Raw genomic sequence first — 54,828 nt, 5'->3', positions numbered from 1 at the left:
GCGCAGCGTCTTGCCAGCCGAATCCTGCACCACGAGGTGGCTATAGGATTTGTGGTAGTCGACGCCGATATGGTAANCATAGGAGGCAGTCATGCTTCCAACTCCCCTGTTGAGATTTTCCGAACCCCAACAGGATAAGCCGAAAGGCTGGAAGCGTGACTGTCCCTCGATCATCACCTGCATCTCAGTGATCCGTTCTCTCCAGAGGCGACCTCTTTCATGTCACCTCCCTAGTTATCTCAGGACTTGCATGCTCAAGCGAACACCACCTGGATGTCCGTGTATTCCTCTAGCCCCTCTATGGCGAACTCGACGCCGAAGCCGGAGGCCTTGACGCCGCCGAAGGGCGCGTTCGGCTGGATTGCGCCATGCTTGTTGATCCAGACCGAACCGCATTCCATGCGAGCCGCGACCTTCTTGGCGGCGGTGAGGTCGGAGGACCAGACCGAGCCGCCGAGACCGTTCGGGCTGTCATTGGCCATACGGATCGCGTCCTCGATGTCCGAATACTTGATCACCGGCAGCGCCGGGCCGAACTGCTCCTCGTCGACCAGCGCATCGCCGTTCGAAAGGCCCGAGACGATGGTCGGCGGGAAGAACAGGCCCTCGCCCGCTTCACCGCCGAGCAGCACCTTGCCGCGGCCCTTGGCGTCGGCGACGAGGCGGCTCACCTTGTCGAACTGCATGCGATTCTGGATCGGCCCGAGAACGCTCGTTTCTTCAAGGCCGTTGCCGACCGGGATATTCTTCGCATAGGCGACCAGCGCCTCGCAGACAGCGTCGTGGATGGATTCATGCACGTAGAGGCGCTTCATAGCAGCGCAGGTCTGGCCGTTGTTGATGAAGGCGCCCCAGAACAGACCTTCGGCGATTGCCGCCGGATCGGCGTCGGGGAGCACGATGCCGGCGTCGTTGCCGCCAAGTTCCAGCGTCAGGCGCTTCATCGTCTCGGCAGCCGAGCGCATGACCTTCTGGCCGGTGGCGCAGGAGCCGGTGAAGACGATTTTGCGGATGTCCGAATGGGCTGCCATGGCGCCGCCGAGGTTGAATTCGCCCGTATCGTCGCCGGTAACGACGTTGAGCACGCCGGCCGGCAGCACTTCGTTCATGATCTCGACGAGGCGCAGCGTCGAAAGTGGGGTCAGCGGCGACGGCTTGACAACCACCGTGTTGCCGGTGCGCAGCGCCGGCATGATATGCCAGATCGCGATCATGACAGGGAAGTTCCATGGCGCGATGGAACCCACGACACCGAGGGGCTTGCGGTGCAGCTCCACGCGGCCCTGCTCGTTGTCCTGAAGCACCTTGACGGGCAGCGAAAGCCCGGTCGTGTAGCCGGCCCAGGCGACCGTGCCGCCGAGTTCCCAGCGCGAGCCCAGGCCGTTCAGCGGCTTGCCCTGTTCGCGGGTCAGAAGTTCCGCGAGTTCTCCGGCATGCGCTTCGATGCGGGCGGTGACGGCGGCACAGGCGGCCTGCAATTCTTCGTCGCTCTTGGCCGACCAAGCCGGAAACGCGGCCTTGGCGGCGGCGACGGCGGCGTCAAGCTCGGCCGCACCCATGTCTGGCGCGCGACCCACTTCCTCGCCCGTCGCCGGGTTCGATACGCTGAAAGTCTTTTGGCCGTTGACCGGCTTACCGTTGATCGTCGCGCTGTGCAGCGTCATGATCGCCTCCTCCCTTCAAGCCCCACCTCATGCAGGACTATTGGCGGGATAGCCTATATGAAGTGCTCGAGCCCCACTTGGACGGGGCCGTCCAGCGCATTGGACAAATCCGTCAATGGCAGCGCTCGACAGGGCTGCGGACAACTGCGCCCGGCGTGATGCCGTATTTTTTGCGGAACTCGCGGTAGAAGTAGGAAAGGTCGTTAAAGCCAGCATCGAAGGCGATGCCCGCGATTCCCTGTCCGCCCTGGCCTTGCTGCGGCGCGCCAAGGCGCGCACGCGCAAGCTCCAGCCGGCGACCGAGCAGCCGGTGGCCGGGCGTCTCGCCGAGCGTCTGGAAATGCCGCTGCAGCATGCGTTCGGAGACATTGAGGCGGCGGGCAAGTTCGCTCGGGCCGAAACCAGGATCGGCGCAGTGGCGATCGATCAGGGCGAGCGCCCGCGACAGCAGCGTTTCGGCCGGCCGCGCTTTCTCCTGGGTCCTGATACCCTGGAGATACGCGCCCATCAGGCAGAAGAAGGCTTCGCCGAGCTGCGTCGTCGCGCCCGGCTCGGCGAGCATTTTCGTCAGCACCGCGCGCATGGCGACCCACAGCGGGTCGTCGCGGCTGATCGCGACGCCACCGGTGCATTCCTTGCCAAAGCGGTGCAGCATTTCGTGGCGCGGCATGTGCAGCGACACCTGGCTGGAGCGTACGCCGTCATAGACAAAGGAGGACGGCAGTACGGAATCGACAAGGAACATATCGCCGGGCAAAAGTGTGGCCGTCTTTTCGCTCTGCTCGACGCGGCAGTGGCCCTCGTCCTGGATCAGAAGGAAGAGATGCTCGCCCGGGTCCTGCCGGATCGAGCGGGTGCTGCGGCTGACATGGCGCGCGTCGAGCCCGACCACGGCCGTCTCGAAGTAGCCGATGCGGCGGCTCGCAACATCACCGGCCATGGTACCGTCGCGGCCCATCGGCTCGAGATCGAAGGCACCGCAAACCTTGCGCAGCTCCGCCTGCAGAATTTCCACCGGAACCGGTTTATGGACTGGTGTTATCAGTGACTGCATCATGCCCTCCCTGGCCTTTGCAGATGGCTTGCATGGGATCGTATCACGTTACCCGTCGCGGGCGCTGGATATGCCTCCACCCCCCTGCCGGCCATCTCCGCCAGAGGCCACGCCCAAGCGGCCGGCAATGCCGCTTCCAGCGGCGCCCGGTGACGGTAGAACATAGTCTCGATGCGGATTTCCTCCCGCGTACGGTCCATAATTGACTGACCGGTCGGTTGATGCAAGTATTTTCTACTGGAGCCGGCTTTCGAATGTGATTGATGCTCACCCTTGGGTACGGCCGCGACTCTCCCACTTTCACCCCCTTCGATCGTGTCGGGACTGGATGGCCTCTTTTGGGTGGACACGGTGGCCAGGCGAGACGGCAGTGCAACCGGCTGGCAGCACTCCTGGACACGCCTAAGCAGCCGCCGTGTTTAAGCTATTGCAACTTCAGCGATCTACAGGAATATTAGTGTTTACTTCGCCGGGGGAGATACGGGTCGTTCATAGGCGAGGCGCACGTGCATTACAGCTGAAGCGTTGAAGCGGTTGAGGCGGCAAAATGCGTGGTAAATTGTATCGAAGCCTACAATTATCGATCACGCTTGCTGCAACGGCAGCGCTATCCGCGTGTGACGGCAGCAAGAACGAATACGTTCCGCCACCGCCGCCGGTGGTCCATGTGGCCCAGCCGCTGGTGCAGCCGGTAACCACCTATTTCGAGCTGACCGGCAATACCGCTGCCTTTAACAGCGTCGACATCGAGGCACGCGTCCAAGGGTTCCTCGACACGATCGACTACCGTGATGGCGCATCGGTCAAACAGGGTGATCAGCTCTTCTCGATCCAGAGCAATACCTATACGGCGCAGCGCGATCAGGCGCAGGCATCGCTGACTTCCGCGAAAGCCTCCCAGGTCGGGCGTCAGCAGGAGTACCAACGACAGCTCGCGCTCATAAAGCAGCAGGCCACCACCCAGACCAATGTGGACACCGCGACGGCCGCCTATGATGAAGCGAACGCGAACATCCTCAACGCCCAGGCGAGCCTGCAACTGGCGGAGATCAATCTCGGCTATACCCGTGTTCTGGCGCCTTTCGACGGCGTGGTGAGCGCTCATCTCGTGGATGTCGGCGCGCTTGTCGGCGTTGCCGGACCGACCAAGCTTGCCACGATCGTCCAGCTAGATCCGATTTATGTCTATTTCAACGTCAGCGAACCGCAGGTCCTGGCGATCAAGCAGGATTTGGCACGGCAGGGCAAGACATTCCGCGAAGTCGACCTTCCGAATGTTCCTGTCGAGATCGGCCTGCAGGGCGAAGACGGCTATCCGCATAAGGGTCGCCTTGATTATGCGGCGCCACAGGTCGATGCCTCGACGGGTACGCTGCAGGTCCGCGGCTTGCTCGACAACAAGGACCGCGCCCTGCTGCCTGGCTTTTTCGCCCGCGTGCGGGTCCCGGTCGGCCATCGCGACGGCGGCATATTCGTCCGCGACGAATCGATCGGTTCCAACCAGCAGGGCAGCTACGTGCTGGTTCTCGGCAAGGATGACGTCATCGAGCAACGCCAAGTCAAGACTGGCCAGCGGCAGGGAAGATTACGGGTGATCGAGGAGGGTCTCGATCCCGGTGACTGGGTGGTCGCCGAAGGTATTCAGCGGGCAATTCCAGGCGCGAAAGTCGCGCCGGAGAAGGTCAAACTGGATCCCGGCGAGGACGCAACCTCTGCTCCCCATGCAACAGTCGTGCCCCGGACCGATACGCCTGCACCCTCTGCTGCGGAAGCAGCCAAGCCATGATCTCGCGCTTTTTCATCGAGCGGCCGGTACTGGCCAACGTTCTCGCTCTGGTCATGGTGCTGATCGGCGCCGTGGCGTTGATCCAGCTGCCCGTCGCGCAATATCCGAACGTCGTTCCGCCGACCGTATCGGTGACGACGCGCTATCCCGGCGCCAGCGCCAAGACCCTTGTCGATACCGTCGCGTTGCCGATCGAGCAGCAGGTGAACGGCGTTCAAGACATGATCTACATGCAATCGACGAGCGCCAGCGACGGCACCTACTCGTTGAACGTCACCTTTGCCATCGGCACCGATCCAGACCAGGCGCAGGTGCTCGTCCAAAACCGCGTGGCAATCGCCATGTCGTCGCTGCCGCAGGCCGTGCAGCTGCAGGGTGTAACCACGCAGAAGAAATCGACGTCCATCCTCGGCTTCGTCACTCTGACCTCGCCGGACAACCGCTTCGACAGTCTCTTCCTCTCCAACTATGCGGTCATCAACCTGCAAAGCGAGCTCTCGCGTCTACCAGGCGTCGGCAGCGTCACGGTTTTCGGCGCGGGCCAGTACGCGATGCGCATCTGGATGGATCCCAACCTTCTGCAGGCACGGGGCCTTGTGCCGAACGACGTGATCTCCGTCGTGCAGCAACAGAGCCAGGAGGTGGCGGCCGGCCAGATCGGCATACCGCCGGTGCCGACCGGCCAGGATTTCCAATACACGCTGAACGTCAATGGCCGCCTCAGCGAGGCGCCCGACTTCGAAAACATCATCGTGAAGGTCGATGCCGAGAACGGTGGCCGCATTACGCGCATCCGGGATATTGGTCGGGTCGAGCTGGGTGCCCAGACCTACAGCCAGACCTTCATGCAGAACGGTCATCCCGCGACCGGCATCGGCATATTCCAGCTGCCGGAAGCCAATGCTCTTACCGTCGCCCAGGAGGTGGGCGTCAAGATGGCCGAGCTCTCCAAGAGCTTTCCGCCGGGATTGCAATACCAGATGCCCTTCGACACCACAAAGTTCGTCACTGCCTCGATCGACGAAGTCTACAAGACGCTTATCGAGGCGGGTGTTCTGGTGCTGATCGTCATTCTCGTTTTCCTGCAGGACTGGCGGGCGACGCTTGTGCCGGCAACCACGGTGCCGGTGACGATCATCGGCGCCTTCGCGGCCATGGCCGCCCTCGGCTTCACCGTCAATCTGTCGACCCTCTTTGCCATCGTCCTTGCCATCGGCATCGTCGTCGACGACGCCATCGTTATCGTCGAAGGCGTCGCTCGCCACGTCGAGGGGGGCCTGCCGGGTCGCGAAGCCGCCGAGAAAGCGATGGATGAGTTGTTAGGGCCGGTGATCGGCATCACGCTGGTGCTGATGTCGGTCTTCATTCCCGCAGCGTTCCTGCCGGGTCTAACCGGGCAGCTCTATCGGCAATTCGCCCTTGTAATTGCCGCCACCGCCCTCATCAGCGCCATCAACGCCATGACGCTGAAGCCGACGCAGTGTGCCCTTTGGCTGCGGCCACCCGTCCCGCCGGAACAGCGCAACTTCTTCTACCGGGCCTTCAACCGCGCCTACGATCCGATCGAGCGCCGTTACGCCGGCCTGATCGGCCGGATGGTGCACCGCAGCGGCCTTATGGTCGTGATAGCGCTTGTGCTAATCGCGGTGGCTGGCTGGGGTCTGGCCCGTCTGCCGACCGCCTTCCTGCCGGTCGAGGATCAGGGCTATGTGCTCATCGGTGCTCAGTTGCCCGACGGAGCCTCCAAGGAGCGAACCGATCAAGTCATGCAACAGGTCGGCACGATCGCCGCGGCGACACCGGGGGTCGAAAACGTACTGACCATCAGCGGCATTTCGGTGCTCGATAACAATGCCAGCCTGCCGAACGCAGGCGTTGTCTATGTCGTACTGAAGGATTGGGGCGCGCGCGAGAAGGAGAAGGGGCAGGACCTACTGTCGATCTACGAGCATCTGAACGGCGCGCTGAAGGAGGTGCTCAACGCCAATACACTTGTGCTCGTGCCGCCCCCAATCCAGGGCATCGGCAATGCCAGCGGCTTCACCATGCAGGTGGAGATCCGCAATGGCGATTTCGACTACCCCCTCCTCGAATCTCTGGCCAACAGCATCGTCAGCAACGGCAACAGCCAGTCCGCTCTACAACGGCTGAGCACCAGCTTCCGCGCAGGCGTGCCGCAATTGGCGGTCACCGTTGATCGGATCAAGGCCGAGACCCTTGGCATTGAAGTCGGCCAGGTCTTCTCCGCGCTTTCCGGCTATGTAGGCTCCAGCTATGTGACGCAGTTCAGCAAATTCGGTCGTACCTTCCAGGTCTATGTGCAGGCCTCACCCGACGCGCGCGTCAGCCCTGAGGACATCCGCAGGCTGATGGTCAAGGCGGGCAACGGCACCATGGTGCCGCTAGGTACCGTGGTCGACGTCACTCCCATGCAGGGCCCGTCCCTGATCAGTCTCTACAACCTCTATCCCAGCGCCACGATCGTTGGCGGGGCGGCGACGGGCTTTAGCTCCGGCCAGGCGCTCGACGTGATGGAGCAGATCGCCAGCAATACACTGCCACCGACCGCTGGCTTCGACTGGACGGCAATGTCCTACCAGGAAAAGGCCGTCGGTTCGCAGATCTACTTCGTCTTCGCACTCGCCATACTGCTCGTCTATTTCGTGCTCGCCGGCCAATATGAAAGCTGGATCCTGCCCCTCGCTGTGCTGCTGGCGGTGCCTCTGGCGCTACTTGGTACGGTCGGCGCACTCATGGCGATCGGCGTTGCCAATAACCTCTATACCCAGATCGGCGTTATCCTGCTGATTGCGCTCGCCTCCAAGAACGCGATCCTGATCGTTGAGTATGCCCGCGAGCAACGCATGCAGGGGATGGAAATCCTGGAAGCAGCCGTGGAGGCGGCGCGCCTGCGCTTCCGCCCGATCTTGATGACATCCTTCGCCTTCATCCTCGGGGTGCTTCCGCTGGTCCTTGCTACAGGCGCGGGCGCCAACGCGCGCCGGTCGATCGGCATCTCCGTGTTCAGCGGCATGCTTGCCTCGACCTGCCTTGCAGTCCTCTTCGTGCCTTCCTTCTATGTCGTTCTTCAGCGCTTCGAGGAATACCTCAAGCGTCGCAAAGCTCCAGCGCCGGCGTCAGCCTCAACCGCCTCCTCGGAAACCGAGGCAAGGGTTGCCTCGGCGGGCTCCGACGGCGCTAGAAAATAGCTGATTCCGATGGCAGCCCATGAACGCTGGTCGCTGGGTGGCCCTCTGCCCTGCTGGAATTCTACGTTAACGGGGGGCGACGCGTTTGCTCCAACGGAGCGAGGCGCTCTGTCCGCATTAGCGAAGCGGCAGCTCTGTCGACGCAGGTAGCGACAAACTCAGCCGTGACCGGCCGCGGGCTGAACGGCGGACCTGACGGACGCCAAAGAGACTATTCTAGTAAAACAAGTATCTTCAGAAGATATTTGGCGGACAGAGAGGGATTCGAACCCTCGGTACGCTTTCACGTACACACGCGTTCCAGGCGTGCGCCTTCAACCACTCGGCCACCTGTCCTTTGGCGGTCTGCATCGGCGAAGATGCAAATCGTCGGAACGGCCGCGATATATACCGATGAATTTCTGTCGATCAACCCAAATCTAACAGTTTTTTGACTTCTTCCGGTAAAAGTGCGCTCACGCCCTCCATTGCAGCTCCACCCCTCCATCACTATCTTTTGTAGAGGTTGACGAATGGCGCGGCTGGCCGGGAAAATGCCTGCCATGTTTGATCGCCGGAGAGTTCGATGCGTTTCCTTTTGCGTTTGACGAGTCTTGTCGCGCTGGCCGTTGCCGTCATCGCCGGAACGGTCGATGCCATCCAGTCCGTTGCCGCCTCTTCCGTGGTCATTACCCCCGTGGGCGACGCATGGCAGGACCTCAGCCCCTCCTCGCTGGAAAGCCTGCAATCGAGCATCGCCTATTATATCCACCCGCGCTTTTACACGCTTGCCTTCCAATGGCTGATGCTTCAGCCAGCATTCGCCGTGTTCCTGGTGTTGTCGCTGCTGTTGTGGATGGCAGGCTACAAAAGATCGCCTGCGGCTGGCCGATTTGCAGCATAACAAATAGCGTCGACCAGTTCCGGGGTTGGCTAGAAAAATCGCAACCCAACGATGATTTTGTGCAAAAAACAGCCCGCCTGAGCTGATTTTTGGCAATTGCGGCAAATTTTTACCAGTCGAAAAATTTCTCGTGAATTTTTTTTTGAGCCATGCAAGGATGCGCCCAGCCAGGCCTCCGGGGGGAGGTCGGTGGTTCCGCAGACATGCCTGAAACAGGCTTGCGGGAGGACCCAAACAAATAGAAACAATAGGGCTGCAACTCATGAAAAAATCCCTTCTGACTCTCCTGGCCGTGGCTGCCATGTCCACAACGGCGCTGGCCGCGGACGTCAAGCCGGCGCTCGTTTACGGCACCGGCGGGAAGTTCGATAAGTCTTTTAACGAAGCAGCCTTTAATGGCGCTGAGAAGTTCAAGAAAGAAACCGGTATCGCCTATCGCGACTTCGAGCCGACCGGTGACACGCAGGGCGAGCAGGCAATCCGCAACTTCGCAAGCCGTGGCTTCAACCCGGTTATTGCCGTCTCCTTCGCCTGGACCTCGGCCATCGAGAAGGTCGCAGCTGAATTCCCCGACACGAAGTTCGTCATCGTTGACGCCGTCGTCGACAAGCCAAACGTTCGTTCGGTCGTTTACAAGGAAGAAGAAGGCTCCTTCCTCGTTGGCACTCTCGCAGGCCTCGCATCGAAGTCCGGCAAGGTCGGCTTCGTCGGCGGCATGGACATCCCGCTGATCCGCAAGTTCGAATGCGGCTACGAGCAGGGCGCACGTTCCGTCAAATCCGATATCGAGGTGTTCCAGAACATGACCGGCACGACGGGCGCTGCCTGGAACGACCCGGTCCGTGGTGGCGAACTCACCAAGAACCAGATCGATCAGGGCGCTGATGTCATCTACGCGGCAGCAGGTGCGACGGGCCTCGGCGTGTTGCAGACGGCCGCTGACAACAAGAAGCTCTCGATCGGCGTCGACAGCAACCAGAACCACCTGCATCCGGGCTCCGTCCTGACCTCGATGGTCAAGCGCGTCGACCTTGCCGTCTACAACGGCTTTAGCGACGTCAAGGGCGACAAGTTCACGGCCGGCGTCCTGGCGCTCGGCGTCAAGGAAGACGGCGTTGCCGCCGCCATGGACGACAACAACAAGGCGCTGATCACGCCTGACATGCAGGCCGCGCTCGACAAGGCCAAGGAAGGCATCATTGCGGGAACCATCAAGGTTCACGACTACACGACGGACAATGCTTGCCCGAAGTGATCCGTGACTGAGACGGGCGTATGGCGGAGTCGCTCCGTCATACGCCCTTTTCGTATTTGGAGCCTGCTGTGACAGACACGCCCGCTATCGAACTTGTGGGCATCGACAAGAAATTCGGTGCCGTTCACGCCAACAAGGACATCAATCTTACCGTCGCCAAGGGTACGATTCACGGCATCATCGGGGAAAACGGTGCCGGCAAATCGACCTTGATGTCGATCATCTATGGTTTCTACCATGCCGATAGCGGCGAGATCCGCGTCAACGGCAATCCCGTCACCATCAAGGACAGCCAGGCTGCAATCGCAGCCGGGATCGGGATGGTGCACCAGCACTTCATGCTGGTCGATAATTTTACCGTGCTTGAGAACGTCATGCTTGGCGCCGAAGGCGGCGCGCTGCTCGCCAGGGGCGTTTCTTCCGCGCGCGCCGAGCTGCGCCGCCTGGAGAAGGACTACGGCCTCGAAGTGAACCCGGATGCGCTGATCGAAGAGCTTCCGGTCGGGCTACAGCAACGCGTCGAGATCCTCAAGGCCATGTACCGCGGCGCCGAAATCCTGATCCTCGACGAGCCGACGGGCGTGCTGACACCTGCTGAAGCGGACCATCTTTTCAAGATCCTTCGCGTCCTTCGCGACCAGGGCAAGACCGTCATTCTGATCACCCACAAGCTGCGCGAGATTATGGCGATCACCGACACGGTGTCGGTCATGCGCCGCGGCGAGATGGTGGCGACCCGCAAGACCTCCGAAACCACGGTCGAGGAGCTTGCCGAACTGATGGTCGGTCGCCGAGTCCTGCTGCGCGTGCAGAAGGGTGAAGCCAATCCGGGTAAGGTGATCCTGTCGGTTCGCAATCTCACGGTCAAGGACAACCGCGGCGTCATCATGGTCGACAACGTATCCTTCGACGTCCGTGCCGGCGAGATCGTCGGCATTGCCGGCGTCGCCGGCAATGGGCAGTCCGAATTGCTGGAGGCGATAGCAGGCATCCGCAAGCCGCATTCCGGCGAGATCTTCCTCGACGGTCAGCCGATCGACAAAGCCGATCCGGCGCGGTTGCGCGAGCTCGGCCTAGCCCACATCCCCGAGGACCGGCATCACATGGGGCTGGTGCTGAAGTTCGAGGAGTACGAGAATTCCGTTCTCGGCTACCACCGCAATCCCGGCTACAGCAAGGGCCCGCTGCTCGATCTCGACGCGATCCGCAGGGACGCCATGGAGAAGATCGAAAAATACGACATCCGCCCGCCGAACCCGCGGCTGAAGACCGCGAACTTCTCCGGTGGCAACCAGCAGAAGATCGTCGTCGCCCGCGAAATCGAGCGCGATCCGACGGCGCTGATCATCGGCCAGCCGACGCGCGGCGTCGATATCGGCGCCATCGAATTCATCCACCGCCGGATCATCGAGATGCGCGATGCGGGCAAGGCGATCCTGCTCGTCTCCGTCGAGCTCGACGAAATCCGCGCCCTTTCAGACCGTATCCTTGTCATGTTTGCCGGCCATGTCGTCGGCGAGAAGACGCCCGATGCCGGTGAACAGACCCTCGGCCTGATGATGGCCGGCATTGCCGCGTGAGGCCTTGATGAGCACTGCTTCAGTTCCACTTCCAAATTGGATCAACTACGGCCTCATTCCGCTGTTGAATCTGCTTGTCGCCTTCCTGATCTCCGGCTTCGTCGTCTGGCTGATCGGCGAAAGCCCGCTTGCGGCCCTGTCGCTGCTGATCGAGGGCGCACTCGGCAGCGGCGAAGGCATTGGTTTTACGCTCTATTATGCGACGAGCTTCATCTTCACCGGCCTCTCCGTTGCGGTCGCCATTCATGCTGGTCTGTTCAACATCGGTTCGGAAGGGCAGGCGTATCTTGGCGGTCTCGGCTGCGCGCTGGTTGCGCTGGCGCTCGACCACTATGTCCCCTGGTATGTCACCATGCCGGTGGCCGTGGTGGGTGCCGGCCTGTTTGGCGCCGCCTGGGCCTTCATCCCCGCCTTCCTGCAGGCAAAGCGCGGCAGCCACATCGTCATCACCACCATCATGTTCAACTATATCGGCGCGGCGCTGATGGTGTATCTGCTGGTGCACGTTCTGATCGTCCCCGGCAAGATGGCGCCGGAAACCCGCACCTTTCTGGAAGGCGGCCAGTTGCCGAAACTCGGCTGGCTGATGAACCTGTTCGGTGCCAAGCTCGGCGCAGCACCGTTCAACGTCTCGTTCCTCATTGCCCTCGTTGCCTCCTATTTCGTCTGGCTGCTGATCTGGCGCACCAAGCTCGGCTTCGAGATGCGCACCCTTGGCGTCAGCCACAGCGCGGCGGCCTATGCCGGCATCCCGTACGCCCGCATCGTCCTGACCGCGATGCTGTTGTCAGGGGCGCTCGCCGGCATGATGGCGTTGAACCCGGTCATGGGATCCTCGGCCCGCCTGCAGGTCGAGTTCGTGGGCGGCGCCGGTTTCGTAGGCATCGCCGTGTCGCTGATGGGGAGAAATCATCCGGTCGGGATCATCTTCTCGGCGATCCTCTTTGGCATCCTCTATCAGGGTGGCGATTGGATCTCCTTCGAGATGCCCAACATCACGCGCGAAATGATCCTGGTCATTCAGGGTCTTGTTATCCTCTTCGCCGGTGCGCTCGAATACATGTTCCGCCCCGCGATGGTTCGCGTCTATCAACAGTTCAAGGCCGCGTGAGGGGAACGGACGATGGATTATTATGACATCTTCATCAGCGTTCTGAGCTCCACGATCCGTCTGTCGATCCCGCTGATCTTCACGGCGCTGGCTGGTCTGTTCTCCGAACGCGCCGGCATCTTCGATATCGGCCTCGAGGGTAAAATGCTCGGCTCTGCCTTTGCGGCAGCCTGCGTCGCCTACCTGACGGACTCGGCATGGCTCGGCCTCGGTGCTGGCATCATTTGCTCCGTGGCGCTCAGCCTCGTCCACGGCTTCGCCTCGATCACCAATCGCGGCAACCAGATCATCTCGGGCGTTGCGATCAACTTCTTCGTCGCCGGTATCACAATCGTCCTTGGGGGCGCCTGGTTCGGCCAGGGCGGCCGTACGCCACAGCTAACTCAGGAAGCCCGCTTTGCGCCGATCGTGCTGCCGGGCGCCGATGCCGTCCGTGAAGTTCCGATCATTGGCCCGCTCTACGCGAACGTGATCTCAGGCAACAATATCCTGACCTACCTCGCTTTTCTTGCGGTTCCGCTTTCTTGGTGGATCCTCTATCGCACCCGCTTCGGCCTGCGGCTGCGCGCCGTCGGCGAAAATCCGGGCGCGGTCGATACGGCCGGCATTTCGGTGGGCTGGCTGCGCTATCGCGCGGTCATGTGCGCCGGCATCCTCTGCGGCTTCTCGGGGACCTATCTGTCGATCGCGCAGTCGGCTGCCTTCATCAAGGATATGTCGGCCGGTAAGGGCTACATTGCACTTGCGGCACTGGTCTTTGCGAAGTGGAGACCGGTGCCCGTCATGTTCGCCTGCCTGCTCTTCGGCTTCCTCGATGCGCTGGCAAACTTCATGCAGGGCAAGCAGGTTCCGCTGATCGGCGAAGTGCCGGTACAGATCTTCCAGGCATTGCCCTATATCCTGACCTGCATCCTGCTCGCCGGCTTCATCGGCGTGGCAATCCCGCCGAAAGCGGGTGGTGTGCCCTATACGAAGGAACGCTGAGAACATGTCCCACGATCTTTTCGAGGCCGCTCGCGGTGCCATGGCTTTCGCTCATGCCCCCTACTCGAAGTTCCCCGTCGGCGCCGCGATCCGCGCCGAGGACGGCAAGATCTACACCGGCGCCAATATCGAGAACCTGTCTTTCCCGCAAGGATGGTGTGCGGAGCCAACCGCCATCAGCGCCATGATCATGGCCGGCGCCAAGAAGATCGTTGAAATGGCCGTGATCGCCGAAAAGCTGCCGCTCTGCCCGCCCTGCGGCGGCTGCCGGCAGAAGATCTCGGAGTTCGCCTCCAAGGACACGAAGATCTACCTCTGCGATGAGGTCGGCGTGAAGAAGACGATGACCATGGAAGAGTTGCTGCCGTTCAGCTTCGAGACCGAACTCGGATGAGTGCCGCTCTCGACGTGCTTGCCGGAAGGCTCGGCGGCCTTTCGCCGCGCTACGGCATCGTGCTTGGTTCCGGTCTCGGCTCGCTGGTCGGCGAGATGACTGATGCGCATCGCATCCCTTATCACGACTTGCCGGGCTTTCCTGTTAGCGCGGTTTCGGGCCACGCCGGAGAAGTCGTCGCGGGTTTGCTTGGCGGTGTGCCCGTCATCATGCTGTCCGGTCGCGTCCATTTCTACGAGAAGGGCGATGCCAGCGCGATGCGGCTGCCGATCGAGGTGCTCAAAGGTCTAGGCGTCGAGACGCTAGTCCTGACCAATTCCGCAGGGTCGCTCCGAGACGACATGCCTCCTGGCTCGGTGATGCAGATTAGCGATCACATTAACTATTCCGGCATGAATCCGCTGATCGGCGAGGAAAGCGATCGTCGTTTTGTCGGCATGACGAGTGCTTATGATGCAGCTCTCGCCGACAGGATGCGCAATGCTGCGGAGAAGCTCGGTATCGCCTTGTCGCAAGGCGTCTACATGTGGTTCTCGGGCCCAAGCTTCGAAACACCCGCCGAAATCCGCATGGCCCGTATCCTCGGCGCCGATGCCGTCGGCATGTCGACCGTGCCGGAAGTGATTATCGCGCGAATGCTTGGCTTAAGGGTTGCGGCGGCGTCTGTAATCACCAACTATGGAGCCGGCATGACCGGCGGCGAACTGAGCCATGAGGAGACCAAGGATATGGCTCCGATCGGCGGTGCGCGCCTCGCCGCCATACTGAAGGAAATGATTGCAGGAGAACGCGAATAATGACCAACCATTCCAGCAAGGAAACGGCCGCCGTCGCCCTCTCCCTCCTCGATCTTACCAACCTCAAGGATGACTGCACCGAGGCGCAGATCGACGCGCTGTGTGCGTGCGCCCAAACCCCCTATGGCAACACGGCGGCGATCTGCATCTGGCCGCGCTTCGTTGCCCGCGCTCGCGCAGTTCTCGGCACGGGTCATCCGGTGCGGATTGCAACTGTGGTCAATTTCCCGTCGGGCGATATGGAAGTGGCCGACGTTGCCGCCGAAACACGCGAGGCGATCGCCGACGGCGCCGACGAAATCGACCTCGTCATCCCCTATCGCAAATTCATGACCGGGAGCGGCAAGGCTGTCACCGACATGGTTGCGGCGGTCCGAGCCGAGTGCAAGGACCCGATCCTGCTGAAGGTCATTCTCGAGACCGGCGAGATAAAGGATGCGGCGCTGATCCGTCGTGCCTCCGAACTCGCCATCGAGGCGGGTGCCGACTTCATCAAGACCTCCACCGGCAAGGTCGCCGTCAATGCGACCCTGGAAGCTGCCGACATCATGCTGCGGGTCATTCGCCAGAGCGGCCGCAAGGTCGGCTTCAAGCCGGCGGGTGGCATCGGTTCGGTGGCAGACGCAGCGCTTTACCTGAGCCTTGCAGAAACGATCATGGCGCCGGACTGGCCAATGCCATCCACGTTCCGCTTCGGCGCATCCGGATTGCTCGACGACATTCTTGCCGTGCTCAGCGGCACGCAATCAGCGCCCGCCGCTGCATCGAGCTATTGAGATGATCCCCCAGGAGATCATCCGCCAGAAGCGAAATGGCGGAACGCTTTCCGAAGAGGATATCCAATCGTTCATTGCCGCACTTGTGGCCGGTCAGCTCTCCGAGGGGCAGATCGGCGCCTTCGCCATGGCGGTCTGGTTCAAGGGTATGTCGCGCGACGAGGTCGTGGCGCTGACGCTGGCAATGGCCCGCTCGGGCGACACACTGAGCTGGGCAGACATAGACAGACCTATTGCCGACAAGCACTCGACAGGCGGCGTCGGGGACAATGTTTCCCTGATGCTCGCACCGATCGCGGCAGCGTGCGGCCTCGCCGTTCCGATGATATCAGGGCGTGGTCTCGGCCATACCGGCGGGACGCTGGATAAGCTCGAAGCCATTCCTGGCTATACCATCACCCCTGACGCAACAGTTTTCCGCAAGGTCGTGAAGGATGTCGGCTGCGCCATCATCGGCCAAACCGGCTCCCTCGCTCCAGCCGACGGCAAGCTTTACGCTGTCCGGGATGTGACGGCGACCGTTGACTCGATTCCCCTCATCACCGCCTCGATCCTTTCGAAGAAGCTTGCGGCCGGACTGCAGACGCTGGTGCTCGACGTCAAGGTCGGCACGGGCGCGTTCATGGCCGAGCCTGACGATGCCGAGATGCTGGCCCGAGCCCTTGTCGATGTCGCCAACAGTGCAGGCGTCAGGACATCGGCCCTGATTACCGACATGAACCAGCCGCTGGCGGATGCTGCCGGAAACGCCGTCGAGATCCGAAACTGTCTGGATTTTCTAGCGGGCAAAAAGAAGAACACCCGCTTGGAGGCTGCCGTGCTGGCCTTCGCAGCCGAGATGCTGGCGAAGTCAGGTGTGGTGTCGTCACTTCAGGACGGTGAGGCAAAAGCCGTGGACGCGCTTTCTACGGGCAAGGCCGCCGAAAGCTTTGCCCGCATGGTCAGCCGCCTCGGCGGCCCCTCGGATCTGTTGGAGGCGCCGGACAAGTACCTCGTCGAGGCGCCGCTGACGAAACCTGTCCCCGCACCTCGGTCCGGTTGGCTTTCCGGCTGCGACGTACGGGAGATCGGCATGACCGTCGTCGACCTCGGCGGCGGACGGCGTCATCCCGCCGACAGGATCGATCATCGCGTCGGGATATCCGACATTCTGCCGCTTGGCACGCGTGTAGTGAAAGGCGACCCCATCGCGCTTGTGCATGCCTCAAGCGCGGATTCAGCAGATGCGGCGGTTGCCGCCCTCGCCAAACATTACCGGATCGACGAACACCAGCCTGCCACCCCCGCCGTCATTTACGAGCGCATCGTGGCTCTTTCAGCAAGCTAAGGATCGCGTTCCGAAAAGGAGGCAGGCTTCGCCAGGGAAGCGCATCCATCCCCTGAGAGCCAGTAACCACGACCTCAACGGCTATTTGTCATCAAAAACAACCAGGGGATGTTTGGAAGGCAAACAATTTCGCCCTTACGATGAGTTCGCCGTTTACTTGCATCGGAATTGCGCAGAATATTAGCGTATGGGAGGAAGCCTTCGGCCCTCACTCTCTGTAAATTGCGCTCGAACGGCTTTCCTTCCTTGACTCAAGGGAGGACTAATCATGAGGCGGACTTTGCTGTACGCGGTGTCAGCCGCGCTACTATCGCTCGGCGTCTCGCATGCATTTGCGCAGTCGGGCAGCGTCGAGAAAGCAGTTGGCGGCTATAATTTTGCCGAAGCTGCCAAGGAAGATCCCAACACGAAGAACTTCCATTCGGCGGACGGTCATTTGACCTTCGCGATCGTGACTCATACGGCAGGCAATGGCTTTTTTGATCCCGTCTATGTCGGCGCAACCGTCGCCGGCAACATGATCGGCGCCAAGATCCTGCTGCTCGGCTCGGAATCGCCAGTTGACGATCCGGCGCGCGCTATCGAGATCCTCAACCAGATCGTCCAGGATCCGACGATCGACGGCATCATTATGACGACGCCGCAGGTCGGCGCCTACAACGACATCGTCAAAGCTGCCGAGGCGGCCGGCATACCGATCGCCACAACCAACTCATTCGATGCAACCATCCTGCATCGCAGTGCCATCAGCCATACTGGTCAGGACGCATCGGCCGCGGCAATCGGCGGTGAGGCTCTTGCCAATTGTGTGATTGCGAGCGGCGCAACCAGCGGCTCGATTCTGTTGCCGTCGTCAACTGCGATGGGCAACATCGAGGTCAACAACCGGGTCACCTCCGCTTTCAACGCCATCGTCAAAACATTGAAGGAGGCCGGCAAGCTTGACGCTTTCAAGGTTGACGCTGGACCGGAGAACGTCGGCATCGACACGAACCCCAACGATCCGGTCAACGCGCTTGTTTCGCTCTTCGAATCCCGTGGTGACGTGGTCGGTGCCTTCACCGCCAACAACGTCTTCACGCCACCGCTCGTCAAGGCCGTCGCACAGATGGGCAAGACCGGCAAGCTCTGCGCATTCGGGTTCGACCTCGGCCCGGCACAGCAGGAGGGAATCGCCGCCGGAAACCTGACCGGTTCGCTGGGACAGCAACCCTTCCTGCAGGGCTTCTGGCCTGTCATGCAGCTTTACCTGCAGATCGATCGCGGCATTTCCGCCGCCAACCTGGACACGCGTGCCCAGTTGGTGACGAAGGAGAACGTCGCAAAGGTTGGCAAGCGCTTCGAAAACTAACGCTCCGAAACGCCTGAAATCGACGCGGGAGGTGCAAGCCTCCCGTATCGCGACGGCGAGATTGATCGGCAGACACCATGGCGCCCACGACGACATCGCTAGGCCGTGCGCCGCCCCAGCTCGTCGGCGGCTGGGAGGCTGGGCTGCTGATCTTCCTCGCCTTGCTCTACCTCGGCGGCGCTATCGTCAATCCGGCCTTCTTTGGATCAACGGAGGCCCTGTTGGCGCTACTTCGCGACACGTCCCGTGTCGGGATAATCGCGGTCGGAATGACCTTTGTCATCGCCAACAAGGACCTGGATCTTTCGGTCGGCTCGACCTACGGCCTGATCGCTGTCGTTTTTGCGAGGCTCTTTGCGTCTGATGTTCTCGACTTCGGCGTCATCGAGTCGGTGATCTTCTGTGTGCTGCTCGGCACGGTGATTGGCCTCGTCAACGGCGTCCTCGTGACGATGCTGAAAGTGCCCGCGTTCATTGCAACGCTGACGATGCTCTTTATCGGTCGAGGCTTCGTTCTTGCGCTCACGCATGGCCAAGCGATCTACTACTCCGGCAAGGCGGCAGACTATCCGCTCTTCTTTCATCTCGGAGAGATCAACGCTCTCGGCTTCAATAACCAGATCGCGATCTTCCTCCTCGTAGCTGTCATCGGCGCCTATGTGCTTGCCAAGACCAGCTGGGGCTATGAGACCTTCGCGACCGGCGGCAACGAGCAGGCCGCAGCCTATGCCGGCATCAACACCCAGTGGGTGCGAATTCGCGCCTACCTGATCTCGTCGCTCTGCGCGACCCTTTCCGGTCTTCTGGCAGCGGCGCAGGACAAGGGCGTCACCCCTCTTTACGGCGTCGGCTGGGAGCTTACCGTGATCGCATCTGTCGTCATCGGCGGTGCGTCGATCCTTGGCGGGCGCGGGCGCGTGCTCGGGTCCTGCCTTGGCGCGACAGTCGTTGTGCTGATCGACAAGGTGCTGCGCGAAGGTTGGCCGATCACACGGACCGTCATCATCGATGGAGAGAGCGTTGCCGTCGGCGCCAGGTTCACCTTGCCAGCCGGTGCCGTCATGGTCTTCCTGGGGCTGCTTCTGGTCGTGGCCGTGCTGATCGAGCCCTTCCTCATTCGACGCCAGATCGCGGCCCGGTTCTGGGCCTGGCTCCGCGGTCGGCCACCGCCGCCGGCCTACGAAACCGGCGGCGTCGCTCTGGAAGGCGTGCAGACCAAAGGGGCGATGGCGGCCGACATGGCGCTCTCGGCCACGGGGCTCGGCAAGTTCCTTGCACGGCGCGACGCACTCGCCATCATCCTGACGGTGCTGCTCTGGCTGACCGGCCTGGCGCTAAGGCCGGACTACTGGTGGAACCTGCCCAACACCTTCGCGATCCTGCTCAACTACACAGAGCTGGCGCTCGTTACCGTCGGGCTCACCTATGTCATTGCGGCCGGCGATATCGATCTCTCCGTTGGCTCGGTGCTTGCTCTCGCCGGCAGCACGGCCGCCTATTTCCTCAAGGTGCTGGGCGCCGATCCAATCACTGCCGTGGCGATGGGTCTGCTTGCGGGGACGGCTGCCGGCCTTGTCAATGCCGTCATCACCGTCGGCTTCAAGCTGCCCGCCTTCATTGTCACGCTCGGCATGTTCTACATTGCCCGAGGTCTTGCCGCTTGGTTTGTCGCCGGCCAGCAGCTGACCGGCTGGCGGGAAGGCTACAACCTGCTTGGCCGCAAGGTGAACGACGTTTTCCTGCATTTCGGTGTTTCGCTGCCCCCGGGGATGATCCGTACGGTAGCCGAGGTCGTCAGCATCCAGACGATCTTCATGTTTTTCGTCGCCCTCATCGCCGGCATCGTGCTTGCCTACACTCCATTTGGGCTGAAGGTCTGTGCAGCGGGCGGCAATGTCCGCGCTGCCGCCTATGCCGGCATCAATACCAACCGTGTTCGCTTCATTGCACTTGTACTGTCCGCGTTCTGCGCAACCATGGCCGGGATCATCAACGTCGCTTATTTCCGCAGCTTCAACCCGGTTGCCGGCCAGTTCCGCGAGCTTGACGCCATCGCCTCCGTGATCATCGGCGGCGGATCAATCTTCGGCGGCTACGGCACGATGATCGGCTCGCTTGCAGGCGCGGCTGTAATAACGCTTGTCCGCGCGCTCCTGCAACTCAATGTCCAAGGCTTCAGCATGCCCCAGCACTGGATCAATGTCTTCATCGGGGTCATCCTCATTGTGGCAGTGCTGATCGACATATGGGTGCGGCAGGCCAATATCTTTGCGCGCCTGCGCGGCCGTTTCACGACAGCAGCACGAACGGGAGAAGCCATCCATGGCTGACGTGACGCCTTCGCGGCCGATTGTGGAAATGCGGGGCATCGAAAAGGCCTTCGGAGCCGTGCAAGCGCTCCGCAAAGTCGATCTCGTGCTCTATCCCGGGGAGATTCTTGGCCTGGTCGGGGACAACTCTGCCGGCAAGTCGACGCTGATGAAGATCCTCACAGGCGCCTATCAGCGCGACTCCGGCGAAATCCTGGTGGCGGGGCAGCCGGTCTCTTTCAAAAGCCCGCACGAGAGCCGCGACGCAGGGATCGAGATGATCTATCAGGACTTCGCGCTCTGCGGGAACATGGATGTCGGCCAGAACATTTTTCTCGGCCGCTGGCCCCTCAGAGGCCTCTTCGTCGATCGGAGGAAGATGTATGCCGAGGCGGACAACGTGTTGAAGCGCCTCAAGGTCGACGTGAATTCCGTCTATCAGAAGGTCGAGAGCCTGTCGGGCGGCCGCCAGCAGTCCGTGGCGATCGCCCGCGCGATCTCCTTCGAGCCGCGCGTCGTCATTCTCGACGAGCCGACCGCCAATCTTTCGGTCATGGCGACCGAGCGGCTGCTCGAAACCATGCTGGAACTGAAGAAACAAGGCGTTGCCCAGATCATCATCTCACACCGCCTCGTCGACATTTTCGCCGTCGGCGATCGCGTCATGGTCCTCAAGCGCGGTGAATATGTCGGTGACCGCTACGTCAAGAACACCGACGAGCACGAGGTCCTGGAGATAATTGTCTCCGGCACCCGGGAGAGCGCGCTGACGGCCGACGAGGCAAGAAACCGGCCATCGACGCCCTGACGCCTATTGCTTCAAACTGAGCGATCCATCGGCAACGGAATAGGAAGCGAGCTTGCGCAGGAAGCTCATGCCGACGAGCGTGGAGGACAGGGCGCCATCCTTCAGCACAAAGGCCTCCACATCACGCACGCGGATGCCGCCAATCTCCACCCGATCCAATGTCACGTGCGCTGCCTTCGTCTTCCCGTTGGCTGTGTCGACCGAGTAGCGGAAATCAAGCTGGTTGCCCGTATAACCCAGGCGTCGAGCGAAGCTCTCATTCAGAGCGACGTAGGTCGCGCCGGTATCGATCAGGCCCTGCACCTGACGACCATTGATTCTGAAATCGCCGGAATAGTGGCCTTGAGCATCAGCCCGCAGTCGCATTGTGCCGCCACTTGCCGCGGCTCGCCCCTGTTCTGCATTGCCGGTTACGAAATTGGCCGAGGCGACCACTTCGCCGCTGCGTTTTCCCACGAGGGTCGGTATCTGTGTTGCAAGCACCGCAGCCACGCTTGCAAAAATGACGGTACGCACGAGCATCGGGACAGAAATCCTTCCTGTATAAACCCCGCGTCATGCGTGGCCATGCTTACACGTCCTACGCCCTAATCGCTGACAAGTTGCTAATGCCGGTAAAGCAAATGGTCCGGCACGCGTGTCCGGACCTTCGACTGCATCCGAATGGTAAACAGATGACGAATTACTTCGTGCCGTACATGCGATCGCCGGCATCGCCGAGACCAGGCATGATGTAGCCCTTCTCGTTCAGATGGCTATCGATCGAGGCGGTGAAGACGGGCACATCTGGATGCGCCTCGCGGAAATTCTTGATGCCCTCGGGCGCGGCGAGAAGGCAGAGGAAGCGAATGTTATGGGCGCCGCGCTCCTTGAGCTTGTCGATCGCCGCGATCGACGAGTTGCCGGTGGCGAGCATCGGGTCGACGACGATGATCAAGCGTTCGGAGATATCCTCGGGAGCCTTGAAGTAATACTCGACCGGCTGCAGCGTTTCATGGTCACGGTAGACGCCGATATGCGAAACGCGCGCCGACGGCACAAGGTCGAGCATGCCTTCGAGAAGGCCGTTGCCGGCACGGAGGATCGAAGCAAAGACGAGCTTCTTGCCTTCCAGGATCGGCGACTCCATCGTCTGCAGGGGCGTCTCGATGGTCTCCATGGTGAGTTCGAGATCACGGGTCACTTCGTAGCAGAGCAAGGTGGAGATTTCGCGCAGGAGCCGACGGAAACTCCCGGTCGATGTCTCCTTACGCCGCATGATCGTGAGTTTGTGCTGCACAAGCGGGTGATCGATGACCGTTACGCCGTCCATGGCCGAGCCTTCCTATCGTTGTTCTTATCGGATGTTTCTTCCATGGAAATTGCCCTCACCGCAAGAGCGGAGGCAATTTTGCAGCATCGATCCCCAGGGCTAGCCGGATTACATCCGGGCGAAGAGCGCCTGTCGCGTCGGCTCGTCGACGAAAGCTGCCTCAATTCCCGTGCGGGTCATCTCGTTGATCGCAGCATCGCTGAAACCGAAGGCGTCGGCGGCCAATTCGTACTCGCGCTTCAGCGAAGTATGGAAGAAGGGCGGGTCGTCCGAACTGATCGTCACGCGAACACCTGACGCCTTGAGCTTTCGCAACGGATGAGAAGCGAAATCCGGAAAGACGTTTAGTGCAATATTGGAGCCGGGGCATACCTCCAGCACCGTTCCGAGATCGGCGAGCCGCTTGACGAGATCAAGGTCCTCGATCGCCCGGACGCCATGGCCGATCCTGGAAGGCCTGACAACGTCGAGCGCATCGGCGACGCTGAACGCACCGCACACCTCGCCGGCGTGAATAGTGAGGCCGAGGCCTGCATCGCGCGCGATGTCGAAGGCACGCGCATAGTCGGCAACCCGACCCATCCGTTCCTCACCTGCAAGATTGAAGCCAGTGATAAGCGGATTCTTCGCTTTGGCAGCATATTCGGCGGCGCCGATGACGCTCTCCGGGCCGAAATGACGCTCTCCGGTGACAATCAGGCGTGCCTCGATGTCGCTTTTCGCCTTTGCACGACGCACGCCTTCGCACACGCCCTCGATGTAGGCATCCGCTCCAAGCCCGATCCGCTTGCCGTGATCGGGGGAGACGATCAGCTCGCTGTAGATCGTTCCGATCGCGGCAAGCTCATCGAGATAGGTTTCCGTCAGCAGTGCGTAGTCTTCCTCGGTCTTGTAGACCTCCGAGACCTTGTCGTAACACTCCAGAAAGCTCGCGAAATCATGCCAGACATAGGTGCCGTCAGCGAGGTAGGGGCTGATGTCGATGTTATACTTGCGAGCCTGCGCCAAGGTCAGCGTCGGCGGCGCCGCTCCTTCCAGATGGCAGTGCAGCTCGACTTTCTTCAAATGCGACGTCATAGAAAGCTTCTCCCGTGCGCGCCCGCCGGAATGCGCAGATGGCGGGCAATCGTCTCGCCGATATCCGCATAAGTGGTACGAATGCCAATATCGCGAGAACGCAGTCCCGGCCCGTAGGCAATGATCGGCACGCGCTCGCGCGTGTGATCCGTGCCACGCCACGTCGGATCGCAGCCGTGGTCGGCGGTCAGGATGACGAGGTCGCCGGGCTTCAACTTGCCACCCACTTCGGGAAGCCTGCCATCAAAGGCTTCAAGCGCTGCGGCATAGCCGGCGACATCCCGGCGATGGCCGTAGACCATGTCGAAATCGACGAAATTGGTGAAAACCAGTTCGCCATCCTCGGCGGAATCCATCGCCGCAAGGCTGGCGTCCATCAAAGCCTCATTGCCATTGGCCTTGATCACCCGCGAGACGCCCTTATGCGCGAAGATGTCGCCGATCTTGCCGATGGCATGGACCTTGCGCCCTTCCTTGACCAGCCGGTCGAGAAGCGTCGGTTCCGGCGGCGGCACCGAAAAGTCGCGACGGTTTCCGGTGCGCTGAAACTTGGAAGCGGTTTCGCCGACGAATGGTCGTGCGATGACGCGGCCGATATTGTAATGATCGAGCAGCGCCCGGGCGATCGTGCAGAAGGTCATGAGCCGGTCGAGGCCGAAATGCGTCTCATGCGCGGCAACCTGGAAGACAGAGTCGGACGAGGTGTAGCAGATCGGCTTTCCGGTCCGGATATGCTCTTCGCCGTGGCGGGCAATGATGTCGGTACCAGAGGCGTGGCAGTTGCCGAGTATCCCGGGAATGTCGGCCGCCCTGCAGAGCGCCTCGACAAGCTGCGGTGGAAAGGCATCGCCTTCTGTCGGAAAGTAACCCCAGTCAAACGTTACCGGCGTCCCGGCGATTTCCCAATGACCGGACGGAGTGTCCTTGCCACGCGAGACCTCGCTGGCGGAACCGTACATCGCGTACACCTTCTCCGGCACCGGCATTCCGGCCGGAAACCTGCCAGACGCCGCCTTGGCGAGATGGACGAGGCCAAGAGCCGACATATTCGGAAGCTGAAGCGGGCCTGAGCGCAATCCCTCGCGATCGCCCGCACCGGCAGCGCAGAATTCCGCGATATGCCCCAGCGTGTCAGCGCCTTCGTCGCCATAGGCTGCCGCATCCGGCGCGCCGCCGACGCCAAAGGAATCCAGAACAAAAAGAAAGGCTCGCGCCATGCACCACCTAGCGACAGGAAATTGACGTCCCGCGCATCGCGGGCCACTTCTCAAGCCTTATAACGGCCGAGCGGACTTGGCAAACGAGGCTGACGCGTCAGCAATCGCCGCACGCTATCGTGGTGCTCCCGCGGGGTAGAAAGAAATGACTGTGGCTGATCGTGATCGTGCTGCCGTTCGGCAGCAAGTTGGGTGCGTTGAGCCGGATCAGAAGTCTAACGGAATTCGCAGAGATACTCAGCAGCTATTGCTGGCTTGCCGTTGCGGTCTCTGTGCCTTGTTGGCTATGCTGTTCGCAATTCGGAGTACAAGAAAGAACAGAGCGCTCCGTTTGGCGAAAGACGCGAACAGTGTTGGCCTCATCAATCGACACGAGGATGCTTTCATCCAGTATTGCGTTGCCATCCGCATCGAGCAGCACAAGATTGGTCGTTCCGAAACTGCGCCCGGTCAGGACGATCGTCTTGGAATCCGCCACGGTTGCGTCGGCAACCTTGGCGTTTCCGACGATGACCTTGCTCACCGGCCGATCGAGTTTCAAAACGCGGGCTTGATCCATGTAGACCCGCAGAATGTCCTGTTGCGCGAGCGCGGATCCGCCAAGGCCGAGGGCGGTAAAAAAGCTGGCCAGGATGATCCTCTTGCCACTCGGCGACATTTGATTCTCTCTCGGGTTACGGCGATTTTTGCAAAACAGCATGAGAAAAATTGGTGAATGAAGTCTTAAGCCTATTATGGTTTATCGAAGACGCCAGTTATATGCGCCATATTGCGACAGGGGCTTCGAGGGTATTATCCTGTTCACCGCCATTGAATATCGGCACGAGGACATTCACTAGCAGCGAATGCCTTTACTACCCGGCGCGCGGGACTTTTCTATAAAATTCTAAACAATTGCGATAGGGAATACTTACCATCCTTAGGCATCGGCCAGAATTTACCGGACGGTAACCTAACTCTTTAAGTTGATAGAAACAGGGTCACGCTAAATTGATGCAATCCGATCAACGGCAACAGTTGGCGGACTGCTGAACATCAACTGGAGTTAGGAGTTACCATGACCAAGCTTGTTAGCCGTTTTCTCAAGGACGAATCCGGTGCGACCGCAATTGAATATGGCCTGATCGCAGCGCTTATCTCTGTTGCGCTGATCACCGGAGCAACCGCGCTGGGCAGCAAACTGAACAATCTCTTCAACGGCATTTCCGGCAAGATGGGTGACGCCTGCACGACCGGCGGTGTCACCGGTTGCTGATGCCACGTCGCCTTTGAGAAGAGAAGCCGTCCTGATACCTCAGGGCGGCTTTGCATTTTTGTTCGGCCTCATGGGGTAAATCGGATCATGACTGCCAGCGTCATCATTACCATCTTTCCGATGTGCCTAACATTCGCGGCGGTAATGGATACTTTAACCATGACCATCCCGAACCGAATCTCGGCAATTCTATTGGCATCTTTCTTTGCGCTAGCCCCCTTCGTCGGCATGGATTGGCCGACATTTGGCTATCATCTACTCGGCGGCGCTGTCGTCTTCGCTGCCTGCTTTGTTTTCTTCGCGCTGAACATCATGGGCGGGGGAGACGCCAAGCTGCTAACCACCGCCGCCGTTTGGGTCGGTTTCGGAGATCCGCTGGTAGAATTCATCGGCTACGTAGGTGTCACCGGTGGTCTCCTGGCCGCCGTCATCCTCCTGTTGCGAATGCAGAACGACATGATTACGGCGATCGGGTTACGGGTGCCGGATTCGCTCCTCGTCGCTAAGAAGATTCCCTATGGCATCGCGATCGCGATTGGCGGTTTCGTGGCCTTTCCCTCTTCACCGCTCTTTCTTGCGGCACTTGAGGGCCTGAAGTAACGGCAAGTTAATCCTCCGTTAACTTAAGATCGAAGGCTTTCATTAACTATAATTATACCAATTGCAGGCCATTCTTCGGGTATCGCGAATCCCCGAGGAACGATTAATGAAGCCCGCCCGCCTTTTGATACTAGGAGTCGCTGTCGTTGCGGCCGGCCTTGCCGGCGTGCTGGCGATGAGCCTCGCGGGTCGTGGCTCCGTTGTCACCCAGGTCAAATCAGTCGTCGAGAAAGAGCCGACCGTCAAAATACTGGTCTCCGGTGCCAACCTCCCGGTCGGCGCACGATTGGATGATAAAGCCGTTCACTGGATGGCCTGGCCGCAGAGCGGCGTCGTCCAGGGCTTCATTACCGAAACCGACAAGCCAGATGCCCTGAAAGACCTGCAGGGCGCTGTCGTTCGCCTGCCGATTTTCGAGGGCGAGCCCATCCGCGCGGAAAAGATCGCGGATTCGAACAGCCGCATCCTGTCCTCCCTCTTGCCCTCCGGAAAACGTGCCGTCGCAACCGAGATTTCGGTTTCGACAGGTGCCGGCGGGTTCATCCTGCCGAATGACCGCGTCGACGTGATTATGGTCCGCAAGTCGAAGGAAGCCGACAAGTATCTAACCGAGACTGTGCTCAGCAATGTGCGCGTACTCGCGATCGACCAGCAGATCCAGGAAAAGGAAGACGGCTCCAAAGCCGTCGTTGGTACCACGGCAACGCTCGAGCTAACCCCCGACCAGACCAAGGTACTGGCCGTTGCGCAGCAGATGGCCGACCGGCTGTCGCTGGCATTGCGTTCCGTTGCCGACGCCCAGGAACAGGATACCAGCGCTGCTGACTACCTCCTCAGCGGCGATAATGGCAGCGCCATCGTGCAAGTCATCAAATCAGGCTCAATCGTCACAGACAGCAGCAGCGCGCCGAAGGCCGAGTAAAGGAAGTGGGAATGGGCAATTTGAAGCGCTACACAAAGCCCTTGATGGCAGGTTGCTTGTCCTTTGCGATCGCATTCACGGGCGCCGCTCCGGGCGTTCTCGCTCCTGTTCTCGGTGCAAGAGCTGCGTACGCGGTTTCCGATGGGATCGTTAACATCACCCAGGCTGGTCCTGGCGCACACCGCAGCTTGAAGCTCGGTTTGAAGAAGGCGATTGTCGTTGACCTTCCGGTCGATGCACATGACATCCTCGTCTCGGACCCCTCCATGGCCGACGCGGTCACGCGTAGCTCCCGTCGTATCTATCTTTTCGGCAAAACCGTAGGCCAGACGAACATATTCATTTTCGGCGCCGATGGGCAGCAGATCGTCAGTCTCGATATAGCGATCGAACGCGACGTCGCGGGCCTGGAGGCTAATCTCCGGCGCTTCATCCCCGACTCCTGCATCAAAATCGAGATCGTGTCCGACAATATCGTGCTAACCGGCACAGTTCGCACGCCACAGGACGCGGCACAAGCCGCAGACCTCGCGCAAGCCTTCCTGAAAGGTGGCGAAGCAACAACGCGTACGGAAACAGCCAGCGCTTCTGGCGGAGACGGTTCGGTGGCCCTTTTCGCCGAAGGCCGCCAGACCTCACAGGTCGTCAATCTGCTGCAGATCCAGGGCGAAGACCAGGTCACGCTGAAGGTCACCATCGCGGAAGTTCGCAGAGAGGTACTGAAGCAGCTTGGCTTCGACAATCTCGTTTCCAATTCCAAGGGTCTCTCGGTTGCCCAGCTCGGCTCCCCGAACTCCGACAGCGCCGCCGCGATCGTTGGCGGCGGCCTAGCGGCCCTCTTCAAGAGCTCGATCGGAAAATACGATATCTCGACCTATCTCAACGCGCTTGAACAAGCGAAGGTCGTGAAGACGCTGGCCGAGCCGACACTGACGGCGATTTCCGGCCAGGCAGCAACCTTCAATTCCGGCGGCCAGGTGCTGTATTCGACGACGGACAATGACGGCAACGTCACGATCGTTCCTTACAACTACGGCATTAATCTCGCCTTCAAGCCGGTCGTTCTCTCCTCCGGTCGTATTAGCCTGGAAATCAAGACGAACGTATCGGAGCCCGCCCCTTCCGTTTCCGGCTCAACGCCAACCTACCAGCGCCGCTCGGCCGAGACCTCCGTCGAGCTTCCCTCGGGTGGCTCCATCGCGCTTGCTGGGCTGATCCGCGACAACGTATTGCAGACCTCGAACGGAACGCCGGGCGTCAACAAGATCCCTCTGCTTGGCACATTGTTCCGGCAGCGCACTGTCGAGCGTGACGAGACCGAACTTGTCATCATTGCAACGCCCTATCTCGTTCGCCCGGTTGCTCGCGATCAGCTCAGCCGCCCGGACGACAACTTCAGCCCGGAAAACGACGCGGCGACCTTCCTGCTCAATCGCGTCAACAAGGTTTACGGCGGCCGTGAAACGCCCGTCGCCGACGCGCAATTCCATGGCTCCATCGGGTTCATCTACAAATGAGCGCGGCAGGATCAGCAATGGCACAACACAGAGATCAGCCGATGGCCCACATGCAGAACACCCCACATGATTCCCGCCGTTCGAAATCGCTGCTGACATTTATCGCGGTGGCTGCCGCCCTGCTTTCCGGCTGCGCCTCCCATGACCAACTGACGACCGGTGGCATTCCCGACGACTATCGCCAGCGACACCCGATCGTGGTTGCCGAAGCCGAGCAATCGGTCGATATCCCGGTCGCGTCGACGGACCGCCGCCTCACCATCGCCCAGCGCGACATGATCCGCGGCTTCGCGCAGAATTACACGTCGCGGGCAACCGGGCCGGTCTATCTGCTGACGCCCGAGGGATCGCCGAATGCGGCGGCAGCACGGCAGCTGCGGGGTCAGGTACGCGCTGAGCTTTCCGCCCGCGGCATCGCAAGTTCCAAGATCGTCAACAGTTCCTACGGAGCGGCCGGCGCGGGTGACGCAGCGCCCATTCGCCTGACTTTCGTCGGCACGACAGCAATGACGTCGCAGTGCGGTCAATGGCCGAGAGACATCATCAACGATTTCACCAACCAGAATTATTACAATTTCGGTTGTGCAACGCAGAACAACCTGGCTGCACAAGTGGCAAACCCGGAAGACCTGATCGCGCCTCGCGGCATGACCCCGATTGATGCGGCCCGTCGCAACGCTGCGATCAAAGAGTATCGCGAAACGACAAGCACGATTGAAGACGTCACCAGCAGCTCCAACAGCTTCTGATCAGTTTAGGACCGAACGATGAGTACAGTCGAATACGAGATCAAGAATACGACGGAGCTGCGCAACGCAGAAGACGCCGTTCGTATGGCCGAGCTCGAGAACATGCGGCCCTTGCCCCGCATATCGGTCCACGCCTTCTGCGAAAGCGAAGAACTGCAGCGTGTCATGGAGCGTTGCAGCCATGACCGCCGCATGTCGAAGGTCAGCCTGCGCATCACCAGCGGCGGCATTGCGGCGGCCGCGAACATGTTCGCCACGGCGCCAACGCCCAATCTGATCATTCTCGAAACCAGGACGGTATCTGCAAGTGTGCTGAACGAGCTGGCGCCGCTTGCCGCCGTCTGCGACCCGTCCACCAAGGTCATCATTGTCGGCTATCACAACGACATCGCGCTCTATCGCGAACTCGTGCGCAACGGCATTTCCGAGTATATGGTCCAGCCGGTCGCCATGCCCGATATCATGATGGCGATGGCGACGATCTTTGTCGACCCTGATGCCGAGCCGCTCGGCCGCAGCATCGCCTTCATCGGCGCCAAGGGCGGCGTCGGTTCCTCAACGATCGCCCATAATTGCGCCTTCGGCATCTCCAATCTGTTTTCGACCGAAACGATCCTGGCCGACCTCGACCTGCCCTACGGCACGGCCAATATCGATTTCGACCAGGACCCGACGCAGGGCATCGCGGAAGCGGTCTATGCGCCGGAACGCCTGGACGAGGTGTTTCTCGATCGCCTGCTGACGAAGTGCTCCGAGCATCTGTCGCTGCTTGCGGCCCCCTCCCTCCTCGACCGCGCCTATGATTTCGAAGGACAGGCGTTCCAGCCCGTGCTTGAGGTCCTGCAGCGCAACGCCCCCATCACCGTGCTCGACGTACCGCATGCCTGGTCGGAATGGACACGCTCGGTGCTGGCCAGCGTGGACGAGGTCGTCATCTGCGCCTCTCCCGATCTTGCCAACCTGCGCAACACCAAGAACATGATGGATGCGCTGCGCAAGATGCGGCCCAACGACAAGATGCCGCATTTGATCCTCAATCAGGTCGGGATGCCGAAGCGGCCGGAGATCAGTCCGGCCGATTTCTGCGGTCCGCTGGAAACCGATCCGATCGCAATCATCCCCTTCGATGCCAACCTCTTCGGCAACGCGGCCAACAGTGGCCGGATGATTTCGGAGATGGATGCAAAGTCACCGACGGCGGAAACATTCTCGCAGATATCGCACATCGTGACCGGGCGGATTGCCATCAAGAAAGCACGCAAGGGCGGATTGCTCGGCCTGCTGAAGCGCAAATGACGCCCGCCAAGATCGGATTGGAATAAGGCATGTTCGGAAAACGCGGAAACGAGGGTTTTGGCAAGGCGGGCGGCACCATCGCGCCGCCTCCGCCGGTTCCACAGCCCTCCCCGTCTGCCCCTGCGATTCTGGTCGAGCCGCAGCGCGAGCCCCCGCGCCAGCAGGTTCCGCCGCCGCCGATGCAGACGCCGCAGCGCAAGCGCCCGACCCGCACGGATGAATATTACGACACGAAAGCGCAGGTCTTCTCGGCGCTGATCGATACGATCGATCTGTCGCAGCTTGCCAAGCTCGACGGAGAAAGCGCGCGCGAAGAAATCCGCGACATCGTCAACGACATCATCACGATCAAGAACTTCGCGATGTCGATTTCCGAGCAGGAAGAACTGCTCGAAGACATCTGCAACGACGTTCTCGGTTACGGTCCGCTCGAGCCGCTGCTCGCTCGCGACGATATCGCCGACATCATGGTCAACGGCGCCGGCCAGACCTTCATCGAAGTCGGCGGCAAGACCATCGAATCCGAAATCCGCTTCCGCGACAATTCGCAGCTGCTGTCGATCTGCCAGCGCATCGTTAGCCAGGTCGGCCGCCGTGTTGATGAATCAAGTCCGATCTGCGACGCCCGTCTGCCCGACGGCTCGCGTGTCAACGTCATTGCGCCTCCGCTCGCGATCGACGGGCCGGCACTCACCATCCGCAAGTTCAAGAAGGACAAGCTGAACCTCGAACAGCTCGTTCGCTTCGGCGCCATCACGCCTGAGGGAGCGACGCTTCTCCAGATCATCGGCCGCGTCCGCTGCAACGTCGTCATTTCGGGCGGTACCGGTTCGGGCAAGACGACGCTGCTCAACTGCCTCACCCGCTACATCGACGTGGACGAGCGCGTCATCACCTGCGAAGACACGGCAGAACTGCAGCTGCAGCAGCCGCACGTGGTACGCCTCGAAACCCGGCCACCGAACATCGAAGGTGAAGGCGAGATCACCATGCGCGATCTCGTCAAGAACTGCCTGCGTATGCGTCCGGAGCGGATCATCGTCGGCGAAGTGCGCGGACCGGAGGTTTTTGACCTGTTGCAGGCAATGAACACCGGTCACGACGGCTCGATGGGCACGATCCACTCGAACTCGCCGCGCGAATGCCTCAGCCGTATCGAGTCGATGATCGCAATGGGCGGTTTCACTTTGCCGGCAAAGACCGTACGCGAGATCATCTCCGGTTCGATCGATATTATCGTCCAGGCGGCCCGCCTGCGAGACGGCTCTCGTCGCATCACGCAGATTACCGAGGTGATCGGGATGGAAGGCGACGTCATCATCACCCAGGACCTGATGCGCTACGAAATCGACGGCGAGGATGCGTCGGGTAAGCTGATCGGCAGGCACAAGTCGACCGGTATCGGTAAGCCGCATTTCTGGGATCGCGCACGCTACTTCAACGAAGAAAAGCGCCTTGCCGCGGCACTCGACGAAATGGAAGCGAAATCCAAGGATTAGTGAGATGTTCGGGTTCGATCCTGTTGTGTTGGCCATTGTCGCGCTTGCCGCCATTGCGGCTGGCGCCGTTTGCTATGGCCTTCTCTTCACGCGGATGGAAACCGAAAAGAAGTCGGCCAATCGCGTCAACCGCGTCGCTTCGGCGGAGGCTGACAAGGCCGGCGTCAAGGCAGCCCGCGACCGCGTCCAGGAAATGTCGAAGCGCCGGAAATCGGTGCAGGACAACCTGAAGGACCTTGAGAAGCGCCAGCAGGAAAACACCAAGAGGAAGCTGTCGCTGAAGTCGCGGCTGACCCAGGCCGGCCTCAAGACCACGCCGGGACGGTTTTACATGTTCAGCGCCATTGTTGGCCTTGTCTTGATGTTCGTTGCCTTCCTTGCCGATGCGCCTGTCATGGTCGTGCTCGGTCTGCCCATCATTGCGGGACTTGGCATGCCGCGCTGGGTACTGGGCTTCCTGATCAAGCGGCGCCAGAACAAGTTTCTCGATGAGTTTCCCAACGCTCTCGACGTCATCGTACGCTCGATCAAATCAGGCCTGCCCTTGAACGATGCCATCCGGCTCATCGCCAATGAGGGCAAGGATCCCGTGAAGAGCGAATTTCGCCGCGTCGTCGAATCACAGCAGGTAGGCCTCAGCGTACCGGATGCCTGTGCACGTATGAGCAATTTCATGCCTCTGCAGGAGGTCAGCTTCTTTGCAATCGTTATCGCGATCCAGTCGCAGGCAGGCGGCAACCTTTCTGAAGCCATCGGCAACCTCGCAAAGGTCCTGCGCGACAGAAAGAAGATGAAGGCGAAGGTCAAGGCACTGTCGATGGAAGCAAAGGCGTCGGCCGTCATCATTGGCGCGCTGCCGTTCATCGTTGCAACCCTCGTCTATCTGACATCGCCGGAATACATGCTGATCCTCTTCACCGACCCTCGCGGCCACCTGATCATGGGTATATCGGCGGTCTGGATGTCGATTGGCATTTTCGTCATGCGCAACATGGTCAATTTCGACATCTAGTGGAGAACGGGCGTGTCATCTGACCTCGCGACCAAACTGACAGACCCCTCCATGCTGATCGCAGTGTTCGTGGCGATCGCTGTCTTCGCCAGCCTGTATACAATCGCTGTCCCGTTCTTCGAGCGCGGCGACCTCAACAAGCGCATGAAGGCCGTATCGACGGAGCGCGAGCAGATTCGCGCTCGCGAGCGCGCGCGCATGAACACCGATTCCGCCGGGAAAGCTTCCCTTCGCACCCAGAACAACCGCTCAGTGCGACAGATCGTGGAGAAGTTCAACCTTCGCGAGGCACTGGTCGACGAGAACACCATGAACAAGCTCCGGGCAGCCGGGTTTCGTTCCGAAAATGCCTTGAACATGTTCCTTGTCGCGCGTTTCCTGTTGCCGTTCCTGTTCTTCGGCCTTGCAGTTTTCTGGGTCTTTGGTCTCGATCATCTGGCCGACAAGCCAACGACGATGCGCTTCCTGGTGACGCTCGGCATCGCCTATGTGGGCTTCTATGCACCGAACATTTTCATCTCCAATCGCATGTCAAAGCGCCAGCACTCGATCAAGCGTGCCTGGCCCGACGCGCTCGACCTGATGCTAATCTGCGTCGAGTCGGGTATTTCGATCGAGGCCGCCATGCGTCGTGTATCCGAAGAACTCGGCGAGGCCTCGCCGGCGCTGGCGGAAGAGATGATTCTGACGACCGCCGAGCTTTCCTTCCTTCCCGATCGGCGGGTTGCGCTTGAGAACCTCGGCCTGCGCACGCAGATCCCACTGGTGCAGTCCGTCACCCAGGCCCTGATCCAGGCGGATCGCTACGGCACGCCGGTTTCCCAGGCGCTGCGCGTCCTCGCACAGGAAGGCCGCGACGAGCGCATGAACGAGGCAGAGAAGAAGGCTGCGGCACTTCCCCCGAAGCTCACGGTGCCGATGATCCTGTTCTTCCTGCCGGTTCTCGTCGCCGTCATCCTCGGGCCAGCTGGCATCCAGGTCGCGGATCGCTTCTAGTATTTCGACGAGGCTGGCGATCTACACGCATTGGGCATAGGGTCGGGCGTTTTCCGAGTCAGCTGGAGCCCGCGATGTCGTCTGTAAGCATCTTCCTGAGTATCATTGCCGGCTTTCGATAGGGGCGATGAGCCCCGGTCCGAGCTTTGTCCTCGTTTCACGCATTGCAATGTCGCGTTCACGTCTGGACGGGCTTGCGGCAGCACTCGGCATGGGCATTGGCGGCGTTGCCTTCAGCGCGTTAGCGCTGGCGGGGCTGACGGCACTGCTTGCGCAATTCGAGTGGCTTTATCTGGCGCTGAAGGTGGCGGGTGGCGCCTATCTCGTCTACATCGCCCTCAAGATCTGGCGTGGCGCGCGCGAGCCGATCCATATCGGCGACGCGGCAAGCGACCATCGCTCACTCGCCCGCAGCTTCATCACCGCTCTGCTGACACAGCTCAGCAACCCAAAGGCGATCGTCGTCTACGCCAGTATCTTCGCAGCCTTGTTGCCGAAGACGGTTCCGCTTGGACTGATTTTTTCGCTGCCGATCGGCGTGTTTGCCGTCGAAGCCGGCTGGTACACGATCGTCGCGCTCGCATTCTCGGCCAGCCATCCGAGGCGGCTTTACCTCGCTGCGAAGACGTGGATCGATCGCCTGGCAGGGACGGTCATGGCCGGCCTCGGCGTGCAGCTTGTCACCTCGGGGCTAGCCGGCCGCTAACGTCAGTTCGTGGCGGTGGGACCGCTACCGCTATCCTTGGCCGCAAGCTTTTGCCAGGAATTCTGCTGTGACAGCATAGAGCGCAGATAGGCGACATTGGCGTCAGCCTGTTCTTGCGAAAGCTCGCCACGCGCAATCTTTTCAGCTTCCGGGAACCGGCCTTGAAGGCCAATGACGAGCGCCAGATTCTGACGGACCCGACTATCGGCGGTGGGCTGGCCTGCGGCCTGACGCAGATAGGTCTCGGCCGTTCGGAGGTCACCGGTCAGCACATAAGACATACCGAGGTTCGACAGGATCGATGCTTCGTTCGGCTGGGTGTCGAGCGCTTCGCGATAGCGCTGGCGCGCTTCGGCAGAGCGGCCGAGCTGATCGAGGATCGCGCCCTCCGCCGATGTGAGCTTCCAGTCTGGACGATCCGGCGTCTGAGCGCGACCGATCGTATCAAGCGCCTGCTGTAGTTGACCGGCGGCAGCCTGGGCCTTTCCGTAGGCCGCGAGCACGGTTCGATCAGTCGGGTTGGCAATGGCAACCTGCTGCATGACGGCCAGCGCCTGGGCGTCGCGGCCCTGCATGCGCAAGAGGTTGGCATAGTTCACGCCGTTGACGGCATCGCGCGGGTTCTTTTCGTAGGCCTGTCCGACACGCTCGGACGAGCTGCGCAACTCGGCTTCGTTCATCGCTTCGACCGGCTTGGCGAGGGTCGGCACAGATCCCGTCGTCATCCGATCCTTGGTTGTCGTGCAGCCGGCGAGTGCCAGCGCGACGAGCGCGGTCGCAGCGCCCTGAAAAACTCGGGTTTTGAGCGAAGTATTGGCCGAAGCAGGCATCATGTGTCCCTGAGATCCGAATCGGCGTCTGACCTCAAAGCGGAACAGGGAAAGGCTTTGACGCAATCTTCACTCCAGCAATAGTCTGTTAACCCTAACATACCGTTAAGACGCGATTCCCGGACTTGCCCCGAAGGAAACACATGGCACCCTATCAGTTCATCGAGAGACCGACCCCGTTCAACACCAAGGGTGGCTCGACCCTGCCGATCTTTGCCGTTACACCGGCACATATTGAAACCGGCACGATCGACCCGATCGCGCTCGATTGGGCCAAGAAGGCGGGATACAAGGCCGAAAGCGGCTCACTGCTGCTCATTCCAACAGCGGACGGTCATCTCGGGGGCGCGTTGTTTGGGCTCGGCACCAATCCGTCCGAGCAACCTTACATTACCGGTAAGCTTGCGCGCACGCTGCCGGCCGGCGACTGGCACATCGAAACAGCACCGCTAACGGCCAACCGTCTCTCGCTTGGCTTCGGCCTCGGCAGCTATCGCTTCGATCGGTACAAGTCGGAAAAGGCGTCCGCTCCAACGCTGATGATCCCGCGCGATGCTGACGGAGCGGATATCAAGCGACAGCTTGCCGGCGTCTTCCTGGCGCGCGACCTGATCAACACGCCGACTAACGACATGGGACCGAACGAACTGGAAGCCGCCTTCCGCGGGCTTGCCGCCCATTACAAGGCGGAAATCAATGTCGTCAGCGGTGACGATCTGCGGCAGAACTTCCCTCTGGTCCATACGGTCGGCCGCGCGAGCGCCGATGCGCCGCGCCTGCTCGAAATGCGCTGGGGCAAGAAGGGTCACCGCAAGATCACGCTCGTCGGCAAGGGTGTCTGCTTCGACACCGGCGGTCTCGACATCAAGCCGGCCTCTTCGATGCTGCTGATGAAGAAAGACATGGGCGGCGCGGCAAATGTCATGGGGCTGGCGCTGATGATCATGGACGCCAAGCTCAAGGTCGATCTCAGGGTTATCATTCCCGTCGTCGAAAACTCGATCTCCTCCAACGCCTTCCGCCCGGGTGACATCTACCGGAGCCGTAAGGGACTGACGGTGCAGATCGACAATACCGATGCCGAGGGCCGGTTGATCCTCGCGGATGCGCTTGCCTACGCTGATGAGGAAGCGCCCGACCTCCTGATCGACATGGCGACGCTGACGGGTGCGGCGCGCGTGGCTCTCGGCCCTGACCTGCCGCCCTTCTTTACCGATGATGCCGAACTCGCCCAGGACCTGACCGAAGCAAGCCTTGAGACGGACGATCCCCTGTGGCGACTACCGCTCTATGCCGGCTATGAAAAGGATATCCGCACCAAATTTGCCGACATCACCAACGCGCCGGCGGGCGGCATGGCCGGTGCAATCACCGCCGCCCTGTTCCTCAAGCGCTTCGTTTCCAGCGCCACGAGCTGGGCGCATTTCGATATCTACGGCTGGGCGCCATCAGAACGACCCCACTCCCCCGGCGGCGGCGAGGCGCAGGCCATTCGTGCGCTCTATCACCACATCCGGCAAAGTGTGCGTTAACGCGATCGTTAAAATTTTATTCACCCTTTGGGGCGGCAGATTTGCCGCCCCATTGCGTTGCGCGACCACGTGCCGGAAAATGGAACGCGGGGCGTAACGAGTTTCCGGAGGAGCCATGCCGATCGTACTGACGGCTTCGCAGGCATTGGGCCTGTGGCATGGTGTGACGCTCGATCAGGTCAGACTCGATGATCGCGATTTGACGTTGCGCCAGATGGCGATCCTGCTGCATATCTATCTCGTGCCGCCGCCGCATACCGTGCGCGGCCTAGCTGCGACGCTCAACGTGACCAAGCCTGTCATCACCCGGGCATTGGATACGATGGGGGAAATGGGTCTGGTCGACCGTGTGCGCGACGAACGCGACCGCCGAAATGTCGTGATAAAGCGTACCGTCGGAGGGGCGCTCTATCTGGAAAAGCTTGGCGATCTCGTGCGCGACCAAGGTCGCCGCCTGACGCCGTGAAAGGGATACAATGACGATGCTTGATCGCCGCTTGCATGCCTACCGACCGGATCTCGCCGAGGCGGGGCTGGAAGGACGTGTGGAAGCCCTACGCTTCGTTGACGGCACACCGGCCCGGGTAGCCGTGCCGGTCATCGGTTTGCGGCCAGTGCCCGATCTCGCCAAGGGAATCGATACGGAACTGCTCCTCGGAGAGGAGGTCACCGTCTACGATCGCGCCGACGGATGGTGCTGGGTCAAGGCCAGCGGCGACAACTATGTCGGCTATCTGCCGGAGACCGCCCTTTCGGACGTGCTTGTTGCGCCGACACATGTCGTCACGGTCCAGCGGACTTTCCTCTATCAAGAGGCGGAGCTGCGCAAACCGTACCAATCCATCCTATCCATGGGCAGCCGGGTCCGGATTGTCGGTGAGGCAGAAACACGCGGCAACCACTATGTGATGCTGGAAGACGGCACGGCGATCTTCGCAAAGCACGTGCGGCCGATCGGCGAAGCTCAAGGTGGCGACTATGTCGACGTCGCAAGCCGGTTTCTTGAGACCCCCTACCTCTGGGGGGGTCGCTCCGGACTTGGCATCGACTGTTCGGGCCTCGTTCAGCTCTCGATGCTGATGACGGGACGAAGCGTGCCGCGCGACACCGACATGCAGGCGGCGGGCCTTGGCGAGCCGATCGACCGGGCCGACCTGCGCCGCGGCGATCTGGTCTTCTGGAAGGGGCACGTTGCCATCCTGGAAGATCCGGAAACGATCATCCACGCCAACGGCCATACAATGACCGTGGCTCGCGAAAACCTCCAGGATGCCATCAAACGCATCGGCTGGCTCTACGAGCAACCGACAGGCCATCGCCGCCCGGTCATCTGACCGGCGGCTTCGGCCATGACCTGATCCCGCCCGTCCACGTTTCGAAAGCCTTCGACAGCTTCAAGACAAACATGTCATCGAAGCGGGGGCCGACGATCTGCAGCCCGATCGGCATCCCTGATCGCGAAAAGCCGCAATTGATCGAGGCGGCGGGCTGCTCGGACAAGTTCCACGGCACCGTGAAGCAGATGTGCTCGAAGGGACGCGCGGGATCGTTCGTCGGCGAAGCCCATTCGGCCGGATAGGAGACGATAGGGTTGGTTGGCGAAATCACGGCGTCGACCTTCGTGAACAGTCTACCGCAACTCCTGCGCATCTCGATCGTCTGATTGAAGCCCCTGACGGCGTCCACGCCGCTGACGGAAGCGCCGCCCTCGGCCCAGGCGTAAATGTAGGGGAGGATGCTGTTTCTGCGCTCACGGCTTAGCTTCTCGATTTCGCCCCAGAAGCGCGCACGCCAGAAGCTATCCAACCCGTCCAGCATCTCCCGCGTCAGAACAGGCTGAACAGGGATGACAATCGCGCCGGCCTCCTCAAAACGTCGGCCGGCAGCCTCAACGGCCGCCCGCACCTCGTCCTCGACCGCGAGGCCACAGCCGGCATCAAGCATCAGCCCAATCTTCAATCCGCGAACATCGATCTCAAGATCCATCCAATCGAGATCCGCTGGAGGCAGGCTGGTGCCATCGCGCCAGTCCGGACGCGAGAGCGTCGCCATCGCGTGGGCCGCGTCTTCGACGGTACGTGTCATCGGTCCGGCGCAACGGCCGACATAGAACGGATCGATCGGGATGCGACCGTGGCTCGGCTTGAAGCCGAAGATCCCTGTCCAGCCTGCCGGCAAGCGCACCGAACCACCGATGTCGGTACCGATGTGCAGGGGCCCATAGCCCGCAGCGTCCGCAGCGGACGCCCCGGCGCTCGATCCTCCGGGATTCTGCGTGGTATCCCAAGGATTGCGGCTTAGGGGGTGGAAGCTGGAAAGACCCGAGGAAAGCATCCCGTAATCGGGGCAGGTCGTCTTCGCAAAGAGCACCGCGCCGTCCTCGCGCAACCTGGCCGCGGCCGGCGCATCCTCGGTCGCAGGCTGCAGTTCGACCGCCTTGGTCCCGAGCGGCACCGGCTGTCCCTTGGTAGCGATCAGTTCCTTCAGCGTCGCCGGGATGCCATCGAGGAGCCCAAGCGTTGCTCCCCTCATCCATCGGTCGCTTGACGCTTGCGCCTGCTTGCGCGCCGCCTCCGGGTCATAGGCGTAGAGCGCGCAGATGGCAGGCTCCCACGCTTCAATGTGTCGTTCCAGCGCCAGCCAATATTCAAGCGGAGACAGGCTTCGATCGGCGAAGCGCCGCCTCAATTCGCGGATCGTCAAGTCGGTTTCGGACATGGCACTCTCATCCGGACCTGTGGTTTCGAACACTGACGGCACTCGTCTCGCGCGGGTCGAGCATGTCGCGCAGCCCATCGCCAAGCATGTTGAAGCCGAAGACGCAGAGTGCGATGGCAAGGCCGGGCAGGATGGCCAGCCATGGCGCGAGCGCCAGGTAGGTTTGCGCGTCGGCCAGCATACGGCCCCAGGTCGGGGCGGGTGGTGCGATCCCGAGGCCAAGGAAGCTGAGCCCGGCCTCCGTCAGCACGGCCAAGCCCAACTGGATCGTCACTTGGACAATGATCTGGCTCATGATGTTCGGGAGTACGTGGCGGACGGAGATCGCGAAGCGGCTGTTTCCGATTGCGCGGGCAGCGAGCACGTAGTCCCGGCTCCAGGCTTGGAGGGCCGTGGCAAGCGTAACGCGGGCAAAGACGGGAATCATGAACGTTGCAATGGCAACGATCGCAGTAAGCCGGCCCGGACCGAGAAAGGCGCCCAGCATCATCACCGAAAGAATCGGCGGCAGCGCGAAAACGACGTCGCAGGCGCGCATCAGCAACGTTTCGAACACGCCCCGCACGGCAGCGGCCGAGATACCGGCGATCGAACCGAGCGTCCCGCCGATCGCCACGGCGGCAACGGCGATGGAAAGGGAATTCCAGCAGCCGACCATCAGCATCGAGAGGACATCTCGGCCGAATTGGTCCGTGCCGAGAACGCCGAATGCGAAAGGGGGCTGCAGCTTGTGAATGATCTGCATCTTCGCTGGCGGCAGCGGCGTCCAGACCAGCGACAGCACCGCGACGGCGACAAGAAGGGTGATGACACCGCCGCCGACGACCAAATTCATTCTCCGGCTAATGTCAAATCGCCGGCGCTTGAGGCCTATTGGATTGGAGGCGATCGGCGCCATGTCAAATGCCTTTCCGCAGGCGCGGGTCGATCGCCAGATAGGAGAGATCGACGATGAAGTTCATGACGATAACGAGCCCAGCAAAGAGCAGGACGACATCCTGCATGACGATGATGTCGCGCTGCGACAGCGCCTGATAGGCAAGGCGACCGAGGCCCGGAAGGTTGAAGACATTCTCGACCAAAACCGCGCCAGCAACCAGGAAGGTGAACTGCAGGCCGAGGATCGTCAGAACGGGAACGAGGGCGTTCGGCACCGAGTGCCGCCACAGGACGCGCCGCTTCGACAATCCCTTGGCAAGGGCTGTCCTCGTGAAATCCTCATGCAGGGTTTCCAGAACGGCAGAACGCGTGACGCGTGTCAGGACCGCCGCTTGCGGTAATGCGAGCGCCACCGCGGGCATAAGTAGCGCTTTGAGGGCTGGCAGGAAGCCGGCGTTCCAACCCGGGAAACCTCCGGCCGGCATCCAGCCGAGCGCCGTCGAAAACAGCATGATCAGCAGTAGAGCCACCCAGAAGCCCGGAACGGCGATGCCCATCTGCGAAAATATCGAAGCGACAGCGTCAGGCAATCCGCCTCGATGCGCCGCCGCAAGGGCACCGAGAGGGATCGCGATGGCGACGGAAAGCATGATCGCCATCAGCGCCAGCGGAAGCGTAACCGCCAGTCTCTCAAGAATCAGGCCGGCAACCGGCACACCGTAGGTGTAGGATTGGCCGAGGTTTCCACGGAATACGCCAGCGAGCCATTCTCCATAGCGCCACAGGAGCGGCTGATCGAGCCCAAGCTCGTGACGCAGGCTTGCGAGCGTTTCCGGTGCGGCTGACGTGCCCAGCATGATGGAGGCCTGATCGCCCGGCAGCAGATCCATCACCGCAAAAATTAGCAGCGAGACGACAGCGAGCGTGACAATCAGACCGACAAGGCGACGAGACAGAAGCGTTATCATTTCACGTCCGGTACGATCCGCCGCCTCACCATATCATCAGCCCGTAATCAGTCTTCCCAGGAGACGTTCGTAAGGACGTTCGAGGGAATGGGTTCATTCTCCCAGAGACCCTTCAGCTTCTTGTCCCAGACGCCCAGCTTGGGCATGACGAAGAGATAGAGCGCCGGCACATCCTCGGCCAGAATCTTCTGGGCGTCGCCGAAGATCTTCGCTTGCGCTACAGGATCCGAGGTCTCCTGCACCTTCTTCATCAGGTCGTTGAACGCGGGATTCTTGTAGTTGAAGTAGTACGGATCACGGGCGTAGATGTCGATGTCGAGCGGTTCGGCGTGCGCTACGATCGTCATTTCGTAGGCGCGGTCCTTCATGACATCCTGCACCCACTTGGCCGGGAATTCCGTCGGTTCGATGTTCATGGTTACGCCGATTTCAGCCAGCATCGCCTGCATGACCTGCGCGCTACGTGGCGCATAAGCCATTTGCGGCGACTTGATCGTGAAGGTGAAACCATCAGGATAGCCGGCTTCGGCAAGCAGCGCCTTCGCCTTTTCGGGATCATAGGGCAGGGCGCCGGTGAGATCGACGTAGCCAGGGTCGTTCGGCGTGTAGTGGCTGCCGATCGCCGTACCTAGCCCCGACCAGGCGCCGTCAATGACCGTCTTCCGGTCGATCGCCATCATCAACGCCTGACGGACGCGTTTGTCGTCGAAAGGCTTCTTCGCGTTGTTCATGCCGGCGACAACCTTCAGCTCGGTATTGCCGATCTTGGTCGTAAGCTTCGCATCGCCGTCAAACGAACTCATTTGCTCAGGCGCCGCGAATTCCGGAATGGCGTCGACATCGCCCGACTTCAAGGCCGCGGCCTGGGCCTGCGGATCGGCGATGAAGCGGAAGGTCACCTTGTCGAGCTTTGCCGTGGCGTCCTTGCTCCAATAGTCGGCGTTCCTTGCGAGCTCGACCTTGTCGCCCTTTGCCCAATTCACGAACTTGAACGGGCCGGTGCCAACGGGCGTCGTCTTATCCCCGGCGGCAGACTTCGGGCCGACCATCACCGAGGCCGGCCAGCCGAGCCAGTAGAGGAGACTGCCTGTTGGAGCCGAGAGATGCAGGACGAGCGTTTCCGGGTCCGGTGTCTCTATGGAAGTGATCGAGGCGAAGAAGCGCTTTTGCGGGTTTACCGAGTCAGCACCGCGCGCGCGATCGAGCGCAAATTTCGCTGCAGCGGAATCGAAAGCCTCGCCATCATGGAATTTGACGCCGCTCTGCAGCTTGAACGTATAGGTTAGACCGTCCGGGGAAACCTCCCAGCTCTTGGCGAGCTGTGGCTGGATCTTCCCGGTCTCGTCAATCGTTACAAGGCCTTCGAAAACGTTCTGCCAGGTGACCTGGCCGATCGCGACAGGGGCTGCGATCGTCGGATCAAGGCCGGTTGGCTCCACCGTCATGCCAAGGGTCAGCGTGGTCTTGGCGGCTTCCGCGGGGGTCTGCCCCAACAGCACGAGGCCAACTGAAACCGCCGCACCGAGATAAATTCGCCGAGCCAACAGCGCCGACGGCGCACGCGAAACCTTCATCAATTTATTCCCCTGTCTGCCCGCCGCCGTGGCGATGACCTTTCTGAGCCAACTTGTCACTCCGTCGATTTAGGCGCCTTGTTTAGACGAACTTGCGCGATCAGGGTAGCGGTCTCGCCAAGCCTGCTGGGCGCCGGCGACTGGCAGTGCGGTGGCCTCAAAGACTCCCCGCGCAATGGCGCGTGCCATGACCATCGTGGCGAGATGGCAGAGTTCGAAAAAGGCGGGCAAATCCGGTCGGGGCCTCCTGCCCGTCGAGGCAGCAAAGACAGTGTCGCCGTCGAAAGGCAGGTGCGCCGGCAGCAGGGCGCGGGCGAAACCGTCATGGGCCATGATCGCGAGACGGTGCGCCTCCTGCTTGGTCAATTCGGCGTCGGTAACGATGGCGCCAATCGTTGTCGCTATCGTGTTCATGCCCTTTAGCCGCATGCGGATGTCGGCTTGTGAGATCGGCGCGGGCAAGCCGAGGCCGCCAAACTCCCGGCCCTGCTCGAACGGCGCCGACCAGAAATGCGGCCCCTCGCCCACTGTCGCCGAGCCAAGCGCATTGACGGCGACGATCGCTCCAATCCGCAGGCCGGTTCTGGTCTCGCCACTTGCCGAACCGAGCCCACCTTTGACGGTCGCGGTTGTGGCACCGGCTCCCGCACCGACGGAACCGAGGGTAAACGGCCCTTTCGCCGATGTCTTGAAGGCTTGATAGCCCATGTCGCGATAGGGCGACTGCAGCCCCCAATCCTTGTCGCCGCCGTTCAGCAGGTCCATCAGGATCGCCTGCGGAACGATCGGCACCTTCACGTCGCCGACGGGAAAACCTCGCCCGGCTTCCCGAAGTCCCGCCTGAACGCCGCCAGCCGCGTCAAGGCCGAAGGCCGAGCCACCTGACAGCACGAAGGCATCGACTGCGCCGACCGTCATCGACGGATCGAGAAGCGCCGTGTCACGACCGCCGGGCGCGCCTCCGAGAACCACAGCGGAGGCCGTTGCCGGTTCGTCGAAGACGATCGCGGTCACACCTGAGCCGAGCCTCAGATCCGTCGCATTTCCGACCGAGACGCCATCAATGTCGGTAATCAGATTGAGCAAGCGCGCCACCCTTGTTGAGCAAGAGCGCGATAGGACCGCAATGGCGGTCAAAACACAAGACCGGCCTCACCTTTGGCAAGACCGGTCTGAAATCTGTCAGGGCTGGTTGGGCCGTGCTTCATGCCCTCAGGCATGGATAGGCTTCGGGTGACGGCGGGTCATCAGATCATGGATCGCGAGCTTCACCTCAGCCGGCGAGCTGAAATGCTGCTCGTCCAGATCGTGAACGTGAAATTTCACTGCGATGAACTTCAACCGGTTCTCATCCGGGATGACGATCCCGACGGGAACGCCTGCGTATTCGATTACTTCTTTTTTCATGCGTAGAACTCCTGCCGCGCGGTATGCGCTGGCGATGGCGAATTGACTTGTCTGATTCCGTTAAGGGTGGACGAAGGTCACATTCGACAGTTCGGGCGGGAGAGAGCGCCCGGACGGTCATTGCCAAGCACAGATCGCCCAGGGAAATTGGCGAGAGTGTCGATGTCAGTCATGTCTCGTTCCTTTCTCTGGCGTTGCGCTTGTTTGAGGCCCTGGTGTTCCAAGACCGGCGACGGCCGCGCTATTAATCTACTTTGTTGGTAGACTATAGCTAGCAGCCTACAAGAAACATATTCCGAAACGTGTCAAAATATCGACCATTCGGAAAATTTCATTCCATTAAGTTCGAATTGGCTGAAAGAACTCTATCAAGTCTTTGTGCAATTCGCGTGACAGTCCGACGGTCTCTTTCGATCACGGCGCAGAGATAGGAAGTCCCGCTGATTCCGGCAATGGGCATCTGATGAAAAAACGGGAAAGCCTCGAAATGACCGAAATGGTTAACGCGGGCAAAAAACAGGCTACCACCCCTCGGAGAGCACCTTTTCCAGCATGTCGACGAAGAAATCGGCGCTCTCCACTGTCAGGCAAAGGGGAGGCTTGATCTTCAACACATTGAGGTGATCGCCGGTCGGCTGCATCAAGACCCCGAGATCGAGCAGGCGGCCGCAGATTGCCGCTGTCTCTTCGCTCGCGGGTTCCAGCGTCGTTCTGTCGCGGACGAGTTCGAGCCCGAGGTAAAGTCCCATGCCGTGCACCGCGCCGACGATCGGATAGCGGTCGATCAGCGCGACCAGACGGCTCTTGAGATGATCGCCAACATCGCGCGCATTCGCCTGCAGTTCTTCATCGGCCATGATATCGAGGACGGTCATACCCACCACAGAACTGACCGGACTGCCGCCAGCGGACGAGAAGAAATAACCTTCCTTCTCCAGCGAATCGGCAATGGCCCTGGTCGTGATCACAGCGCCGAGCGGATGTCCATTGCCCATGCCTTTCGCTACCGTGATGATGTCGGGGACGACGCCCTGTTGCTCGAAGCCCCAGAAATGGTGCCCAAGCCGACCGTAGCCCACCTGTACTTCGTCGGCGATGCAGACGCCGCCGCGGGCCCGCACCTGCCTGTAGACTGCGGCAAGGTATCCGTCCGGCAGCGATATTCCGCCGGCATTCCCGTAGACCGGCTCGGCGATGAAGCCGGCCAACCCCTCGCCCCGTGCATCGACGGCTTCAAGGGCGTCGACGACGGCCTCCACGTAGCCGATCGTCGATTCCGAACCGCGGAACGCACCACGATAGGTATTGGGCGAGAGGACGGCGTGCACCCAGTCGGGCCGCGTCGTCAAAGCCTCCGGATTGTCGGCGATCGAGGTGGACACCGCATCGCTCGCAACCGACCAGCCGTGGTAGGCTTCGAGAAGGCTGAGCATATGCTTGGCGCCCGTGTGCGCCCAAGCTAGTCGCAGGGCGAGGTCGTTGGCTTCCGATCCGCTGTTGACGAGGAACACCGCATCCAGCCCTTCCGGCGCCAGGGAGGTCAGGCGCTCGGAAAATTCCGCAATGGCGCCATAGTGAAAGCGTGAATTGGTGTTCAGCCGCAGCCACTGTTCGCTGACCGCCTCCGCCAGGCGCGGGTGGCCATGCCCCAGAATGGTGACGTTGTTCAGCATGTCGAGATAGGCACGGCCCTCGACATCGAACATATGCTCCTGCCAGCCGCGCTCCATTTGCGGCGGTATTTCGTAGTAGTTCTTCTGCGGCCTTGCGAGATGGGCCTGCCTGAGCGCGAACAACGCTGCCGACGCCAGCTTCGGCGCATTGACGCCAACGCCCAGAAGGGCAGCCGGCGATGGACATAGTTCCGACCAGGCCATGGCCTCCTGCGGAGTGCAGAACAGCGGCGGTTCGACGCCTGGCAAGGTGGAGAGTTGTACGCGCAGCCCGCCGAGAGATCCGCTCTCACCGGATATGGTCCCGAGCGGTTGCCCCGGCTCGACCTCGGCTTCGTTTTCAAGCGACGGCTCAATCCCGTCGAGATGAAGGCTGACACCCTCGCCTGCCAGAACGAAATGGTGATCCTTCCGAATGACCTTCCCCGCGAATGGAGCAGCAACCGTGCTGCCGCCCGCAAGACAGACGTCGGAATGCAGCGTGAAGGTTGCGGATGGGGTGGCGCTCCGAGGCTTCGAGCGCGACAATCGGTATTCGCCGTAACGCGTGGCCGCAGTGCCCGTCTCGGCTGCCGCGCGCGCGAGCAGGCGCCAATCCATGTCGGACTGCGCCCAGTTTCCCGCAGCGAAATGCGGGCTTTGGACACCGAGATCGACGAAGGATATGGTCGCCGGGTCGATGTCGGGCAACAATGGACGCCAGTCCTCCATCGAAACCGCGGCCGTTTCGATGCCCACCGCCTTCAGGACCGCGACTTCCATGAGTTCGAATGGAACGGATACCGCCATATCGAATATGCGGCGTTCGAGCTCGAGATTGCCGCGAACATAGTCGTTCTCGGGATCGATCGAGATCTGCTGCTCGCTGCTGGCGACCAGAATGACCGCGCGGGCAACGACGAGCGGCCAGAGCGCGCGCAGCTCCTCCTCGGTGAGCGGATAGACCTCGTGATATGCCTTCACTGCAGGAAGAATGTACTGCGGATCGCCATCAGCCTGATGTAGCAGCGAGGCGCAGGTGACCGCCAGATCGCCGATCAGCCAGCCGCGAATGATGTCGCCGAAATCGATGACGCCGTCAGGGACCAGATGGCCCCGCTCATCACGACGGCTGACAACGTTGTCGCCGGTCACGTCATGGTGCACGGCCTGTAGCCGCAAGGACGGCGCCAGGGGTTGGATTCGCCTCACGGCTGACACCATCGTCTTGGCGATGCGATCACGTGCGGCGCTGTCGGTGATCGCCGACAACAACTGGACCGCGACCGGACCGGCGCGGCGCAGGTCCCATTGCAGGCTGCGGTCGAGACCAGGATGCGTGAAGTCGGCCAGCGACTGCGCCAGGCGGGCGCAGAGAGCTCCCAGTGCCGCCACCGACTCTTTCGGTAGGTGCTTGCGGTGTGTCAGCCCCTCGCCTTCAAGATACTCCAGCAGTCGAACCTGAAAGGTCTGGTCGCGCACGGTGACAGCGACGATGTCCTGCCCGTCCGTCGATGGGATGACGTGAGGAACGCGCGGCGCATCCTCTTTCGTGCCGATGTGGCGGATGGCTGCGTTCTGCGCCTCGAGCTCCACCGTCTCATAGGTCACATGGCATATCTTGAGCACGTAGCTTCGTTCGCCGGTATCGAGGCGATAGTTGCGATCCTGCTGGCTGCCGAGCTCGGTGATCGCTCCTGACAAGCCATAACGCGACTGAAGGATGTCGCCGGCTTCCGCAGCGGTCACGTCAGGGCGTGGCAACGTCGCGCGATCGGCAAGCGTCTCGTCAGTCATGGCATCCCCCGCGGCATGATTCGATTTCGCAGACTACGCAGATAATCGAATCCTTGCCACCGGCAAGCGAGGAGATCGCGGTCGATCGACGGCAAAGCCGCCGCGGCGATCAGCCCATGCGTTCCGATGCGTAGCTGCCCGGACTTGCGGGAAATACGATCGTGCGGTTGCCGTTCAGGAAGACGCGGCGATGGATATGCGCATGGATGGCGCGTGCCAGAACCTGGCTCTCCACGTCGCGGCCGATGGAGACGTAATCGTCGGCGCTCTGAGCGTGGGTGATGCGGGCGGTATCCTGCTCGATGATTGGCCCCTCATCGAGATCAGCCGTCACATAATGCGCCGTGGCGCCAATGAGCTTCACGCCGCGCTCATAGGCCTGCTTGTAGGGGTTGGCGCCCTTGAAGCTCGGCAGGAAGGAGTGATGGATGTTGATGATCTTGCCGGACATCTTGCGGCACATGGCATCGGAAAGGACCTGCATGTAGCGGGCGAGCACAATCAGTTCGGTGCCGGTCTGGTCCACGAGATCGAGGAGCTGAGCCTCGGCCTGCGGCTTGTTTTCCTTCGTCACCTTGATGTGGTGGAACGGAATATCGTGGTTCACCACGACCTTCTGATAATCGAAGTGATTGGAGACCACGCCGACGATATCGATCGGCAGCGCACCGATCTTCCAGCGGTAGAGCAAGTCGTTCAAACAGTGGCCGAAGCGCGACACCATCAAAAGCACCTTCATGCGGCTGGCGCCATCATGGATTTCGGCTTCCATGTCGAATTTCTCTGCGACCGGCTTGAAGCCTTCCTTGAGTGCCGCAAGACCGACGCCTTCTTCTGAAATGAAGCTGACACGGGTGAAGAACTTGCCGGTATCGAGATCGTCGAACTGCGACGAATCGACGATGTTGCAGCCCTGATCGGCCAGGTAGTTCGCGATCGCCGCCACGATCCCGCGCGTCGACTTGCACGTCACCGTCAATACATAGCTCGTCATCTGTTTCCGTCCTTCTCGCGCCGCCTGTCGGCCGGCTGCTTAGATCAAAGCGAAAGTCACGGATAGAGCACCGCGCCTTCATTCGTGCAACTATTTGCAAGAGACGCCATCAGAAGCTTTCAGGTTCCTGGCGCCTCCCCGTCGCGATCAACTTACGGCAGAGCGTGCAAAACTCCGTTCCGCTTGCGTCGTCAAGACGCGTATCCCCGCCGTGGGCCGCACTTACGCGACCCCTTCGACGAAGTCACGTTTTCGAGATGACGGCCAACCGAGCGAAGCGCTCGCTTGATGGAAGCCGACGCCGCGCCTACATCGACAATAAAGATGTAATACGACGGATCCGGCGATATGCGGTTCGCAAGAGTGTGGTTGATAGCCTTGGCAGCAACCGGCGCAAGTTTGGCGCCCGGCGCGAGCTTTGCCGCGGATTGGCGGCGAGCCGGCGAGCCGCAGGTCCAGTGGATCTATCCCTATGCAAACCTGCCGGGCGTCAAGGCGCAGCCGGATCCAAAGGACGAGGAACAGTATAGCTGCCGGACGGAGACGCGGCCGCTGCGCCGCGGATATGACAAAATCTTCCGGACCGGCGGGCTGCCAACCCTCGTCTACGTCTGCGATCGTGACGGCGTGGAAAGTGTCGGCACGCAGGTGCCGCTGCGCGGGCACTATCAGCCGGTCCGCTGACCCGTTGGGCTGCCCAGGCGGTCGCCCCTACTGCGCATTATGAGTGTCCGGGAGCCCGTGCAGCCGGATTTTACGCCCAGCATTGTCCGAACGACAGCTCGCTGGCGACAGCGCGCCCAAGTCCTGATCGCAACCGCAATCAGCAGCCTGATCCGACGTCTTTACCTGCGCTGCTAATGTCTTTGGGGGAAGAAATGGGAAGACCTTATATCGGCCTTCACTTTGCATTTCTTAGGGAAATGGTGCCCAGAAGAGGTGTCACTCAATCCAGCATTATCAATATGATAGTGATATGTGGGACATTGAACCATCGCTATGGATTGTTATGCTTTTTGGATCGCTTGTCCCACAGTCGTGGCCACCGCACCGGCTTTCTGCTACCTCACTTCTATACCTTAACCTTAATTGGCACAGTCAGCGACTGATAGAGAGTATTTACGTTCTCATGGCGCAATTGGACACAGACGGCGAAGTTTTGCTCCTCGATATCGGCGGGAGCCCATCTCCTTGAGCACCACACAGCAACAAAGTATCGATCCCCATAGCCGCTGATATCTTTTTTTCCTGAATATGTTCCAAGCTGTAACGTGCCCTTTTCCCTCAGATTTGGGCCTATGTCGCTGTTGCAAACATACTTACTTTCAAACTTTGGCGGCTCGCCCTCATCTGCCTCCCACTTGCGAAATCGGTGGAAAACATCATCTGCACTAGTCCCGCGCAACAGCCGCCATCCCATGGTGACGCCCAGATACTCTGCTCTCGTGTGTCTTGTTGGAGGGTCGAATGCCAGACAAACCCGTATCTCCTTTTCTCCTTTCATAGTTTGAAAGTCGGAAGGAATAGGAACCTCATAAACGGCGAAATGATCCAACTTCAGTTTGTCCTCGGTAAACAACACGACCCGGGTGTCGTCAGATGTCGCCGCGTCAGTTGGATTTGCGACACCATACCCGCAAGTCGAAAGTAGTTCCTGCTCATTCAGAGGCTCAGGCCGGAGAGAGGGTGCAGTTGGTACGCGGGCAGAAATAGCCAACAGCGCACGGAGCAAATTTGCTGACGCAAGCGGAAACTGCGAGAGAAGTAGTGCCGCTTTATATGAAAGCTGTGGAGCAGAGAACGATGTCCCCGACCGAGCCCTGAACAGTCGCTCAAGAGGCTTGTGATGGAAAGCCCAAATCCCCGCTGAGGGCTTATGGTTGCCGCTAACAAGAGATTGGGTAGGCCCGTCCCATACGGCGTTCCCACCAAAGTCGACAAAATCAGGCTTTACCATGTTACGGACACCGGGTCCGCAACGAGTGAACGGTGCTGGCTCCTCCTTGCCACAGACTGGTTGCACTCCAACCAAATCCTTATCCTCATCAGCGAGGCCATTTGAGTTTGCTATTGCCCCGACGGAGATCAGATTTGCACCAAAAGCAGGCGATATAACCCTAGATGCCTTATCTAGAAGCAGCTTTGGATATGCCTTCAGAATTTGATCGCCGTAGGTAGCTGTCAGATTACCTCTATTGCCCGCTGAAACCACAATTAGAATATCGAGTTCACGCGCGAGACTGTCCAGAGTAGCAGTCCACGTATCAACACGCGAACCGTCGTACACTCTGTCCGCATCGCCCAGCGAAATGTTAATTATTCGGCATCCGTACTCGTCGTGTAGACGCCGTATTGACTTCTCCATCAGTTCCGGCACCGACATTTCGGAGGGAAATTTTCCCGTGTTGGTCGTTACTCTGGCGCTTGCGATCCTGAACTGAGCGTCGAAGTTCCCGGCTTTCAATCGCGCTTCAATGTCACCAAATGCGGCCACTGATGCCACTGACGTGCCGTGTCCGCCCTCATCGTCGGAGCCAAACGTGCTCACCACGGTGAATGATCCTGCTTCCGTCGGAGCTAGTAATTTGTGTCCAAAATTTACTCCGCTATCCACTATGCCGACCACAACAGCGTCGTCTGCTGGGGGAGTGCCAGCATCTATTTGGCCGGACTGAACGTCACTGATATCGGTGGGACCTAAATCAGGTTGAGGTGGCAAGTCCATCACCGAAAGTTCAGGCAAGTTCAACGCACCTCTAAGGGCATCTCCGTTACATATTGCCCTTACCAGCAAAATGCTCTTGCCGTTGTAGGTACTAATAATTTCGCCCCCCATGGGGCCTATCGTGTTTTCAAATCGATAGATGAATAGTGCGGCATCTTCATCTGAACTTGGTCTATGCAATTCGAAATCAAGTATGTAGTCGGTGCTCGCATCAAACGTGTCGACGCTATCGAAACCTGCTGCACGAAGCACTCTGCCAATTCGATCCGCTGGCTCGACGAGCGATACGGCTTCGATAGAACCAATCAACTGCGCAAACTGGGGGCCTTTCTGCCCATCGGGTATCCCGCCGCGATAGGCATCTACCTTTTGGTGGAAGGCTTGCAAGGATTTGTCGTCGGCGAAGAGTACAGTAGTCTTGTCGCCGTCGATTGACAGCACACTTAGACCGAGTTTGCGCCAATCGTCTTCGGTAACGAGCCCTGCAACTTTGATCTTCAGGATCAACGATGGGTCGACCCCAGCTACCGGCGGGAGCTTCTCAAACTCTGATTGAGTGGTGGCGATCTCCGATTTGAGGCGACCACCGTGACCAACAGGTTCTCGCTTTAAGCCACCCGGAAACCCACTGTTCTTTCTTCTGACAAGTTCTCCCTCAAGGCGCTTTAGTGGAAGATGCGCATATGTCGCCATAAGTTCCCCGGCAAAATCAATTATTCCGGAGCTTGAACATTGCTCCTAATTGCAATCCGCCTCTTTTCATCTTTCATGGCGGCCATAAAGCTGTATCTACTCAAAGTTGATTTTCTATTGATAATTTCCCGCTTTATTGCAGACATACAAATTCGCTCGATTTCGGCAAATGACATGCCCTCGAGCGCCTCCAAAAACTCTTCAAAATCAATTTCGGCACGGAAATTTCGCGTCTTGACGCGCAACAGCTTTCTAATCTGATGCCGTGTCGGCGGCTTAAATAACAACACTTCATCGAAGCGCCTCCAAGCAGCATCATCTATGGAGGACTGCAAGTTTGTCGCCGCGATGAGCAGCCCACGCCCCCTATAAGCTTCAATCATTTTCAGGAGGCTGTTAACAACTCGCCGAATTTCATTGTGCTCGGAGTTATCCGTTCTTGTGCGGGCTAAGGCATCAAATTCATCGAGAAAAAGCACGCTGGGCGTATTCATTGCCGCTTCGAAAAGCTGCCTCAGATTGCTTGCAGTTTCACCAAGATACGTCGTTATGATGCCATCCAGACGAGCAACAAACAGCGGCAGGTGTAATTCGTAGGCGATCACTTCCGCGCAGAGTGTTTTGCCGCAACCGGGGGGTCCGCAGAAAAGCAACTTTGATCTCGGGGAAAGGCCATGACGACGGAGATCGTCCCCGCGACGAAACTCCTCCACCACTTCTGAAAGCAGCCTGAAGTTCTCGGTATCAAGGACTATGTCTGAAGCCTGATGCTGCGGCTCGATAAATTGGAATAAATCTGCACCATTACTGTTGGTCCGTGGGACGGCCTGAAACTTGGCGCTTGGTTTTGGCGACTTGGCTTGAGCGGGCTTCTTCAACATTGGTGGGCGTATGGTTCTGTCCTCCTCCACCGATGCAAATTTCGATTTCACTTGATAGTCCTCGCTGAGACGACTTGCAAAGGCGAAGCCCTTATAGTCAGCTTTCATCGCATTCTCTCAAATTGAGGCTGTTTCACTTAGCCCGGTTTTAAGGCAGACCATTCTCGGATAACGAGAATGCTTATATGAATTACTGCGCCGTCGCTACTGGGATACAACACCGTCCGGCAACTCACGCAGCCTCCACGAGTATCGCTAGGTTGCAATTTTAAACATTAACAACGGGTTGCAAGATCGACTTCCGTAGCGTGGCCGAATTAATCCACAACGTAGTGCTTCAATTTGATCGCCTTCCGACCGTAGCCACCATTTTTTCTCTGCTGTCTCGCAAGCGCTTGCCCCAGCGAGACATCGCCCAATCATTTAGTAGTTGTCTCAATAGAGTTATCTCTAGCTTTTGGTGCAACATGTTGCATTATGTCCAGGATGCTATTGAGACACGGGGAACGAAATGCTGGTTGGATACGCCCGAACCTCCACCGCCGAGCAGGCAGCAGGTCTGCAAGCCCAGATCAGAGACCTTGAGACCATCGTCGGATGTGAGAAGCTCTTCAGCGAGCAGGTCTCGTCGGTGGGGCAGCGGTTGCAACTGAGTGCGGCGCTCGACTTCGTTCGCGAAGGCGACACACTGGTCGTGACGAAGCTCGACCGCCTCGCCCGGTCCACGTCGCA

The 54,828-nt window shown here is 60.3% G+C and carries 46 protein-coding genes, 1 tRNA gene and 2 pseudogenes (1 of these 49 cut by a window edge); 29 read left to right on the top strand and 20 right to left on the bottom strand.

Going from position 1 to position 54,828, the window contains the following annotated elements:
• From RHIBUN_RS37305 to RHIBUN_RS0112280, 3 genes and pseudogenes are all read right to left on the bottom strand, one after another.
• Positions 1-183 (bottom strand): annotated as a pseudogene (locus RHIBUN_RS37305) (IS110 family transposase); the annotation flags it as partial.
• A gap of 71 nt (positions 184-254) precedes the next feature.
• Positions 255-1,664, bottom strand: coding sequence for an aldehyde dehydrogenase family protein (locus RHIBUN_RS0112285; protein ID WP_025659803.1), 1,410 nt, complete (start codon positions 1,662-1,664; stop codon positions 255-257).
• A 112-nt stretch (positions 1,665-1,776) separates the two neighbouring features.
• Positions 1,777-2,679: a helix-turn-helix domain-containing protein gene (locus RHIBUN_RS0112280; protein WP_245267902.1), complete on the bottom strand. Its 903-nt coding sequence runs from the start codon at positions 2,677-2,679 to the stop codon at positions 1,777-1,779.
• Between the two features lie 586 nt (positions 2,680-3,265).
• On the opposite strand from RHIBUN_RS0112280, the gene RHIBUN_RS0112275 reads away from it, so the two are divergent.
• Positions 3,266-4,504 carry an efflux RND transporter periplasmic adaptor subunit gene (locus RHIBUN_RS0112275; RefSeq protein WP_025659802.1) on the top strand — a complete coding sequence of 413 codons (1,239 nt, stop codon included), beginning with the start codon at positions 3,266-3,268 and terminating at the stop codon, positions 4,502-4,504.
• Positions 4,501-7,713, top strand: coding sequence for a multidrug efflux RND transporter permease subunit (locus tag RHIBUN_RS0112270; RefSeq protein ID WP_025659801.1), 3,213 nt, complete (start codon positions 4,501-4,503; stop codon positions 7,711-7,713). Before RHIBUN_RS0112275 ends, RHIBUN_RS0112270 begins: the two co-directional genes overlap by 4 nt.
• A gap of 246 nt (positions 7,714-7,959) precedes the next feature.
• Here RHIBUN_RS0112270 and RHIBUN_RS0112265 read toward each other — a convergent pair.
• Positions 7,960-8,049 (bottom strand) — tRNA-Ser (locus RHIBUN_RS0112265).
• Positions 8,050-8,278: 229 nt separating this feature from the next.
• Here RHIBUN_RS0112265 and RHIBUN_RS0112260 point away from each other — a divergent pair.
• The 12 genes from RHIBUN_RS0112260 to RHIBUN_RS0112205 all read left to right on the top strand — a co-directional run bounded on the left by RHIBUN_RS0112260 (position 8,279) and on the right by RHIBUN_RS0112205 (position 21,288).
• Positions 8,279-8,596 carry a hypothetical protein gene (locus tag RHIBUN_RS0112260; protein ID WP_025659800.1) on the top strand — a complete coding sequence of 106 codons (318 nt, stop codon included), beginning with the start codon at positions 8,279-8,281 and terminating at the stop codon, positions 8,594-8,596.
• A 262-nt stretch (positions 8,597-8,858) separates the two neighbouring features.
• Positions 8,859-9,851, top strand: a complete 993-nt coding sequence (locus tag RHIBUN_RS0112255; RefSeq protein ID WP_018855300.1) for a BMP family ABC transporter substrate-binding protein — start codon at positions 8,859-8,861, stop codon at positions 9,849-9,851.
• A gap of 68 nt (positions 9,852-9,919) precedes the next feature.
• Positions 9,920-11,431, top strand: coding sequence for an ABC transporter ATP-binding protein (locus RHIBUN_RS0112250; RefSeq protein ID WP_025659799.1), 1,512 nt, complete (start codon positions 9,920-9,922; stop codon positions 11,429-11,431).
• Positions 11,432-11,438: 7 nt separating this feature from the next.
• The gene (locus tag RHIBUN_RS0112245; protein WP_025659798.1) at positions 11,439-12,542 is read left to right on the top strand and encodes an ABC transporter permease; all 1,104 of its coding nucleotides are present in this window, start codon (positions 11,439-11,441) and stop codon (positions 12,540-12,542) included.
• Positions 12,543-12,554: 12 nt separating this feature from the next.
• Positions 12,555-13,526: an ABC transporter permease gene (locus RHIBUN_RS0112240; protein WP_025659797.1), complete on the top strand. Its 972-nt coding sequence runs from the start codon at positions 12,555-12,557 to the stop codon at positions 13,524-13,526.
• A gap of 4 nt (positions 13,527-13,530) precedes the next feature.
• Positions 13,531-13,920, top strand: a complete 390-nt coding sequence (locus RHIBUN_RS0112235) for a cytidine deaminase (protein ID WP_025659796.1) — start codon at positions 13,531-13,533, stop codon at positions 13,918-13,920.
• Entirely contained in the window at positions 13,917-14,717 is an 801-nt protein-coding gene (locus RHIBUN_RS0112230) for a purine-nucleoside phosphorylase (protein WP_018855305.1), read from the top strand. Before RHIBUN_RS0112235 ends, RHIBUN_RS0112230 begins: the two co-directional genes overlap by 4 nt.
• The gene (deoC, locus tag RHIBUN_RS0112225) at positions 14,717-15,493 is read left to right on the top strand and encodes a deoxyribose-phosphate aldolase (RefSeq protein ID WP_025659795.1); all 777 of its coding nucleotides are present in this window, start codon (positions 14,717-14,719) and stop codon (positions 15,491-15,493) included. Before RHIBUN_RS0112230 ends, deoC begins: the two co-directional genes overlap by 1 nt.
• A 1-nt stretch (position 15,494) precedes the next feature.
• Complete coding sequence (gene deoA, locus RHIBUN_RS0112220; RefSeq protein WP_025659794.1) at positions 15,495-16,820, top strand: thymidine phosphorylase; 1,326 nt, start codon at positions 15,495-15,497, stop codon at positions 16,818-16,820.
• Positions 16,821-17,088: 268 nt separating this feature from the next.
• Complete coding sequence (locus RHIBUN_RS0112215; protein WP_018855308.1) at positions 17,089-18,171, top strand: substrate-binding domain-containing protein; 1,083 nt, start codon at positions 17,089-17,091, stop codon at positions 18,169-18,171.
• Positions 18,172-18,248: 77 nt separating this feature from the next.
• Positions 18,249-20,501 carry a sugar ABC transporter permease gene (locus RHIBUN_RS0112210; protein ID WP_025659793.1) on the top strand — a complete coding sequence of 751 codons (2,253 nt, stop codon included), beginning with the start codon at positions 18,249-18,251 and terminating at the stop codon, positions 20,499-20,501.
• Positions 20,494-21,288: an ATP-binding cassette domain-containing protein gene (locus RHIBUN_RS0112205; protein ID WP_025659792.1), complete on the top strand. Its 795-nt coding sequence runs from the start codon at positions 20,494-20,496 to the stop codon at positions 21,286-21,288. Before RHIBUN_RS0112210 ends, RHIBUN_RS0112205 begins: the two co-directional genes overlap by 8 nt.
• 3 nt (positions 21,289-21,291) lie before the next feature.
• Here RHIBUN_RS0112205 and RHIBUN_RS33390 read toward each other — a convergent pair whose 3' ends face one another.
• The 5 genes from RHIBUN_RS33390 to RHIBUN_RS0112180 form a co-directional block, all read right to left on the bottom strand.
• Complete coding sequence (locus RHIBUN_RS33390; RefSeq protein WP_037215785.1) at positions 21,292-21,810, bottom strand: TIGR02281 family clan AA aspartic protease; 519 nt, start codon at positions 21,808-21,810, stop codon at positions 21,292-21,294.
• A 160-nt stretch (positions 21,811-21,970) separates the two neighbouring features.
• The gene (gene upp / locus RHIBUN_RS0112195) at positions 21,971-22,600 is read right to left on the bottom strand and encodes a uracil phosphoribosyltransferase (RefSeq protein ID WP_018855312.1); all 630 of its coding nucleotides are present in this window, start codon (positions 22,598-22,600) and stop codon (positions 21,971-21,973) included.
• Positions 22,601-22,708: 108 nt separating this feature from the next.
• Complete coding sequence (locus RHIBUN_RS0112190; protein WP_025659791.1) at positions 22,709-23,677, bottom strand: adenosine deaminase; 969 nt, start codon at positions 23,675-23,677, stop codon at positions 22,709-22,711.
• Positions 23,674-24,894 carry a phosphopentomutase gene (locus RHIBUN_RS0112185; protein ID WP_025659790.1) on the bottom strand — a complete coding sequence of 407 codons (1,221 nt, stop codon included), beginning with the start codon at positions 24,892-24,894 and terminating at the stop codon, positions 23,674-23,676. Before RHIBUN_RS0112185 ends, RHIBUN_RS0112190 begins: the two co-directional genes overlap by 4 nt.
• A gap of 244 nt (positions 24,895-25,138) precedes the next feature.
• Positions 25,139-25,552 (bottom strand): pilus assembly protein N-terminal domain-containing protein, encoded by a 414-nt coding sequence (locus RHIBUN_RS0112180; RefSeq protein WP_025659789.1) that lies wholly within the window; start codon positions 25,550-25,552, stop codon positions 25,139-25,141.
• Positions 25,553-25,951: 399 nt separating this feature from the next.
• Here RHIBUN_RS0112180 and RHIBUN_RS0112175 point away from each other — a divergent pair, with 399 nt between their 5' ends.
• From RHIBUN_RS0112175 to RHIBUN_RS33385, 10 genes and pseudogenes are all read left to right on the top strand, one after another.
• Positions 25,952-26,149 (top strand): Flp family type IVb pilin, encoded by a 198-nt coding sequence (locus tag RHIBUN_RS0112175; protein ID WP_025659788.1) that lies wholly within the window; start codon positions 25,952-25,954, stop codon positions 26,147-26,149.
• An 87-nt stretch (positions 26,150-26,236) separates the two neighbouring features.
• The gene (locus tag RHIBUN_RS0112170; protein ID WP_025659787.1) at positions 26,237-26,749 is read left to right on the top strand and encodes a prepilin peptidase; all 513 of its coding nucleotides are present in this window, start codon (positions 26,237-26,239) and stop codon (positions 26,747-26,749) included.
• 106 nt (positions 26,750-26,855) lie between these two features.
• Complete coding sequence (gene cpaB / locus RHIBUN_RS0112165) at positions 26,856-27,671, top strand: Flp pilus assembly protein CpaB (RefSeq protein WP_025659786.1); 816 nt, start codon at positions 26,856-26,858, stop codon at positions 27,669-27,671.
• A gap of 11 nt (positions 27,672-27,682) precedes the next feature.
• Complete coding sequence (locus RHIBUN_RS0112160; protein WP_025659785.1) at positions 27,683-29,188, top strand: type II and III secretion system protein family protein; 1,506 nt, start codon at positions 27,683-27,685, stop codon at positions 29,186-29,188.
• Positions 29,185-29,937, top strand: coding sequence for a CpaD family pilus assembly lipoprotein (locus tag RHIBUN_RS0112155; protein WP_025659784.1), 753 nt, complete (start codon positions 29,185-29,187; stop codon positions 29,935-29,937). The genes RHIBUN_RS0112160 and RHIBUN_RS0112155 overlap by 4 nt, the downstream gene beginning before the upstream one ends.
• A gap of 18 nt (positions 29,938-29,955) precedes the next feature.
• Positions 29,956-31,233: a CpaE family protein gene (locus RHIBUN_RS0112150; protein WP_025659783.1), complete on the top strand. Its 1,278-nt coding sequence runs from the start codon at positions 29,956-29,958 to the stop codon at positions 31,231-31,233.
• A 29-nt stretch (positions 31,234-31,262) separates the two neighbouring features.
• Positions 31,263-32,732, top strand: a complete 1,470-nt coding sequence (locus RHIBUN_RS0112145; RefSeq protein WP_025659782.1) for a CpaF family protein — start codon at positions 31,263-31,265, stop codon at positions 32,730-32,732.
• Between the two features lie 4 nt (positions 32,733-32,736).
• Positions 32,737-33,744, top strand: coding sequence for a type II secretion system F family protein (locus RHIBUN_RS0112140; RefSeq protein ID WP_018855323.1), 1,008 nt, complete (start codon positions 32,737-32,739; stop codon positions 33,742-33,744).
• Positions 33,745-33,756: 12 nt separating this feature from the next.
• Positions 33,757-34,740, top strand: a complete 984-nt coding sequence (locus RHIBUN_RS0112135; RefSeq protein ID WP_018855324.1) for a type II secretion system F family protein — start codon at positions 33,757-33,759, stop codon at positions 34,738-34,740.
• Between the two features lie 74 nt (positions 34,741-34,814).
• Positions 34,815-35,446: pseudogene (locus RHIBUN_RS33385) on the top strand (LysE family translocator).
• Positions 35,447-35,448: 2 nt separating this feature from the next.
• On the opposite strand, the gene RHIBUN_RS0112125 reads toward RHIBUN_RS33385, so the two are convergent.
• Positions 35,449-36,276 (bottom strand): tetratricopeptide repeat protein, encoded by an 828-nt coding sequence (locus tag RHIBUN_RS0112125; RefSeq protein WP_025659781.1) that lies wholly within the window; start codon positions 36,274-36,276, stop codon positions 35,449-35,451.
• 143 nt (positions 36,277-36,419) lie between these two features.
• Between RHIBUN_RS0112125 and RHIBUN_RS0112120 the strand changes: the two genes are divergently transcribed.
• From RHIBUN_RS0112120 to RHIBUN_RS0112110, 3 genes are all read left to right on the top strand, one after another.
• Entirely contained in the window at positions 36,420-37,808 is a 1,389-nt protein-coding gene (locus RHIBUN_RS0112120; protein ID WP_025659780.1) for a M17 family metallopeptidase, read from the top strand.
• Between the two features lie 115 nt (positions 37,809-37,923).
• On the top strand, positions 37,924-38,274 hold the full coding sequence (locus tag RHIBUN_RS0112115; RefSeq protein WP_025659779.1) for a MarR family winged helix-turn-helix transcriptional regulator: 351 nt from the start codon (positions 37,924-37,926) through the stop codon (positions 38,272-38,274).
• A 10-nt stretch (positions 38,275-38,284) separates the two neighbouring features.
• On the top strand, positions 38,285-39,142 hold the full coding sequence (locus tag RHIBUN_RS0112110) for an NlpC/P60 family protein (protein ID WP_025659778.1): 858 nt from the start codon (positions 38,285-38,287) through the stop codon (positions 39,140-39,142).
• On the opposite strand, the gene RHIBUN_RS0112105 is transcribed toward RHIBUN_RS0112110, so the two are convergent.
• From RHIBUN_RS0112105 to purU, 8 genes are all read right to left on the bottom strand, one after another.
• Entirely contained in the window at positions 39,135-40,526 is a 1,392-nt protein-coding gene (locus RHIBUN_RS0112105; protein ID WP_025659777.1) for an amidase, read from the bottom strand. The two genes, RHIBUN_RS0112110 and RHIBUN_RS0112105, sit on opposite strands and share 8 nt — an antisense overlap.
• 7 nt (positions 40,527-40,533) lie before the next feature.
• Positions 40,534-41,424, bottom strand: a complete 891-nt coding sequence (locus RHIBUN_RS0112100) for an ABC transporter permease (RefSeq protein ID WP_025659776.1) — start codon at positions 41,422-41,424, stop codon at positions 40,534-40,536.
• Between the two features lies 1 nt (position 41,425).
• Positions 41,426-42,373: an ABC transporter permease gene (locus RHIBUN_RS0112095; protein ID WP_018855332.1), complete on the bottom strand. Its 948-nt coding sequence runs from the start codon at positions 42,371-42,373 to the stop codon at positions 41,426-41,428.
• A 47-nt stretch (positions 42,374-42,420) separates the two neighbouring features.
• Positions 42,421-43,950 (bottom strand): ABC transporter substrate-binding protein, encoded by a 1,530-nt coding sequence (locus RHIBUN_RS0112090; protein WP_025659775.1) that lies wholly within the window; start codon positions 43,948-43,950, stop codon positions 42,421-42,423.
• A gap of 66 nt (positions 43,951-44,016) precedes the next feature.
• Positions 44,017-45,042: a P1 family peptidase gene (locus RHIBUN_RS0112085; protein WP_025659774.1), complete on the bottom strand. Its 1,026-nt coding sequence runs from the start codon at positions 45,040-45,042 to the stop codon at positions 44,017-44,019.
• Between the two features lie 117 nt (positions 45,043-45,159).
• Positions 45,160-45,354 carry a hypothetical protein gene (locus RHIBUN_RS0112080; protein WP_007529092.1) on the bottom strand — a complete coding sequence of 65 codons (195 nt, stop codon included), beginning with the start codon at positions 45,352-45,354 and terminating at the stop codon, positions 45,160-45,162.
• Positions 45,355-45,875: 521 nt separating this feature from the next.
• A complete protein-coding gene (locus tag RHIBUN_RS0112075; protein ID WP_018855335.1) occupies positions 45,876-48,803 on the bottom strand; it encodes an aminotransferase in 2,928 nt (975 codons plus the stop codon).
• Between the two features lie 109 nt (positions 48,804-48,912).
• Positions 48,913-49,797: a formyltetrahydrofolate deformylase gene (purU, locus tag RHIBUN_RS0112070; protein ID WP_018855336.1), complete on the bottom strand. Its 885-nt coding sequence runs from the start codon at positions 49,795-49,797 to the stop codon at positions 48,913-48,915.
• A gap of 348 nt (positions 49,798-50,145) precedes the next feature.
• On the opposite strand from purU, the gene RHIBUN_RS0112065 reads away from it, so the two are divergent.
• Entirely contained in the window at positions 50,146-50,481 is a 336-nt protein-coding gene (locus RHIBUN_RS0112065; RefSeq protein ID WP_025659773.1) for a hypothetical protein, read from the top strand.
• A gap of 388 nt (positions 50,482-50,869) precedes the next feature.
• Here RHIBUN_RS0112065 and RHIBUN_RS34745 read toward each other — a convergent pair whose 3' ends face one another.
• Both RHIBUN_RS34745 and RHIBUN_RS33375 read right to left on the bottom strand, forming a co-directional pair.
• A complete protein-coding gene (locus tag RHIBUN_RS34745; RefSeq protein WP_025659772.1) occupies positions 50,870-53,215 on the bottom strand; it encodes a S8 family peptidase in 2,346 nt (781 codons plus the stop codon).
• A gap of 20 nt (positions 53,216-53,235) precedes the next feature.
• Positions 53,236-54,204, bottom strand: coding sequence for an ATP-binding protein (locus RHIBUN_RS33375; RefSeq protein WP_025659771.1), 969 nt, complete (start codon positions 54,202-54,204; stop codon positions 53,236-53,238).
• A 403-nt stretch (positions 54,205-54,607) separates the two neighbouring features.
• Between RHIBUN_RS33375 and RHIBUN_RS0112050 the strand changes: the two genes are divergently transcribed.
• Positions 54,608-54,828 carry the 5' end (the start) of a recombinase family protein gene (locus RHIBUN_RS0112050; protein ID WP_025659770.1) on the top strand. Its footprint extends 337 nt past the window's final position, so the window shows 221 of its 558 coding nt (coding positions 1-221); the start codon lies at positions 54,608-54,610; its stop codon lies beyond the right edge, outside the window.

It is taken from the genome of Rhizobium sp. IBUN (genome assembly GCF_000510625.1).
GTDB classification, from domain to species: Bacteria; Pseudomonadota; Alphaproteobacteria; order Rhizobiales; family Rhizobiaceae; genus Rhizobium; species Rhizobium altiplani.
Note: the sequence above shows the minus strand (reverse complement) of the source record. Positions and strands in the feature narration are given on the sequence as shown.

Excerpts from the sequence above, each read along its gene's own strand:
- RHIBUN_RS0112285 (WP_025659803.1), bottom strand. The coding sequence starts at position 1,664 with ATGACGCTGCACAGCGCGACGATCAACGGTAAGCCGGTCAACGGCCAA.
- RHIBUN_RS0112275 (WP_025659802.1), top strand. The coding sequence starts at position 3,266 with ATGCGTGGTAAATTGTATCGAAGCCTACAATTATCGATCACGCTTGCT.
- RHIBUN_RS0112270 (WP_025659801.1), top strand. The coding sequence starts at position 4,501 with ATGATCTCGCGCTTTTTCATCGAGCGGCCGGTACTGGCCAACGTTCTC.
- RHIBUN_RS0112260 (WP_025659800.1), top strand. The coding sequence starts at position 8,279 with ATGCGTTTCCTTTTGCGTTTGACGAGTCTTGTCGCGCTGGCCGTTGCC.
- RHIBUN_RS0112255 (WP_018855300.1), top strand. The coding sequence starts at position 8,859 with ATGAAAAAATCCCTTCTGACTCTCCTGGCCGTGGCTGCCATGTCCACA.
- RHIBUN_RS0112245 (WP_025659798.1), top strand. The coding sequence starts at position 11,439 with ATGAGCACTGCTTCAGTTCCACTTCCAAATTGGATCAACTACGGCCTC.
- RHIBUN_RS0112240 (WP_025659797.1), top strand. The coding sequence starts at position 12,555 with ATGGATTATTATGACATCTTCATCAGCGTTCTGAGCTCCACGATCCGT.
- RHIBUN_RS0112235 (WP_025659796.1), top strand. The coding sequence starts at position 13,531 with ATGTCCCACGATCTTTTCGAGGCCGCTCGCGGTGCCATGGCTTTCGCT.
- RHIBUN_RS0112230 (WP_018855305.1), top strand. The coding sequence starts at position 13,917 with ATGAGTGCCGCTCTCGACGTGCTTGCCGGAAGGCTCGGCGGCCTTTCG.
- deoC (WP_025659795.1), top strand. The coding sequence starts at position 14,717 with ATGACCAACCATTCCAGCAAGGAAACGGCCGCCGTCGCCCTCTCCCTC.
- deoA (WP_025659794.1), top strand. The coding sequence starts at position 15,495 with ATGATCCCCCAGGAGATCATCCGCCAGAAGCGAAATGGCGGAACGCTT.
- RHIBUN_RS0112215 (WP_018855308.1), top strand. The coding sequence starts at position 17,089 with ATGAGGCGGACTTTGCTGTACGCGGTGTCAGCCGCGCTACTATCGCTC.
- RHIBUN_RS0112210 (WP_025659793.1), top strand. The coding sequence starts at position 18,249 with ATGGCGCCCACGACGACATCGCTAGGCCGTGCGCCGCCCCAGCTCGTC.
- RHIBUN_RS0112205 (WP_025659792.1), top strand. The coding sequence starts at position 20,494 with ATGGCTGACGTGACGCCTTCGCGGCCGATTGTGGAAATGCGGGGCATC.
- RHIBUN_RS33390 (WP_037215785.1), bottom strand. The coding sequence starts at position 21,810 with ATGCTCGTGCGTACCGTCATTTTTGCAAGCGTGGCTGCGGTGCTTGCA.
- upp (WP_018855312.1), bottom strand. The coding sequence starts at position 22,600 with ATGGACGGCGTAACGGTCATCGATCACCCGCTTGTGCAGCACAAACTC.
- RHIBUN_RS0112190 (WP_025659791.1), bottom strand. The coding sequence starts at position 23,677 with ATGACGTCGCATTTGAAGAAAGTCGAGCTGCACTGCCATCTGGAAGGA.
- RHIBUN_RS0112185 (WP_025659790.1), bottom strand. The coding sequence starts at position 24,894 with ATGGCGCGAGCCTTTCTTTTTGTTCTGGATTCCTTTGGCGTCGGCGGC.
- RHIBUN_RS0112180 (WP_025659789.1), bottom strand. The coding sequence starts at position 25,552 with ATGTCGCCGAGTGGCAAGAGGATCATCCTGGCCAGCTTTTTTACCGCC.
- RHIBUN_RS0112175 (WP_025659788.1), top strand. The coding sequence starts at position 25,952 with ATGACCAAGCTTGTTAGCCGTTTTCTCAAGGACGAATCCGGTGCGACC.
- RHIBUN_RS0112170 (WP_025659787.1), top strand. The coding sequence starts at position 26,237 with ATGACTGCCAGCGTCATCATTACCATCTTTCCGATGTGCCTAACATTC.
- cpaB (WP_025659786.1), top strand. The coding sequence starts at position 26,856 with ATGAAGCCCGCCCGCCTTTTGATACTAGGAGTCGCTGTCGTTGCGGCC.
- RHIBUN_RS0112160 (WP_025659785.1), top strand. The coding sequence starts at position 27,683 with ATGGGCAATTTGAAGCGCTACACAAAGCCCTTGATGGCAGGTTGCTTG.
- RHIBUN_RS0112155 (WP_025659784.1), top strand. The coding sequence starts at position 29,185 with ATGAGCGCGGCAGGATCAGCAATGGCACAACACAGAGATCAGCCGATG.
- RHIBUN_RS0112150 (WP_025659783.1), top strand. The coding sequence starts at position 29,956 with ATGAGTACAGTCGAATACGAGATCAAGAATACGACGGAGCTGCGCAAC.
- RHIBUN_RS0112145 (WP_025659782.1), top strand. The coding sequence starts at position 31,263 with ATGTTCGGAAAACGCGGAAACGAGGGTTTTGGCAAGGCGGGCGGCACC.
- RHIBUN_RS0112140 (WP_018855323.1), top strand. The coding sequence starts at position 32,737 with ATGTTCGGGTTCGATCCTGTTGTGTTGGCCATTGTCGCGCTTGCCGCC.
- RHIBUN_RS0112125 (WP_025659781.1), bottom strand. The coding sequence starts at position 36,276 with ATGCCTGCTTCGGCCAATACTTCGCTCAAAACCCGAGTTTTTCAGGGC.
- RHIBUN_RS0112120 (WP_025659780.1), top strand. The coding sequence starts at position 36,420 with ATGGCACCCTATCAGTTCATCGAGAGACCGACCCCGTTCAACACCAAG.
- RHIBUN_RS0112115 (WP_025659779.1), top strand. The coding sequence starts at position 37,924 with ATGCCGATCGTACTGACGGCTTCGCAGGCATTGGGCCTGTGGCATGGT.
- RHIBUN_RS0112110 (WP_025659778.1), top strand. The coding sequence starts at position 38,285 with ATGACGATGCTTGATCGCCGCTTGCATGCCTACCGACCGGATCTCGCC.
- RHIBUN_RS0112105 (WP_025659777.1), bottom strand. The coding sequence starts at position 40,526 with ATGTCCGAAACCGACTTGACGATCCGCGAATTGAGGCGGCGCTTCGCC.
- RHIBUN_RS0112100 (WP_025659776.1), bottom strand. The coding sequence starts at position 41,424 with ATGGCGCCGATCGCCTCCAATCCAATAGGCCTCAAGCGCCGGCGATTT.
- RHIBUN_RS0112095 (WP_018855332.1), bottom strand. The coding sequence starts at position 42,373 with ATGATAACGCTTCTGTCTCGTCGCCTTGTCGGTCTGATTGTCACGCTC.
- RHIBUN_RS0112080 (WP_007529092.1), bottom strand. The coding sequence starts at position 45,354 with ATGAAAAAAGAAGTAATCGAATACGCAGGCGTTCCCGTCGGGATCGTC.
- RHIBUN_RS0112075 (WP_018855335.1), bottom strand. The coding sequence starts at position 48,803 with ATGACTGACGAGACGCTTGCCGATCGCGCGACGTTGCCACGCCCTGAC.
- purU (WP_018855336.1), bottom strand. The coding sequence starts at position 49,797 with ATGACGAGCTATGTATTGACGGTGACGTGCAAGTCGACGCGCGGGATC.
- RHIBUN_RS0112065 (WP_025659773.1), top strand. The coding sequence starts at position 50,146 with ATGCGGTTCGCAAGAGTGTGGTTGATAGCCTTGGCAGCAACCGGCGCA.
- RHIBUN_RS34745 (WP_025659772.1), bottom strand. The coding sequence starts at position 53,215 with ATGGCGACATATGCGCATCTTCCACTAAAGCGCCTTGAGGGAGAACTT.
- RHIBUN_RS33375 (WP_025659771.1), bottom strand. The coding sequence starts at position 54,204 with ATGAAAGCTGACTATAAGGGCTTCGCCTTTGCAAGTCGTCTCAGCGAG.